Source organism: Kitasatospora sp. NPDC058190 (assembly GCF_042883685.1).
Classification (GTDB): Bacteria; Actinomycetota; Actinomycetes; order Streptomycetales; family Streptomycetaceae; genus Kitasatospora.
In genome coordinates, this window is sequence record NZ_JBHVVI010000036.1 from 1 (window position 1) to 56357 (window position 56357).

At 71.8% G+C, this 56357-nt stretch carries 56 protein-coding genes, 4 pseudogenes and 1 riboswitch (1 of these 61 running past the window's edge); of the genes and pseudogenes, 32 read left to right on the top strand and 28 right to left on the bottom strand.

Translation table 11 applies throughout. From position 1 onward, the window contains the following. Positions 1–6: 6 nt before the first annotated feature. A pseudogene (locus ACFVWU_RS18285) lies at positions 7–114 on the top strand (helix-turn-helix domain-containing protein); the annotation flags it as partial. Between the two features lie 21 nt (positions 115–135). Here the strand turns inward: ACFVWU_RS18285 and ACFVWU_RS18290 are convergent. The 3 genes from ACFVWU_RS18290 to ACFVWU_RS18300 are packed head-to-tail and all read right to left on the bottom strand — an operon-like array spanning position 136 to position 1785. Further along, complete coding sequence (locus ACFVWU_RS18290) at positions 136–345, bottom strand: hypothetical protein (RefSeq protein ID WP_387621881.1); 210 nt, start codon at positions 343–345, stop codon at positions 136–138. 55 nt (positions 346–400) lie between these two features. Then, positions 401–1468 carry a hypothetical protein gene (locus ACFVWU_RS18295; RefSeq protein ID WP_387621699.1) on the bottom strand — a complete coding sequence of 356 codons (1068 nt, stop codon included), beginning with the start codon at positions 1466–1468 and terminating at the stop codon, positions 401–403. Positions 1469–1482: 14 nt separating this feature from the next. Next, complete coding sequence (locus tag ACFVWU_RS18300) at positions 1483–1785, bottom strand: hypothetical protein (RefSeq protein ID WP_387621701.1); 303 nt, start codon at positions 1783–1785, stop codon at positions 1483–1485. A gap of 132 nt (positions 1786–1917) precedes the next feature. Here ACFVWU_RS18300 and ACFVWU_RS18305 point away from each other — a divergent pair, with 132 nt between their 5' ends. From ACFVWU_RS18305 to ACFVWU_RS18360, 12 genes and pseudogenes are all read left to right on the top strand, one after another. Continuing rightward, positions 1918–2328, top strand: a complete 411-nt coding sequence (locus tag ACFVWU_RS18305; protein WP_387621704.1) for a hypothetical protein — start codon at positions 1918–1920, stop codon at positions 2326–2328. 783 nt (positions 2329–3111) lie between these two features. Beyond that, positions 3112–3645: a hypothetical protein gene (locus ACFVWU_RS18310; RefSeq protein ID WP_387621707.1), complete on the top strand. Its 534-nt coding sequence runs from the start codon at positions 3112–3114 to the stop codon at positions 3643–3645. An 875-nt stretch (positions 3646–4520) separates the two neighbouring features. Then, a pseudogene (locus ACFVWU_RS18315) lies at positions 4521–4697 on the top strand (glycoside hydrolase family 6 protein); the annotation flags it as partial. A 5-nt stretch (positions 4698–4702) separates the two neighbouring features. Further along, positions 4703–5020, top strand: a complete 318-nt coding sequence (locus ACFVWU_RS18320; RefSeq protein ID WP_387621709.1) for an ATP-binding cassette domain-containing protein — start codon at positions 4703–4705, stop codon at positions 5018–5020. Between the two features lie 49 nt (positions 5021–5069). After that, positions 5070–5321 (top strand): hypothetical protein, encoded by a 252-nt coding sequence (locus ACFVWU_RS18325; protein ID WP_387621712.1) that lies wholly within the window; start codon positions 5070–5072, stop codon positions 5319–5321. A 175-nt stretch (positions 5322–5496) separates the two neighbouring features. Next, complete coding sequence (locus ACFVWU_RS18330) at positions 5497–6231, top strand: FadR/GntR family transcriptional regulator (protein WP_387621715.1); 735 nt, start codon at positions 5497–5499, stop codon at positions 6229–6231. Between the two features lie 35 nt (positions 6232–6266). Then, complete coding sequence (locus ACFVWU_RS18335) at positions 6267–7145, top strand: amidohydrolase family protein (protein ID WP_387621718.1); 879 nt, start codon at positions 6267–6269, stop codon at positions 7143–7145. Continuing rightward, positions 7142–8431 carry a nickel-dependent lactate racemase gene (larA, locus tag ACFVWU_RS18340; RefSeq protein WP_387621720.1) on the top strand — a complete coding sequence of 430 codons (1290 nt, stop codon included), beginning with the start codon at positions 7142–7144 and terminating at the stop codon, positions 8429–8431. Before ACFVWU_RS18335 ends, larA begins: the two co-directional genes overlap by 4 nt. A gap of 62 nt (positions 8432–8493) precedes the next feature. Beyond that, positions 8494–9174 (top strand): nickel pincer cofactor biosynthesis protein LarB, encoded by a 681-nt coding sequence (larB, locus tag ACFVWU_RS18345; protein ID WP_387621723.1) that lies wholly within the window; start codon positions 8494–8496, stop codon positions 9172–9174. Further along, a complete protein-coding gene (gene larC, locus ACFVWU_RS18350; protein WP_387621725.1) occupies positions 9171–10367 on the top strand; it encodes a nickel pincer cofactor biosynthesis protein LarC in 1197 nt (398 codons plus the stop codon). Before larB ends, larC begins: the two co-directional genes overlap by 4 nt. Further along, the gene (gene larE, locus ACFVWU_RS18355) at positions 10364–11227 is read left to right on the top strand and encodes an ATP-dependent sacrificial sulfur transferase LarE (RefSeq protein WP_387621729.1); all 864 of its coding nucleotides are present in this window, start codon (positions 10364–10366) and stop codon (positions 11225–11227) included. The genes larC and larE overlap by 4 nt, the downstream gene beginning before the upstream one ends. Position 11228: 1 nt before the next feature. Then, positions 11229–13775 (top strand): glycoside hydrolase N-terminal domain-containing protein, encoded by a 2547-nt coding sequence (locus ACFVWU_RS18360; RefSeq protein WP_387621731.1) that lies wholly within the window; start codon positions 11229–11231, stop codon positions 13773–13775. A 16-nt stretch (positions 13776–13791) separates the two neighbouring features. Here the strand turns inward: ACFVWU_RS18360 and ACFVWU_RS18365 are convergent, their stop codons facing one another. The 3 genes from ACFVWU_RS18365 to ACFVWU_RS18375 form a co-directional block, all read right to left on the bottom strand. Next, positions 13792–14283: a universal stress protein gene (locus tag ACFVWU_RS18365; RefSeq protein WP_387621734.1), complete on the bottom strand. Its 492-nt coding sequence runs from the start codon at positions 14281–14283 to the stop codon at positions 13792–13794. A 5-nt stretch (positions 14284–14288) separates the two neighbouring features. Then, the gene (locus ACFVWU_RS18370; protein ID WP_387621736.1) at positions 14289–15584 is read right to left on the bottom strand and encodes an arsenic transporter; all 1296 of its coding nucleotides are present in this window, start codon (positions 15582–15584) and stop codon (positions 14289–14291) included. A 394-nt stretch (positions 15585–15978) separates the two neighbouring features. Continuing rightward, on the bottom strand, positions 15979–16155 hold the full coding sequence (locus ACFVWU_RS18375) for an ATP-binding protein (protein ID WP_387621870.1): 177 nt from the start codon (positions 16153–16155) through the stop codon (positions 15979–15981). Positions 16156–16280: 125 nt separating this feature from the next. On the opposite strand from ACFVWU_RS18375, the gene ACFVWU_RS18380 reads away from it, so the two are divergent. Together ACFVWU_RS18380 and ACFVWU_RS18385 are read left to right on the top strand one after the other, a co-directional pair. After that, positions 16281–16544 (top strand): hypothetical protein, encoded by a 264-nt coding sequence (locus tag ACFVWU_RS18380; protein ID WP_387621739.1) that lies wholly within the window; start codon positions 16281–16283, stop codon positions 16542–16544. Positions 16545–16812: 268 nt separating this feature from the next. Next, positions 16813–17014, top strand: a riboswitch (cyclic di-AMP (ydaO/yuaA leader). Positions 17015–17021: 7 nt separating this feature from the next. After that, positions 17022–17723: a LysM peptidoglycan-binding domain-containing protein gene (locus tag ACFVWU_RS18385; protein ID WP_387621741.1), complete on the top strand. Its 702-nt coding sequence runs from the start codon at positions 17022–17024 to the stop codon at positions 17721–17723. A gap of 477 nt (positions 17724–18200) precedes the next feature. On the opposite strand, the gene ACFVWU_RS18390 is transcribed toward ACFVWU_RS18385, so the two are convergent. The 4 genes from ACFVWU_RS18390 to ACFVWU_RS18405 all read right to left on the bottom strand — a co-directional run bounded on the left by ACFVWU_RS18390 (position 18201) and on the right by ACFVWU_RS18405 (position 22559). Continuing rightward, on the bottom strand, positions 18201–19766 hold the full coding sequence (locus ACFVWU_RS18390) for a flavin-containing monooxygenase (protein ID WP_387621744.1): 1566 nt from the start codon (positions 19764–19766) through the stop codon (positions 18201–18203). 235 nt (positions 19767–20001) lie between these two features. After that, positions 20002–20700, bottom strand: a complete 699-nt coding sequence (locus tag ACFVWU_RS18395) for an SDR family oxidoreductase (RefSeq protein ID WP_387621747.1) — start codon at positions 20698–20700, stop codon at positions 20002–20004. A gap of 429 nt (positions 20701–21129) precedes the next feature. Beyond that, positions 21130–21768, bottom strand: a complete 639-nt coding sequence (locus ACFVWU_RS18400) for a TetR/AcrR family transcriptional regulator (RefSeq protein ID WP_387621750.1) — start codon at positions 21766–21768, stop codon at positions 21130–21132. Further along, complete coding sequence (locus ACFVWU_RS18405; RefSeq protein ID WP_387621753.1) at positions 21765–22559, bottom strand: HipA family kinase; 795 nt, start codon at positions 22557–22559, stop codon at positions 21765–21767. Before ACFVWU_RS18405 ends, ACFVWU_RS18400 begins: the two co-directional genes overlap by 4 nt. 142 nt (positions 22560–22701) lie before the next feature. Here ACFVWU_RS18405 and ACFVWU_RS18410 point away from each other — a divergent pair, with 142 nt between their 5' ends. From ACFVWU_RS18410 to ACFVWU_RS18420, 3 genes are all read left to right on the top strand, one after another. Continuing rightward, the gene (locus ACFVWU_RS18410; RefSeq protein WP_387621756.1) at positions 22702–22881 is read left to right on the top strand and encodes a hypothetical protein; all 180 of its coding nucleotides are present in this window, start codon (positions 22702–22704) and stop codon (positions 22879–22881) included. Between the two features lie 389 nt (positions 22882–23270). Beyond that, a complete protein-coding gene (locus tag ACFVWU_RS18415) occupies positions 23271–23939 on the top strand; it encodes a response regulator transcription factor (RefSeq protein WP_387621759.1) in 669 nt (222 codons plus the stop codon). Further along, positions 23936–25264 carry a sensor histidine kinase gene (locus tag ACFVWU_RS18420; RefSeq protein WP_387621762.1) on the top strand — a complete coding sequence of 443 codons (1329 nt, stop codon included), beginning with the start codon at positions 23936–23938 and terminating at the stop codon, positions 25262–25264. Before ACFVWU_RS18415 ends, ACFVWU_RS18420 begins: the two co-directional genes overlap by 4 nt. A 21-nt stretch (positions 25265–25285) precedes the next feature. Here ACFVWU_RS18420 and ACFVWU_RS18425 read toward each other — a convergent pair whose 3' ends face one another. Then, positions 25286–26170 (bottom strand): hypothetical protein, encoded by an 885-nt coding sequence (locus ACFVWU_RS18425; RefSeq protein ID WP_387621765.1) that lies wholly within the window; start codon positions 26168–26170, stop codon positions 25286–25288. A 554-nt stretch (positions 26171–26724) separates the two neighbouring features. Between ACFVWU_RS18425 and ACFVWU_RS18430 the strand changes: the two are divergent. The 4 genes and pseudogenes from ACFVWU_RS18430 to ACFVWU_RS18445 form a co-directional block, all read left to right on the top strand. Then, positions 26725–26934, top strand: a pseudogene (locus tag ACFVWU_RS18430) (hypothetical protein); the annotation flags it as partial. Positions 26935–27082: 148 nt separating this feature from the next. Then, positions 27083–27760 (top strand): DUF3592 domain-containing protein, encoded by a 678-nt coding sequence (locus ACFVWU_RS18435; protein ID WP_387621768.1) that lies wholly within the window; start codon positions 27083–27085, stop codon positions 27758–27760. 255 nt (positions 27761–28015) lie between these two features. After that, positions 28016–28600, top strand: coding sequence for a zinc-binding dehydrogenase (locus tag ACFVWU_RS18440; RefSeq protein WP_387621770.1), 585 nt, complete (start codon positions 28016–28018; stop codon positions 28598–28600). 44 nt (positions 28601–28644) lie between these two features. Beyond that, positions 28645–29441, top strand: a protein-coding gene (locus tag ACFVWU_RS18445; RefSeq protein ID WP_387621873.1) for an IS5 family transposase whose coding sequence is annotated in 2 segments (ribosomal slippage) — positions 28645–28990 and positions 28990–29441 — 798 coding nt in all. Because the reading frame shifts where the segments join, the coding sequence is not laid out codon by codon here. A 9-nt stretch (positions 29442–29450) separates the two neighbouring features. Here the strand turns inward: ACFVWU_RS18445 and ACFVWU_RS18450 are convergent. The 3 genes from ACFVWU_RS18450 to ACFVWU_RS18460 all read right to left on the bottom strand — a co-directional run bounded on the left by ACFVWU_RS18450 (position 29451) and on the right by ACFVWU_RS18460 (position 31888). Beyond that, complete coding sequence (locus ACFVWU_RS18450) at positions 29451–29846, bottom strand: hypothetical protein (protein ID WP_387621773.1); 396 nt, start codon at positions 29844–29846, stop codon at positions 29451–29453. A 164-nt stretch (positions 29847–30010) separates the two neighbouring features. Beyond that, a complete protein-coding gene (locus ACFVWU_RS18455; protein WP_387621776.1) occupies positions 30011–30349 on the bottom strand; it encodes a hypothetical protein in 339 nt (112 codons plus the stop codon). Between the two features lie 840 nt (positions 30350–31189). Then, positions 31190–31888: an SDR family NAD(P)-dependent oxidoreductase gene (locus ACFVWU_RS18460; protein WP_046426084.1), complete on the bottom strand. Its 699-nt coding sequence runs from the start codon at positions 31886–31888 to the stop codon at positions 31190–31192. A gap of 105 nt (positions 31889–31993) precedes the next feature. Between ACFVWU_RS18460 and ACFVWU_RS18465 the strand changes: the two genes are divergently transcribed. Continuing rightward, on the top strand, positions 31994–32872 hold the full coding sequence (locus tag ACFVWU_RS18465; RefSeq protein ID WP_067136177.1) for a helix-turn-helix transcriptional regulator: 879 nt from the start codon (positions 31994–31996) through the stop codon (positions 32870–32872). Between the two features lie 173 nt (positions 32873–33045). Further along, positions 33046–33327 (top strand): winged helix-turn-helix transcriptional regulator, encoded by a 282-nt coding sequence (locus tag ACFVWU_RS18470; protein WP_387621781.1) that lies wholly within the window; start codon positions 33046–33048, stop codon positions 33325–33327. Positions 33328–33422: 95 nt separating this feature from the next. Here the strand turns inward: ACFVWU_RS18470 and ACFVWU_RS18475 are convergent. The 13 genes and pseudogenes from ACFVWU_RS18475 to ACFVWU_RS18535 form a co-directional block, all read right to left on the bottom strand. Further along, a pseudogene (locus tag ACFVWU_RS18475) lies at positions 33423–33677 on the bottom strand (DUF4158 domain-containing protein); the annotation flags it as partial. After that, complete coding sequence (locus ACFVWU_RS18480) at positions 33659–34294, bottom strand: glycosyltransferase family 2 protein (RefSeq protein ID WP_387621784.1); 636 nt, start codon at positions 34292–34294, stop codon at positions 33659–33661. The gene ACFVWU_RS18480 and the pseudogene ACFVWU_RS18475, both read right to left, overlap by 19 nt. 62 nt (positions 34295–34356) lie before the next feature. Next, on the bottom strand, positions 34357–36699 hold the full coding sequence (gene fxlM / locus ACFVWU_RS18485) for a methyltransferase, FxLD system (protein ID WP_387621787.1): 2343 nt from the start codon (positions 36697–36699) through the stop codon (positions 34357–34359). Between the two features lie 35 nt (positions 36700–36734). Beyond that, on the bottom strand, positions 36735–38672 hold the full coding sequence (locus ACFVWU_RS18490; protein WP_387621791.1) for a phosphotransferase: 1938 nt from the start codon (positions 38670–38672) through the stop codon (positions 36735–36737). Then, positions 38669–39004 carry a nucleotide pyrophosphohydrolase gene (locus ACFVWU_RS18495; RefSeq protein WP_387621794.1) on the bottom strand — a complete coding sequence of 112 codons (336 nt, stop codon included), beginning with the start codon at positions 39002–39004 and terminating at the stop codon, positions 38669–38671. Before ACFVWU_RS18495 ends, ACFVWU_RS18490 begins: the two co-directional genes overlap by 4 nt. Positions 39005–39007: 3 nt before the next feature. After that, positions 39008–39163, bottom strand: coding sequence for a hypothetical protein (locus ACFVWU_RS18500; RefSeq protein WP_387621797.1), 156 nt, complete (start codon positions 39161–39163; stop codon positions 39008–39010). Beyond that, positions 39160–39849: an isochorismatase family protein gene (locus ACFVWU_RS18505; protein ID WP_387621800.1), complete on the bottom strand. Its 690-nt coding sequence runs from the start codon at positions 39847–39849 to the stop codon at positions 39160–39162. Before ACFVWU_RS18505 ends, ACFVWU_RS18500 begins: the two co-directional genes overlap by 4 nt. Then, the gene (locus ACFVWU_RS18510; RefSeq protein ID WP_387621803.1) at positions 39846–40427 is read right to left on the bottom strand and encodes an NUDIX domain-containing protein; all 582 of its coding nucleotides are present in this window, start codon (positions 40425–40427) and stop codon (positions 39846–39848) included. Before ACFVWU_RS18510 ends, ACFVWU_RS18505 begins: the two co-directional genes overlap by 4 nt. Positions 40428–40478: 51 nt before the next feature. Further along, positions 40479–42560 (bottom strand): ATP-binding cassette domain-containing protein, encoded by a 2082-nt coding sequence (locus ACFVWU_RS18515; RefSeq protein WP_387621805.1) that lies wholly within the window; start codon positions 42558–42560, stop codon positions 40479–40481. Positions 42561–42716: 156 nt separating this feature from the next. After that, complete coding sequence (locus tag ACFVWU_RS18520; RefSeq protein WP_387621808.1) at positions 42717–43919, bottom strand: protein-L-isoaspartate O-methyltransferase; 1203 nt, start codon at positions 43917–43919, stop codon at positions 42717–42719. Between the two features lie 30 nt (positions 43920–43949). After that, a complete protein-coding gene (locus ACFVWU_RS18525) occupies positions 43950–44897 on the bottom strand; it encodes an NUDIX domain-containing protein (RefSeq protein WP_387621810.1) in 948 nt (315 codons plus the stop codon). Continuing rightward, positions 44894–46390 (bottom strand): GNAT family N-acetyltransferase, encoded by a 1497-nt coding sequence (locus tag ACFVWU_RS18530; RefSeq protein ID WP_387621813.1) that lies wholly within the window; start codon positions 46388–46390, stop codon positions 44894–44896. Before ACFVWU_RS18530 ends, ACFVWU_RS18525 begins: the two co-directional genes overlap by 4 nt. 472 nt (positions 46391–46862) lie before the next feature. Next, positions 46863–47660: a hypothetical protein gene (locus ACFVWU_RS18535; protein ID WP_387621816.1), complete on the bottom strand. Its 798-nt coding sequence runs from the start codon at positions 47658–47660 to the stop codon at positions 46863–46865. Between the two features lie 34 nt (positions 47661–47694). On the opposite strand from ACFVWU_RS18535, the gene ACFVWU_RS18540 reads away from it, so the two are divergent. Further along, positions 47695–47874 (top strand): hypothetical protein, encoded by a 180-nt coding sequence (locus tag ACFVWU_RS18540; protein ID WP_387621819.1) that lies wholly within the window; start codon positions 47695–47697, stop codon positions 47872–47874. Positions 47875–47966: 92 nt separating this feature from the next. Here the strand turns inward: ACFVWU_RS18540 and ACFVWU_RS18545 are convergent, their stop codons facing one another. Next, the gene (locus tag ACFVWU_RS18545) at positions 47967–48275 is read right to left on the bottom strand and encodes a hypothetical protein (RefSeq protein ID WP_387621821.1); all 309 of its coding nucleotides are present in this window, start codon (positions 48273–48275) and stop codon (positions 47967–47969) included. A 515-nt stretch (positions 48276–48790) separates the two neighbouring features. Between ACFVWU_RS18545 and ACFVWU_RS18550 the strand changes: the two genes are divergently transcribed. From ACFVWU_RS18550 to ACFVWU_RS18580, 7 genes are all read left to right on the top strand, one after another. Next, the gene (locus ACFVWU_RS18550) at positions 48791–49333 is read left to right on the top strand and encodes a hypothetical protein (RefSeq protein WP_387621824.1); all 543 of its coding nucleotides are present in this window, start codon (positions 48791–48793) and stop codon (positions 49331–49333) included. Between the two features lie 99 nt (positions 49334–49432). Beyond that, positions 49433–52774, top strand: a complete 3342-nt coding sequence (locus ACFVWU_RS18555; RefSeq protein WP_387621827.1) for a CHAT domain-containing protein — start codon at positions 49433–49435, stop codon at positions 52772–52774. Then, the gene (locus ACFVWU_RS18560; protein WP_387621830.1) at positions 52771–53496 is read left to right on the top strand and encodes a hypothetical protein; all 726 of its coding nucleotides are present in this window, start codon (positions 52771–52773) and stop codon (positions 53494–53496) included. Before ACFVWU_RS18555 ends, ACFVWU_RS18560 begins: the two co-directional genes overlap by 4 nt. After that, on the top strand, positions 53496–54182 hold the full coding sequence (locus ACFVWU_RS18565) for an RES family NAD+ phosphorylase (protein WP_387621832.1): 687 nt from the start codon (positions 53496–53498) through the stop codon (positions 54180–54182). Before ACFVWU_RS18560 ends, ACFVWU_RS18565 begins: the two co-directional genes overlap by 1 nt. A gap of 71 nt (positions 54183–54253) precedes the next feature. Then, on the top strand, positions 54254–55348 hold the full coding sequence (locus ACFVWU_RS18570) for a hypothetical protein (RefSeq protein ID WP_387621834.1): 1095 nt from the start codon (positions 54254–54256) through the stop codon (positions 55346–55348). 163 nt (positions 55349–55511) lie between these two features. After that, positions 55512–55730 (top strand): hypothetical protein, encoded by a 219-nt coding sequence (locus ACFVWU_RS18575; protein WP_387621837.1) that lies wholly within the window; start codon positions 55512–55514, stop codon positions 55728–55730. Beyond that, on the top strand, positions 55727–56357 hold the 5' portion of the coding sequence (locus tag ACFVWU_RS18580; protein ID WP_387621840.1) for a hypothetical protein. The gene runs 143 nt beyond the window's last position; the window shows 631 of its 774 coding nt (coding positions 1–631); its start codon is at positions 55727–55729; its stop codon lies beyond the right edge, outside the window. Before ACFVWU_RS18575 ends, ACFVWU_RS18580 begins: the two co-directional genes overlap by 4 nt.

The following is a 56357-nucleotide window of genomic DNA, read 5'->3' on the forward strand; positions in this document are numbered from 1 at the left end:
CAGGCCGTGGAACGCTTCGAGGGCGGGGAGAAGAACCGGGAGATCGCCGCCGCGCTGCGGGTGAGCGAGCGGTCGGTGGAGCGATGGCGCCGGCAGTGGCGTGAGCGTGGCGAGGCCGGGGTCCTCTCCAAGGGCTCACCCGGTTGCTCGAGGCTCGGCGAGCGGCAAATTGCCAGGCTGGAACGCGAGTTGGAGCGAGGCCCGCTCGCGCATGGCGGGGAGGACCAGCGCCGGAAGCAGCGCCCACGCCAGCGCGACCACCTCGATTCGGTGGCCCGGCGCCAGCCGTTTCGCGAATCGCGCAGCAGGGCGACCGCTCCGGGGATCGCTATCGAGGTCGGCCATCGCTCGATCCGTCCGTCGAGTGGCCGTCACAGAGTCGGCCCCTCGACGGAGGCGATCAGAGAATCGGCTCGCAGCCGATTGCCTTGCCCCCGGCGGCGAGGAACTGTCGTACGAGGTCCTTTGGGTCGGGGAACAGAAAGGGCTTTTCGAGGCCGTTCGCGTAGCCGCCGTTGACGGTGAAGAAGACGTCCTTGCCCTGGCAGGTGGTGACGAGTGTCCCGTCGGCTACCCAGCGGGCCCGCCCGACAGAGGAGGGCTCTTTGCCGTCCTTCTGGGTCAGGGCGGTGGTCCGCGGCTCGGTCGTGATCGCGAAGACCTGTGCCCGGTTGTCGTACCTCGGGTTACCGCCGATCGTGCAGGACCAGATCGGGCCGAACGCGGTGGTGACCTGTTGCGGTATGTGCCACTGGGCCTCGGGGTTTTTCGCGGGCGCGAACCCGGGCAAGCCGCAGAGGTTGGCCCAGTCCGGGTCCGTCTCGGCCCCGTTCGCGGACAGGCTGTTCGGAGCGGCAAGCTTCCGGTCCGCGCACGAGCGTGTCTTGGCCGCGCCGTTGGCGAAGGCCACGGCCAGTCGGGCCCTGGCTTCGTCGTTGCCGGTTTCGCTGGTGCGGATTTCGGCGCGCAGGCCCTTCTGGCAGCCATCGGGGAGTACGGCCCACGCTGCGGACGGGGTCACCGAGCCGGCCGAGTCGCCGGAGAAGAGCCGGGCGTCGGACGCGGCCAACTCGGCGGGGCCTTCCTTGCTGTTGAGGATGACGGTGAAGCGCACAGTCTTTTCGGAGGCGTTGAACAGGCCGGAGCTGACCGTGGCGGAGCAACTGTTCCCGGTGGACGTCTCCGTCGCCGAGTAGTGGATGCTCTTGCGCTCGCTGATCCGGCCGGGCCCCAGGAGGTCGTGCACTTGGTCAGCCGTGGCGGCGCCGTCGCACACGCCGTCCGGCCCGCCGAGGTTCGTCAGCCGGTACAGCGCGAACCCCACCGCCCCGACCGGGACGAGAGACAGCGCCAACACCCCCACCGCCAGCCGCACGCGCAGTCTTCGGGTGGTGAACCCGCGCCGATTGAGCGCCGCGCCGATGCGCCCGTCAGGGCTGTCGGAGTCGTCGGGACGGTTGTTGCGCATCGTTTCCACCATCCTCACGACCGCCCGAACACGGTGCGGTAGGTGCCGTCGATGGCGACGTTGTAGGTGGTGCGCGCGTCCGTCTTGAGCTGCTGCGACACGCTCCCGGTCCGGTCCGCGGCAGCGGGGTCCGTCCCGAACTGGGCCACCCTTTCGTCGATCATCTTGTTCAACTGGTTCTGTCCCGCTGAGAAGTGGGAGCTCAGATTGCCCTGAAGCTGGGAGTCTGCCAGTGCCTTGGCGTCGTTGGCGTACTGGGCGGTCCCGACATCGACCAGGCGCTGCGCGATGTCGCCGAACGGCAGGACGTTCCACAAGGCCGTTCCGGCGGCTGTGCTGTACGGCGTTCAGGGTCGACTCCCCTGGCCACGTCAGGCAGAAGAAGCCTGCTTCCCCGGCAGAGAACCTGTCCGCGTGCCTGCTCTCCCTGGCGTGCCGGAGTCGGCGGCGTGCCCGAACGGAAGATCACCATGGCCGACGACAAGCAGCAGCGGATGGCGAAGATCCGCTCTTTCTGCACCACCGAGAACTACCAGCAGTCCCTCGCCGCCGTCCGGGGTGGCGGAACCTGGCATCCGCTGGAGGTCAGCGCCGAGCTCTACGAAGCCAGCGGATGGGACATCCGGATGGGCGGCGACGGCCTGCTGCGCACCTGTCCCAAGTGCGAGGCTGACACGTTCGTGGACACCCGGCACGAGGCGATGCCCAAGAGCCTCGGGCCCGGCGACGCCTGGTTCTGCTTCACCTGCCTGTTCACCGCCGCCGACAGCGAACCCGACGACTGCCAGTCGTGCGGCCAGCCCACCACCGACACCGAGGTGTCCGTGTGCGCCAGCTGCGTCAACGGATGGATGTCCTGACCCAGCCCGTCCAGCCGACGCTGCGGGCAGGTGGGATTTACCCACTTGCGGCAAGTGGGTAGTGGCAAGAATGAGAGAGCCCGCTCTGCCAAGGGTGGCACGGTCGGTGTCGGTGAACCTAGGCTTGCCGACCTGGCGCTGCAGGACCAGCAGTTGGTACCGGATCTCGATGTCCTTCTCGCGGCCGCTCATCGGCAGCAGGCGCAGGAGCGTCAGCGTGTTGGTTGCGGCGAGATAGGCCAGGCGCAGCAGCACGACAGATCATCATGCCGCTGATGCCCAGCGCGGCGCAGGCTCTCACGCCAGGCAGCGCCGAGGAGCGACGATCAAGGTCGTGACCTGGGCGGATGATTTATCGGCACCCGCAGTGCCGGCCGGGTGCAGGAAGTGGTCCGGGCTGTCCAGAGTGCACAGGCCCAGGCCGGTGGCGTGCGTGCGGGCGAGTGCGGCGAGCAGCGGTGTTGGTCGCGCAGGGCACGTTGGTGTCCGTGGTGCCGCAGGTGATGGTGACGCGGGTGCCGGGCCGGATCGCCCGGGCGGCGTCCGGTGGGTAGACCCTGGTCACCGCCTGCCACACGTTCGTCGCCGCGGCCGCTGGGCGAGGCGCTGGGCGACGAGCTCGCGCAGCCGCGGGCCGGGGAAGGGCGCGTCCGCAGTTCCGTTCGACACGCCCGGCAGGGCGGCGGACCATGAAAGAAAGGGACGGCACACGTTCAAGTGTGCCTGCGCAAGACGTCGTGCGGCAGACGCGTGTGCCACCCCGCAGTCGCATGAGGAGGAACAATGATTCGCACTCGCCGTCTCGCGATACTCGCCCCGCTGCTCCTGTCCTCACTGGCCCTCGGACCGGCCGCCGTTGCCGCGCAGGGAGCGCCGGGACAGGCGCCTGCCCTTGCACCCGCCAAGGCCAGGTGTCTGCTCACGCAGGACTCGGCCAACTCGAAGCCCAATGACCCGAAGTTCACCCTCTCCGCTTCCGGTTTCAAATCCGACACGGTGTCGTTCTCCGGAGGCAACGGAGGCGGCGGAGCGAAGCTCAGCAACGGATCCTTCTCCTTCAACAACCTCGGGCCCGGTCGCTACACCGTTTCGGGCGACAAGGACGGCACCGTGAAGTGCGGCAGCACGCCGAAGCCGCAGAGCGAGCAGAAGGGTGCCAACGACCAGTACAGGAAGGGCTTCTCGGACGGATTCGCAGCGATCAAGAGCAGCTGCACCGCGAAGCCGCCGCAGAGCCTCACCGCGGTGGACCCGAACTACCAGAAGGGCTTCACGGACGGAGCGGCCCTGGCGGCCAAGCACTTCTGCGGCCAGTAGGACTGGTCTCCGGGCGGCTACGGGCCGGGCGTCGGGGCGGCGGCCGCGCTTCCGCTGCGTGACGATCGGGATGTCGGCGACGGCCCTGCTGAACCTCACCCTCTCGCGAACAAAGCCAACCGCCCAGGAACTGTTCGATGCCGTCGCCGACCTGGTCGACGTCCGCGGCCGCCCGCCCTGCCCCTCCGCCCACCTGTGCACCCGCACGGAGCCGAACGCATAAGCCCCGACCAGTACCTGCGGCTTCACCGACAGCCATCGCGGCAGGGCTTCGGCATGGCATGTTCGTGGCCGAAAGATCCCAGGTAGCAGACCCATTCACCACCGACGCCCGGGTCTAGCATTCCCGGCACGGCAACCCCACCGTCCCCAAGACGGGGCTGCCGAGCAGAGCGGCCGCGCCCCCGCGCGGCCGAAGCCTCCCCCGGCCGGGGCCCGGGCATCCCCCCTGCCCCCGCAGTTCCGGCCGGCTGCGCACCGCCGCCCCGCTCCCGGCGCGGCCCGCGTCGTCGACGAGTCCTCGGTCCGGTTTGCGCTGCTACCGCCACCAAACGGTGATTGAAGAGACTCCGGGTGGTGATGACCCCGGCCATAGAAACCAGGCGAGATGCCAAAGTGATTTCCCTGCTCGACCCTCGCAGAGGTTCACATCGCTCCGCTGTCTATCTTCGAGCTGTCGCAGCCGCTCCGGATACGGGCCGTACTCGCCGATCGGCAACTACGGCCCGACGAACTCCCACTCCGCATACGCCAGTTGCACTCGCGTCACGCGACATGATCTACCTGATCAGGCCTCGCCATGAGAGCGAATCCCACAGATTGATCACGACCCGATACCCGCCCTGGTCCTGACATCTGAGCAGGTCACCATTGACTGGTGCAACGCGGCGGGGCGCCGGATAGGCACGCCCACGCAGGTCGGCGGCGGTGGCGCCGAGATGCTGCTGTGGATCAAGGCACCCGGCGAGTCCGACGGCAACTGTGGCACCGGCGCCGGATCGACGGCCGGGCAGTTCCTGCCCGAGGTTGCGTACAGGCTGATCTACGGCTACTGGCCGTGGTCGGGGAGTACGGCTCCGGCAAGACCACCCTGGTCAAGCTGCTCAACCGGTTCCACCAGCCGGACTCGGGCCGGATCATCGTCGACGGGGTGGACCTCGCCCGCCACGACAGCGCCGGCTGGCACGCCCGCACCAGCGCCGCGTTCCAGGACTTCGGCCGCTACCACGCCGTGTTCTCCGAGACCGTCGGCCTGGGCGGCCTGCCCCACCTCGACGACCACGAGCGCCCCACCTCGACGACCATGAGCGCATCGCCGAGGCGCCGCGCGCGGCCGAGGCCACCGGCTTCGTCAGTCGGCTGCCCCAGGGCGTGAACACCCGGCTCGGCCGCGCCCTGGGCGGCGTGGACCTGTCCGAGGGGCAGTGGCAGAAGACCGCCCTGGCGCGGCGACCATGCGCCGCGAGCCGCTGCTGTTCGTCCTGGACGAGCCCACCGCCTCCCTGGACGCCCCCAGCGAACAGGAGATCTTCCAGCGCCAGATGGCCCGTGCCCGCGAACTCGCGGCGCGCACCGGGGCGATCACCGTGATCGTCTCGCGCCAGGAACTGCTGGCCCGGCAAGGGTGCTACGCCGAGCTCTACGGCATCCAGGCGACGGCCTGCGCCGAATCCTGAGCCACCCTCCCTCGGGCCGTTCTCAATACATGGGATGGATGTAGGGGCGAACCGGCCTCCGGCGCCCAGGATGTGAGGCCGAGCTGCGGCGAACTCCCCGGTCTCATGCGCCAGTCGATCGGAGAAAGTGATCGGATGTCTTCCGAGACATGGGATCACCTGCTACGTTGGCGCCGTGTCCCTGACTGACAAAGCCATCGCCCGTATCCGCCAGATGATCCGGGACGGCGAGTTGCCCCCGGGGTCGAAGCTGCCCCCCGAGCAGCAGCTCGCGGCCGAGCTGGGCCTGTCCCGGAACCTGATGCGCGAGGCGGTCAAGGCGCTCGTCGTCGCCCGGGTCCTGGAGATCCGGCGCGGCGACGGCACCTACGTGACCAGCCTGGCCCCCGGCCTGCTGCTGGAAGGCCTCGGCGGCGCGGTCGAACTCCTCCAGGGGGACACCGTCCTGGAACTCACCGAGGTGCGCAGGCTCTTCGAGCCGGTCGCCACCGCGCTGGCCGCCACCCGCATCACCGACGAGGACCTGGCCGAGGTGGAACGGCACCTGTCGGCCATGCGGGACGCCCGGGACGACGTGGAACTGCTGCTCCAGCACGACGCGGCCTTCCACCGGGCGGTGATCCGCGCGACCCGCAACGAGACCCTGGCCACGCTGCTGGAGCACATCTCCGGGCGCACCCTGAGTGCCCGGGCCTGGCGGGGGCTGGCCGACGCGGACGCGGCCGGGCGGACCATCGCCGAGCACGAGGCGATCCACCAGGCCCTCGTCGCCCGCGACCCGAACCTCGCCCAGGCCACCGCCCTGATGCACGTCAACACCACCGAACGCTGGCTGCGCGACCACCTGGCAGAGGGGGAGCCGATCCCCGACGCCCCGCGCCCGCAGCCGGACCACCCCCGTACCACCTGACCTGCCGTCCACCACTGACCGAGGAGCGATCGCGGGTGAGAGTCGACGCGCACCACCACGTCTGGGAGCTGGGCCGGCGCCCCCAGACCTGGCTCGACGAACCGGAGTCGGCGGCGATCCGGCGTGACTTCGGAACGGCCGACCTCGCCCCCCACGCCCGGGCGGCGGGCATCGAACACACCGTGCTGGTGCAGGTCCTGCCGGACCTGGCGGAGACCCGGGAGTTCCTCGCCCTGGCCGCCGCCGAGCCGCTGGTCGCCGGCGTCGTCGGCTGGGCGGACCTCGCCGCGCCCGACATCGCCGACACCCTGGCCGAACTGCGGCAGGGGCCGGGCGGCGAGCACCTGGTCGGCGTCCGCCACCTCGTCCAGGGCGAGGCCGACCCGGCCTGGCTCGCTCGTCCGGACGTCCGGCGCGGACTGCGCACGGTCGGCGACGCCGGCCTCTGCTACGACCTGCTCGTCCTGCCGCACCAACTCCCGTGCGCCATCGAGACCGTGCGCGCACTGCCGGATCAGCCGTTCGTCCTGGACCACCTCGCCAAGCCGCCGATCGCGCGCGGCGAACTGGAGCCCTGGGCAGGTCGACTGCGCGAACTGGCCCGTGAGCCCAACGTCTTCTGCAAGCTCTCCGGCCTGGTGACGGAAGCCCGCCGGGACGCCTGGAGCCTCGCCGATCTGCGCCCCTACGCCGAAACCGCCCTGGAGGCCTTCGGGCCCGACCGGGTCATGTTCGGCTCCGACTGGCCGGTCTGCCTGCTGGCCGCCTCCTACGAACAAGTCGTCGACAGCACCGACGAGTTGACGAACGGACTGCAGTCGCACGAGCGCGCCCAGGTCTTCGGCGGCACGGCGGTGCGGGTCTACGGGCTGCCCGAGCCGACCTCGCCCGGCGCAGAGAAGGAACCCATATGAAGGTGCGACTCGCCTACGGGGAGACCGGGCTCGACATCGACGTCGACCCGGCCGTCACCACCGTCGTGGAGCCGCTGCACCAGCCGGGCGCCGCCGACGAGGCGGCCACGCTCCGGCAGGCACTGCGCCGACCGGTGGCGGGACCGCCACTGCGGGAACGGGTCAAGCCGGGACAGACGGTGGCCATCTCCGCCTGCGACGGCACCCGGCCCCAGCCGCGCCACCTGATGATCCCGGCCGTCCTGGCCGAACTCGACGGGATCGTCCGGCTCGAGGACGTGGTGATCCTGGTGGCCACCGGCACCCACCGGGGCAACGACCCGCACGAGCTGCGGCGGATGTTCGGTGACGAGGTGGTCGACCGGATCCGGATCGTCAACCACGACGCCCGCGACGACGCCCAGCTGACCTGGGTGGGCCGCTGGGGCGACGGCGTTCCGGTCCGGCTCAACCGAGCATGGGTGGAGGCGGACGTCCGGATCACCACCGGCTTCGTCGAACCGCACTTCTTCGCCGGCTTCTCCGGCGGCCCCAAGCTGGTGGCCCCGGGACTGGCCGGGCTGGAGACGGTGCTCGTCCTGCACGACGCCAAGCGGATCGGCGACCCCCGGGCGACCTGGGGCACCACCCACGGCAACCCCGTCCACGACGACGTCCGCGCCATCGCGGCGGGCACCGGCGTCGACTTCGCGCTCGACGTCGTCCTCAACCGCGACCACCGCATCGTCGAGGCCTTCGGCGGCGACCTGCTGCCCATGCACGCGGCGGCCACCGCCGCCGCCCGCCGGATCGCGATGCGCCCGGTCGAACGCCGCTTCGACGTGGTGGTCACCACCAACGCGGGCCACCCGCTCGACCAGAACCTGTACCAGTCGGTCAAGGGAATGTCGGCCGCCCACACGGTGGTCCGGCCCGGCGGGCTGATCGTCTGCGCCGCCGAGTGCCGCGACGGCTTCCCCGACCACGGCTCCTACCGCGAGGTGCTGGCCTCCGCCCCCTCCCCGCAGGCCCTGCTCGCGGAGATCGAGGCCAGGCCGCGGACCGTGCCCGACCAGTGGCAGGTGCAGGTCCAGGCCCGGATCCAGTCCTCCTGCCGGGTGGTGATGCACACCTCCCACCTCAGCGACGCCGAACTGGCGACCGCCCACCTCGAGCAGACCGCCGACATCTCGGTGACCGTGGCCGAGGCGCTCGCCGCCGCCGGCCCGGACGCCCGGGTGTGCGTCCTGCCGGAAGGGCCGATGACGATCCCGTACCTGCGGCCGGACGGCGCGGCGACGCCCTGACGCGCGCGCCCGAGCCCGGCCCGCCTTCCCCGACCCCAGTACCCCGCGAGGAGCAGCGCCCCATGCACCCCACCCGCGTCCACGACCTCGACTTCGCCCAGGTGGACATCGGCCGCGAGCAGCGCCAGGGACTGCCCGAGGTCGTCTACGGGCCGGGCAAGACACCCGCCCAGATCTGCGCCATCGTCGCCGAACTGCTGCGCGCCAACACCGGGCCGGTCCTGGTCACCCGGGTGGACGCCGGGACCGCCGCCGACGTCCTCGGCCACGTGCCGGGAGGTTCCTACGACGTCCTGGCCGGCCTGCTGGTGTGGCGCCCGGCCGCATCGAACGGCTTCGCCCTGACCGTGGTCTCCGGTGGTACCTCCGACTGGTCGGTGGCCACCGAAGCCGCCGCCGTGGCCAAGGCCGTGGGACTGGCCGTCACCACCGTGCACGACGTGGGCGTGGCCGGCCTCCACCGCGTGCTCCGCGTCCGGGAGCAGCTGCGCGAGAGCGACGCGGTCGTCGTCCTGGCCGGGATGGAAGGGGCTCTGGCCAGCGTCGTCGGCGGGCTGGTCGGCTGTCCGGTGATCGCCGTGCCGGTCTCGACCGGTTACGGCGCCTCCCTGGAGGGAGTCACCGCCCTGCTGGCCATGCACGCCTCCTGCGCGGCCGGGCTCACAGTGGTCAACATCGACTCGGGCTTCGGCGCGGCGATGGCCGCGCACCGGCTCGCCTGGGCGAGGAGCCGGCGCTCGTGATCTGCTGGATCAACCCGTTCACCGGCCTCGCCGGAGACATGCTCCTCGGCGCTCTGCTCGACGCCGGGGCCCCGCTGGAACAGGTCCGGGCCTCGATCGGCGCGACCGGCCTCACCGGCTGGGAACTCGACGCCGAGAAGGTGACCGTCCACGGGCTCACCGCGACCAGCGCCCGGGTCCGGGTGACCGACACCGCCACCGAGCGACGGGCAGCCGAACTCCTGGAGCTGGCCGCCTCGGCACGCCCCGAGCCGGTGGCCACGCTCAGCACCGCGGCGCTCACCGCGATCGCCCGCGCCGAGGGCCGGCTGCACGGCACCGACCCCGCCGAGGTCCACCTGCACGAACTCGGCGGCCACGACGCCCTGGTGGACATCGTCGGCGTCGCCGCCGCCCTCCACGCCCTCGGTGTCACCGAGGTGGTCTGCGCGCCCCTGCCGCTCGGCACCGGCCGGGTCCGCGCCGGACACGGGCTGCTGCCCTGCCCGGCCCCCGCCACCCTGGAGCTGCTGACCGGCGCCACGGTGACCGGCACCGACCTGCGCGGGGAGACCGTCACCCCGACCGGTGCCGCGCTGCTGCGCGCCGCCGGTACCCGGTACGGCCCGCCGCCGACGATGACGCCGGTGGCGACCGGCTACGGCGCCGGCACGCGAGTCCTGGCCGACCGGCCGAACGTCGTGGCCGTCACCCTGGGCCGCCCGCTGACCCCGACGGGAGCGGACCACACGGCGGTCGAGGCCGTGGTCACCCTGGAGACCAACCTCGACGACGTCACCGGCGAAGTCCTTGCCCACGTCATCGCGCGGGCGCTGGAGGAAGGCGCGCTCGACTCCTGGACGACGCCGGCCGTGATGAAGAAAGGCAGGCCGGCCCAGGTGCTGCACGTCCTCGCCAGACCGGAAGCCACCGAGCGGCTCCGGGAGTTGATGCTCGCCGAGACCGGGACGCTCGGCGTCCGGCAGAGCGTCCAGACCCGCGCCGCGGTGCACCGCACGATGCGCGGCGTCGAGATCGACGGCGTGCCCGTGCGGGTCAAGCAGGGCCCCTTCGGAGCCAAGGCGGAGCACGACGACACCGCGACCGCCTCCCGGCTCACCGGCCTGCCGCTACGCGTCGTCGCCGAACGGGCCCGGCGGCTGGCGGAACAGGAACACCCCGACCCTCCGATGGAGAAAGGCGGAACGCCGTGAACGGCGAATCAGTGGGTGACGGCACCGTGGGGGAGAAGGCCGCCGCACTGCTGTCGGCCGTACACGCGACCGGGCCCTTCACCGTCGCCTACTCCGGGGGCGTCGACTCCGCGCTCGTGCTCGCGGCCGGCGTACGGGCGCTGGGACCGGACGGCGTGCTCGCCGTGACAGCCGTCTCGGAGAGCCTCGCCTCCGGCGAACTCGGAGCGGCCCGCGCCCTGGCCGACGACCTCGGCGTGGTGCACCTCGCTCCCCGTACCGAGGAGCTGAACCGACCCGGCTACCGGGCCAACGGCCCGGACCGCTGCTACTTCTGCAAGTCCGAGGTCCTCGACACCATCACCGCCGTCGCCCGCGACCACGGCTTCGACCTGGTCGCCACCGGGACCAACGCCGACGACGCGGCCGACCCCTTCCGGCCGGGCATCCGCGCCGGCCACGAGCGTGGCATCCGCACCCCGCTGCTGGACGCGGGCCTCACCAAGGCGGACGTACGGGCCGTCAGCCGGCTGTGGTCCCTCCCGACCTGGGACAAACCGGCCACGCCCTGCCTGGCCAGCCGCATCCGCTACGGCATCCCCGTCACCCCGCACCGCCTGGCCCGGGTCGACCGCGCCGAGGCGGCGGTGCGCCGGGCGCTCCACCGGGCCGGGCTGCGATCCGAGCAACTGCGGGTGCGCGACCTCGGCGACACTGCCCGCGTCGAACTCGACACCGAGGTGGCGACCGCGGCGGCAGGGCTCACCTCCCTGACGGACGGCGTGGCCGAGGCCGGCTTCGGCGCGACGCCCGTCGTCGTCGACGGCTTCGTCTCCGGCCGACTCAACCACGAGCGGCCTCCCGTGACCGAGGAGCCCTGACGTGCGAACTCACCCGTCCGGGCGGCGACCGCCACGGCACCACCGCTACCGCCCCCTGACCTCCTTCTTCCGGCCCGCACACCCCCACGATCGGATGGACACCGTGCTGACGGACGACCAGCAACCCGCTACGGAAACGCTCTGGTACCGGCGCCCCGCCGACGACTTCCTGGAGGCGCTGCCGCTCGGCAACGGCCGGCTCGGCGCCATGGCGTACGGAGGCGTGCACACCGAGCGGATCGAGCTCAACGCGGACACCCTGTGGTCCGGCGGACCGGGCCCCCGCGACCGCCTGGGCGCCGCCGACCACCTCCCCGCCCTGCGGGCTGCGGGACTGCGCGACCGCGACCACGCGGGCGCCCACGCGATCGCCGCCGACCACCTCCTGGGCCCCGACGCCGAGGCGTACCAACCGCTGGCCACCCTCCAGCTGACCTTCCCACCCCGCGGCGAGGAGGACCCCGCCGACTACCGGCGGGCGTTGGACCTCGCCGAGGCCGTGCACACCGTGTCGTTCACGGCAGGAGGAGTCCGCTACCGGCGGGAGAGCTTCGTCACCGCCCCGGCGGGCGTGCTGGCCGTCCGCCTCAGTGCGGACACACCCGGTGCCCTCTCCTTCCGCGCGAGCCTGGCGACGCCCCACCCGGCCCCGGGCCCGGCCGTCGAACCCGGCACCGGGACCCTGTCGGTCCACGGCCGCGCCCCGGTGCGCCTCACGCCGGGTCAGGAGGAACCCGCCGAGTACCGGGCGGACGAGGGCACGGGCTTCGCCGCTGCGCTCCGCGTGCACACGGTGAACGGCCACGTCAGCACGGGCGACGGCGCGATCGACGTCACCGGCGCCGACGAGGCGGTGCTCCTGGTCGCCGTCGGCACCGGGTACCGCGACTGGCGCCGGCGCCCCGAGGGCCCCGACACGGCGCTCGCCGAGGCACGGCGCTGCCTCGACCTCGCCGACGGACAGGACTACGACGCACTGCGCGCCGCCCACGTGGCCGACCACCGGCGGCTCTTCGACGCGGCCGTACTCCGGCTCCACGGCCGGGCGGACGCGGACGCGGAGGCGGCGCGGTCGACCGACGAACGCCTCGCCGCCGCGAACGCGGGCGCCGCGGACCCCGGTCTCACGGCCCTGCTCTTCGCCTACGGGCGCTACCTGCTGATCGCCTCCTCGCGGACCGGCACCCAGCCCGCCAACCTCCAGGGCATCTGGAACACCGACGTCACCCCGCCGTGGAACTCCGACTGGACGTCGAACATCAACCTCCAGATGAACTACTGGCCCGCCGAGACGACCGGCCTGGCCGAGTGCCACGAGCCGCTGTTCGACCTCGTCGCCGACCTCGCCGAGGCCGGGCGCTCCACCGCGCGGGCCTACTACGACGCCCCGGGCTGGTGCTGCCACCACAACGTCGACCTCTGGCGTACCACCAACCCCGTGCTGGGGGACCCGGTCTGGGCGCTCTGGCCGATGGCGGGCCCGTGGCTGGCCGCCCACCTGTGGGACCACCACCTCTTCCACGGGGACCGGGCCTTCCTCGCCGACCGCGCCTACCCGGTGATGCGCGAGGCCGCCCGCTTCCTCACCCACCTCCTGGTCGAGGACGCCGACGCCACACTGGTGACCTGCCCGTCCACTTCGCCCGAGCACCACTTCCGGCTCCCCGACGGCACCCTGACGGCCGTCGACGCCGGTTGCACCATGGACTACTGGCTCGCCGCCGAACTGCTCGACAACACCGTCACGGCCGCCCGCGAGCTCGGAGTCGACCACGCGTTCGCGGAGGAGTGGACGCGCACCCGCACCCGGCTGCGCCCCCCGGCCCTCGGAGCCGACGGGCGCCTGCTGGAGTGGCGGGACGACCTCCCCGAAGAGGACCCGGGCCACCGCCACCTGTCCCACCTCTACGGCCTCTACCCGGGCAGCGCCGTCGACCCGCTCGGCGACGACACCCTGCTGGACCCGGTCCGCCGCGCCCTGCACCGCCGCCTGGAACACGGCGGGGGCGGGACCGGCTGGAGCCTCGCCTGGGTCGCCGCGCTCGCCGCCCGCCTGGGCGACGGCGCCCTCGCCGGGCACGCCGTCGAGCGACTGCTCGCCACCTCGATCGCGCCCAACCTGTTCGACCTGCACCCGCCCCGGCTGTTCCAGATCGACGGCAACTTCGGCATCACCGCCGCCATCGCCGAGACGCTGCTGCAGAGCCACAACGGCATCCTGCGGCTGCTGCCCGCGCTGCCGCCGTCCTGGCCGGACGGCGACGTCCGCGGCCTGCGCGCGCGGGGCGGACTCACGGTCGGCCTGAGCTGGCGCCACGGTCGGCTGACCGGAGCCGAGCTGCGCGCCGCCCGGGACGTGACGGTCGACCTCCACCTGCCCGAGCGCGGGGGCATCCCTGTCATGACCGACGAGGCGGGCAACCTGGCAGAGGTGGCAGAGGTGGCCGGGGTTCCGGGCGACGCCCGGCTGCGGCTGCGGCTGCGGCTGCGCCTTCCGGCAGGCAGCTGCCACCGGCTCTCCTACCCGGGGCCGGACGTCGGCCACTGAATGTCGGTCGGTCGTGCTACTGGTGGTGGTGCGGTGGGGGAGGGAGGGTGTCGGTACCCGGTGCCGGCTCCGGCCAGACGAGCAGCACCGGACACGGCGCGTGGTCGACGACGAAGCGGGTGGCGGGGCCGAGGCTGTGCGGCCCGAGGCGGGTGCGGTCGCCGTCGCGGGCGAGGACGAGCAGTTCGGCCCCCTCCGCCGCCGCGACGACCTCGCGTTCGGCGCGGCCGGTGCGCTCCAGCCGGGTGCAGGGTCGGCCGAGGCGGTCGGCGGCGGCGTCCAGGAGGTGCCGGGCGGAGGCGGCGGCCAGGTGTTCCACCTGGTCGCCGGGGTCGCGCTCGCGGTGGCCGCGGCCCAGCAGGCCGGCGAACGCGCCGTGGGCGACGCCGGGGACGTCCTGGCCGCTGACGTGCAGCAGGACGACCTCCGCCTCCTGCGGCGCGTGGGAGCGGGCGGCGTCGACGCAGGCGGGCCAGGTGCCTTCGGTGATCCAGACGAGGACGGTCACGGGCATCAGCCTCCAATGACGTGCAGGGATGCCCACAGTGCCACCACGGCGAGCGCCAGGGCGGCGGGCACGACGAGCAGCCCGAGCCGGGTGAACTCGCCCAGGCCGATCTCGGTGTCGTGTTCGCGGACGATGCGCCGCCACAGCAGGGTGGCCAGGGAGCCGGCGTAGGTGAGGTTGGGGCCGATGTTCACCCCCAGCAGCACGGCCAGGACGGCGGCGGAGCCGGAGGGGACGGCGAGGGGGAGCAGCACGAGGGTGGCGGGCAGGTTGTTGATGACGTTCGCCAGGACGGCCGCCAGCGCCGCGACGCCGAGGAGGGCGGGCAGCGAGGTGCCGTGCGGGACGAGGTGCCCGAGTGCGGAGGCCAGCCCGTTGTCGACCACTGCCCGGACCACGACGCCGAGTGCGAGGACGAAGGCCAGGAACGGCACGGCGGCGGAGCGGAGGATCGCCGCCGGGGTGGTGCGGCGCTGGGCGAGGGCCCGGCCGGCCAGCACCAGGGCGCCGGCGAATGCCGCCCAGGCCGGATCGACGCCGAGCGCGGAGGTCAGGACGAAGCCGGCGAGCGTGCCCGCCACCGTGACCAGGGCGAACAGCGGCATCTCCGGTGCCTGCGTCTCGGCCGCGGCCGGGGCGCCCGCGTCCAGGTCGGCGGCGAAGAAGCGGCGCAGCACCACGTACTCGACAGCGATGGCCGCCAGCCACGGCAGCGCCATCAGGGCGGCGAACCGGGTGAAGCTCAGCCCGCTGGCGGCGAAGGCCAGCAGGTTGGTCAGGTTGGAGACCGGCAGCAGCAGCGAGGCGGTGTTCGACAGGTGGGTGCAGGCGTACAAGTGAGGCTTGGGCCGGGCACCGAGCCGGGCCGCCGTGGCGAACACCACCGGCGTGAGCAGCACCACGGTGGCGTCCAGGCTGAGCACCGCCGTGATCACCGACGCGACGACGAACACCTGAGCCAGCAGCCGCCGGGGACTCCCGGCCGAGGTGCGGGCCATCCATGCTCCGCAGGCGTGGAACAGCCCCTCGTCGTCGCACAACTGCGCCAGCACCAGCACGGCCGCCAGGAACCCGATCACCGGCCCGAGCCGTTCCGCCTCGGCCACCGCGTGCGCCGACGGGATCGCGCCGGTGGCGATCACCAGCCCCGCCGCCGGGACTGCGACCACCGCCTCCGGCCAGCCCCAGGGCCGCACCACCGCGCACACCAGGACCAGGACCAGCAGTCCGACGGACAGCGCTTCTGCGAACGACGTACTCAGGGTCCTGCTCCTTGCGGGCGGTGGTGACGGCGCCCCCATCGAACCAGAACTTCCCGGACTGCGGCACGTCGGGCGGGCCCGACGGTACGCCCTGGTCACCGGCACATTCACGAGGTCCCCGAGGATGGCAGCCGCCCGACACATCCGTCGTTGAGGATCTGGGCGGATCCCATTGTTTGTCCGCCAAGTGCGCCTGCCGTCCCGAGGTGCGCCCCGTCCAGGCACAGCGCCAGCAGGGCATGCTCGCGCGTATCGCGAGACCGTGCCCGACCTTCAGGAGCGCTGAGTACCGGACCCGGGACGGTGAGCAACTCCGAGGTAGGCACTGTCCGCGATCAGCAGACCGATGAAGGCTGTCGGCAACGGCTCAGAACGGGCCGGTTCCGGCGGTTCAGTCGTGGGCCATCCCGTTGGTCTCGCCGGATGGTGCGTGTCAGTCGTCGTCGGTGGGGTGTCCGAGTTCGCGGCCTCGCATGCGGTAGGACTCGCCCTTGAGGGAGTGGACCTCGTCGTGGTGGACGAGGCGGTCGATCATGGCGGCGGCGACAGTGTCGTCACCGAAGACCTCTCCCCAGCGATCTGGGGCTGGCCGAGCGGCGAAGCCGCAGATAGTCGTCCAGAGCTTCCCGCAGAGCGGTCAACCGAGCACGAGCCGCGGATCCCCGAGCCCCGGCGGCGCTTCGCCGACGCCCGTTGGCGCTGACCGGCCCCTGCTGCTGTGGCACCGGCGCGGTCATGCTGCACCTGCGAACCGGCCGTGTGCTGGAGCTCACAGCGCTGGGCGGCGCGACCCGCACCGCACGGTTCCAGCCCGAGCCGGACGGGACCTGGACCGGGCTGGACGGCCACTACGCGGGCGAGCCGCTGCGCGTGGTGCGCCGGGCCGACGGCACGGTCGACCACCTGGACCAGGCCGGCTTCGTCTGCACCCGCACCCCGTACGATCCAGCAGCCGAGGTGCCGGGCGGCGTCGATGCGCAGGGCCGGCAGGCAGACTGACCACTGGTCAGGTCGGCGCGCCCCGGGACGGGCGCGTCGGCCCGAACCCACGACCCGCACGGCGCGCCATCGGGCGATGGCCGCCACGCTGGGCCCGGCGGCCCGCACTGACGCACACTCATAGGGGCGTTGCCGAATCGTTATCAAGCGCTATTGTGGATCATTCGGACAATCCGGCTGTGCCGTGACCCAGCTCACGAGGGCTTGTGCTAGTGGCTCCGCGCCGTTTACGTTCCTTCTCGTTCGTCTCCGTACGAAACGAACCCCGCTCTCCGGAACGCCGAATCCTGCCGCCGGATCGGGCGGGCACGTGCATCCATGAAGCACCGCGGCAGGAGCGGGGGACCCACAGGTAAGTCGCCTCATCCGGACTGGTTCCGGTGGGGCTAGGGGTGAAGCCGCGTCTCTGCGCGGCCGGGCAACTCCAGCCCGAACCCGACAGCTCACCTCGCAGGCGTGTGAGAGGAATCGCACTTCATGCTGCCCGTCAACGCTCGCCCCAGCCTGTTCGCCGTCGGCTCCGTCAAGCGCATGGTCGCGGCCGCCGTGGTCGTCGGCGTCGGCGCCGGCATCCCGGTGGTCGCCGCCACCGCCGCGAACGCCGCCCCCGTCAAGTCCGCCCCGGCGCACTCGGCCCCGGCCGCCGCCCCGCAGGCGCCCGCTGTGTACACCGTCCAGAGCGGTGACTCCCTCACCAAGATCGCCACCACGCACCACGTGCAGGGTGGCTGGCAGAAGCTCTACGACCTCAACAAGTCCGTGCTGACCAAGGGCCCGGGCAAGATCTACCCGGGCCAGCACCTGACCCTGGGCGGGGCCGCCCCGGCTCCGGCCAAGCCGGCCGCCGCCAGCCCGCTGGCCGCCACCCCGGCCGCCCCGGTCGCCAACACCCCGGCCGCGCTGCAGGCGCTCGCGGCCTCGATCGTCCCGGCGAACCAGCTGGCCTCGTTCGACCAGATCATCAGCCACGAGAGCGGCTGGAACATCCACGCCACGAACCCGAGCTCGGGCGCCTACGGCCTGCCGCAGGCGCTGCCCGGCAACAAGATGGCCTCGGCCGGTTCCGACTGGCAGAACAACCCCGCCACCCAGCTCAAGTGGGCTCTGCAGTACATGAACACCGTCTACGGCAGCCCGAACGCCGCCTGGGCGTTCTGGCAGGTGCACAGCGCGTACTGATCGGACCTCTCCCGATCGGTACGGCCTGATCGGGCCTGATCGGCCTGTTCGAACCGATGGGTCCGAGCGAGTACCGCCCGGCGGCCGGATGTCCGGCGGCTGACAGGCTGCCCAGCGGCCACCTGACCGGCCCGGTTCACGTCGCGATGCGTGAGCCGGGCCGTCGGCGTACCCGGGGCCAGGACGGGGCCGCGCAGTCCCCGGCGGACCACCCGCGCCGACCGAGACCGCCGTCGAGTCGGCCCTGACCGCCATGTGCCACCATCCGGCCGGCTTGCCGAGGGAGATCTGGAACGCGTCCTTCTGACCTGGCCCCACTGCGGGTGCCGATGGATCATCCGTGCTGTTCGGAGGTCTGATGGCAGTGGGGACGTGATCGCTCGCAGGGGGAGTGCGGGCGCCGGGTGCACCACGCGTTCGGTGCCAGCGCGGTGGCGGCCGGCGACGCGATGTTCACCTTCGACGGACACGCGGAGATCACCGACGTGCCGGGTCTCCCAGCGATGCCGTGGCGGGCAGTGGTGCCGGCCCGGTCGGGGGGTGGAAGGCGTAGGCGGCGGGGTCGATGCGGCTCAGCTGCCGGATGAGCCGCCCGGTCGACCAGGGCCAGGCGAAGGTGTTCCGCCCGCTCGGGCCGAAGTAGTAACTGGTGCAGCCGCCGGAGTTGTACACGGTGGTCCGCAACGCCTCCTGCACCGCCTCGTTGTGCGCGGCCTGGGCGGCCGGGCGGACCTCCAGGGCGCGGTAACCCCAGCGGTCGAGGTGGGCCAGGGCGCTGGTGAGGTAGGTCAGTTGGGCTTCCAGGACGGTGATCGCGGAGGTTGAGCCGCCGAGCAGGTTGGGCCCCAGCAGCAGGAAGAGGTTGGGGAAGCCGCTGACGGTGGTGCCCAGGTAGGCCCGCGGTTCGCCGCCCCAGGCGTCGTGCAGCGTCCGGCCGCCTGTACCGTACAGGCGGCGGGCCAGTGGCAGCTCGCCCATGCGGAAGCCGGTGGCTGTGACGAGGACGTCGGCCCGGGCGGAAGTGCCGTCGGCGCCGACGAGCTCGTTACCGCGCACGGCCGTCACCGCGGTGGGATGCAGCTGGACGTGCGGCTGGGCGATGGCCTGGTAGAAGGTGCTGGACGTCAACAGGCGCTTGCAGCCCAGCCGGTAGCTGGGTGTGAGCGCCTCGCGCAACGACCGGTCACGGACCGCGAGCCGCAGGTGCGCACGGGCGCCCGCCTCCAGGAGACGGGCGAGGCGCGGGTGCCGGAAGGCGAAGCCGAAGCACTCCTGCAGCGCGTACTGCCCGGCGCGCAGCGCGTTGCGGGAGCCGGGCAGGCGATCCAGGAGCTGGTTGACGGACTCGGGCACCGACAGGTCGGGTTTGGGGAGCACCCACTGGGCGGTCCGCTGGAAGACGTGCACGGCGGCTGCTCGGGGTGCGATGGCCGGTACGAGTTGGACGGCGGAGGCGCCGGTGCCCACCACGGCGACCCGACGCCCCGTCAGGTCGACGTCCTGGTCCCACCGGGCGGTATGGATCACGGGTCCGGTGAACTCCTCGACCCCGGGAACGTCGAGGTGGCGCGGGACGTGCCACGGCCCGGTGGCCATCACCAGCACCGCGGCGCTGTACGGTCCGTCGCTGGTCTCCAGCCGCCAGCGCCCGGCCACCGGATCCCACCGGGCGCCGTCCACCCGCACGCCGCAGCGCAGCACCTCGCCGAGCCCGTGCCGTTCGGCCGTCGCCCGCAGATAGGCGTGGATCTCCCGCTGCTCGGCGAACACCCTGCTCCAGGCGGCGTCCGGGGTGAACGAGTAGCTGTAGAGCGTCGAGGGAACGTCGCAGGCGCAGCCGGGGTAGGTGTTCTCCCGCCACGTGCCGCCGAGTTGCGGCCCCTTCTCCAGCACGAGGACCTCGCGCACCCCGGCCTGGCGCAGCCGGACAGCGGCGCCGATGCCCGAGAACCCCGCACCGACCACCAGGACGCGCACGTCCCTCCCCGGCCGGGTGGCCTGAGTCGGGATCACGGAGCTGGTCCGCAGGTCGGTATCACTCATCAGTGGCCTCTGACTTCCGCAGCGCATCAGGACGAACCCGGCGCGGACACGCCGGAGTTGTGCCTTGAGAACGGAAGAGGAGGTCTGGAGGTCACCCGCTCGATGTGCGGCCCCCGGGGCGAGCGGCCCTTGCCCAGCGTTCGCCTCACGCCACGAGCAGATCCTGCGTCCTGCCCCGCGTGGTACGCCACGGGGGCCGAAGGTGCCTTGTCGTACGGTCGTTGGGAGTGCGGCGTCAGCCGAGCTGCCCGGTCGGCCGCACGGTGATGTGGTTGATGTCCACGCCCACGGGCTGGTTGACGGCGAAGGCGATCGTGTCCGCGATCTGCTCGGGGGTCATCGTCGGCGAGGCGTCGGGGGTGCCGCCGCGCTCGTTCCAGAACGGGGTGTCCACCACCCCGGGGGCGACGACGGTCACGCCGACTCCGTCCTTGCCGACCAGCAGCCGGGTGTTCTCGGCCAGCGCGTGCGCGGCCCACTTGGTGACCGAGTACAGGTTGCCAGGCGTGTTGCGCACCCCGGCGACCGAGCCGATGATCACGATCCGGCCCTTGGACTCCCTGAGATGCGGCAGGGTCTCCCGCACCAGCAGGGCCGGGCCCAGGACGTTGGTGAGGACCATGGCGCGCATGTCCTCGGGGGCGTGGCTCTCCAGGTTGCCGGGCAGTGAGAAACCGGCGTTGGCGATGACGTTGTCCAGTCGGCCCCACGCGTCCACCACGCGGCGCACGGCGGAGGCGACGTCGTGCGCGTCGCTGGCGTCGCCGGTGATCGTCAGCAGCCGCTCGCCCGCTCCGGCCGAAGCGGCGAAGGCGGCCAGCTTGTCCGCGTCACGTCCGGTGACGGCCACGTGGTGGCCCTGCTTGAGCAGGGCACGGGCGGTGGCGGCGCCGATTCCGGTCGAGCCACCGGTGATCAGCGTGACGGGTTCCATGGGACGGCCTCCTCAGCGATGTGGTCATCGGGGCTCCGCCAGGGTCTCGGATGTCGATGAACGCGAGGTGGCGCGTGTGGTCGACCGACTCCGGGTCGCCGGTTCCCCGAACGCCTGCACTATACCCAGCGATCTTCCCGCCGAGGCACTGGTCGCCGACTGGCCGAGATGCTGAATGAGCGGTACCGCGACGAATCCCGGGAGGGCCCGTGGCTCGCCGTCCTGGAGTACCACCTCTCGGCCCGGGCTCTCCAGCAGGCCCTCGGCCGGCGGGAGATCGACCGGCGCTTCGACAGCGCAGGGCGTCCCTGCACCGTGGTGCACAAGACGCTGATCCTGTGCGGCTGCGCCGACCGGCGACGCCGCGCTCACCCGCGAAGTCGCTGCGCTGCCGACCCGGCAGCGAGGTGCCGAATACGTACCGGCGCGTCAGCCTTCGCGGGTGGCGTAGCCGAGCGCTCGTTCGCCCAGCATCTCCTCGACGACGTCGAGGAGTTCGAGCAGGGCCTCGGCGATCGTGGCCGGCTTCTCGCCCGCCACGATGCGTCGGCCGATCTCGCTGTAGACCAGCGAGTGGAACCAGCCGATCTGGCCGGCGACCACGCGCGGTGTCTGGTCGTCGGGCGCGGCTGATGTCTCCTCGGCCAGAACTGTGGTGAGGGCGTCGGTCATCTGTCGGCCGAGGTCCTCCAGGCGGGCGGTGAGCGTGGGGGCGGCCCGCATCATCTCGAACACCGGGCCGAAGCCCGCGGTCAGGCCCACCTTCCGGTCACGGCGGCGCAGTTCGTCCCGCAGCCGGCCGAGCACCGCCCGTGCGGCGGACTCGCCGGGCTGCCGGGCGCGCACGATGTCGGCGAGCCGCTGCGGGGATGCCTCGTCCGGTGGCAGGACGAGGTCTTCCTTCGCCTCGAAGTAGTTGTAGAGGGTCTTGACCGAGACGTCCGCCGCCGCCGCGACCTCGGCGATGGTGACGTTGTCGAAGCCGCGTGCCACGAACAGGCCGAGGGCCGCCTCGGAGATGCGCTGCCGCGTCTGTCGCTTCTTCCGTTCCCGCAGTCCTTCACTCACGTCATGTCCTTGGGGAGCCAATGGGCGGATACCCGTGCGCGGGAGGCCAGGTGGGTCACGTACGCGTCGCGGACGTCGTCCGGGGTGCCGAACCCCGGCTCATCGGCCAGCCATGCGTCCGGTACGGCGGCGACGACCCGGCGCAGCACCTCCGGGGTCACCCGGTGCGCCAGCTCGGCGTCGGCCGCCGCGATGTCGAGGCGGGGCGAGACGAGGGCGTGTGACCGGAAGTCGTACGCCTTGCCGACCGCGTCCGCCGCGCTCTCCCAGCGGTGGTGGAACACCAGCGACGCGCCGTGGTCGATGAGCCACAGGCGGGGTTCTTGGTGGCCGGAGGCCGGCCACGTCACGAGGTTCGGGCTGTGCACGGTACGGTCCACGTTCGCGGTGAACGCGTCCAGCCAGAGGATCCTGGCGGACTCCACCGGGTCGACATCCCGCGCGCCCGGCGTGAAGTCGGTGGCCCCCGGCAGGTGGTCCATGCCGAGGTTGAGTCCCGCACTGGCGTGCAGCAGGTCCTGCACCTCCTGGTGCGGCTCCTCGGCGGCGACCGATGGATCGAAGTCCACCAGCACCAACTCCGGTACCCGCAGCCCGAGGTGACGTGCCAGCTCGCCCACGACGACCTCGGCGACGAGCGCCTTGCGCCCCTGCGCCGAGCCGGTGAACTTGACGACATACGTCCCCAGGTCGTCGGCCTCGACGACGCCGGGGACGGAGCCACCGCTGCGCAGCGGGGTCACGTACCGGACGGCCGTCACCGTGCGCAGCCCGTCCGAGGGTGTCTCCATGCGTTCCTGCCTCTGCCCCGGTCGCTCGTGCTCGCCTCGTCAAAAACTGCAATGAACTATAAATATACAACGCGCTATAGTTTTTGTGAGCTTCCACGGGAGGGGGACGATGCCGGTGACTGGCGACGAGCACGATGCCGCGGTGAAACGTGCCAACGCGGCTCTGGAGACGTACACGTTCTCGGGCGACGGCTGGCGCCGCAGTCCGAGCGAGACCCTGCAGCACGTCCTCGCTGACCTGCTGCACTGGTGTGACGACACCCAGCGCGACTTCGACGCCGCCCTGGAGCGGGCACGCGCCTCCAGACGAACTGCCCAGTAGTCACTGGAGGAGGACGGCGCACATCCCTGCGGGGCCGGGGCCGGGGCCGCATCCCGCGGCCCTGTCCGCGTGGCGGCGTCGATCCGGGTGGTGAGGAGGCTGAGCGCGGCCTGCGGGGTCAGGGGGCTGATCAGGACGTGGGTGGGGACGACGGTCGGGCGTGCCGTGGCGACAAGTGCGCTCGAAGTCCGAGGCAGAGGAGAAGGGTCGCTCCGACTCGGCGAACGCCGACGGCGCGGATCGGGTCTCGTTGCCGGACGGCCTCCTCCTGCGCCGGCACGATGATCACGGCGACACACCGCCGGCTCGGCCGGGCCCACCGGCTTACGGAGCGCCGGGGCCAGCGAGTCTAAGAAATCCTCATCCGCCGAACTGCGAGGCTTGCAGGCATGAAGGTGCTGGTTGTCGATGACGATCCCGAGGTGCGCGCCGCAGTGGAAACCGGGCTGTCGGTCGCCGGGTACACGGTGCGCGGTGCGGCCGACGGGCTGGCCGCCCTGACCGAGGTGGCGGTCTGGCAGCCCGACGCGATGGTGCTCGACGTCATGATGCCGGTCCTGGACGGCCTGGCCGTGTGTCGTCGGCTCCGGGCGCTCGGGGACACCACACCGATCATCGTGCTCACCGCGCGGGATTCGGTGAGCGACCGGGTGGAGGGCCTGGACGCGGGCGCGGACGACTACCTGATCAAGCCGTTCGCGCTGGACGAACTCACCGCCCGGGTACGCGCACTGCTGCGCAGGGTCGACTCCGGCACGGACAGCTACCGCTACGCGGATCTCGCCGTCGACCCGGTGAGCCGGACCGGCGTACGCGAGGGGCGGACGATGGTGTTCTCCCGTACCGAGTTCGCCCTGCTGGAACTGCTCCTGTGCAACCCCGAGCAGGTGCTGCCCCGGGAGACCATCATGGCCCGGGTGTGGGGAGCGGACTTCGGGCCGCAGTCCAACTCCCTTGCCGTTTACATCGGTTACCTGCGCCGCAAGCTGGAGGCGGGCGGCGAGCCGCGGCTCGTGCACACCGTGCACGGAGTGGGCTACCGGCTGGCAGCCGAATGATCAGGCGGCGGCTGTTGCGCACTCGGCTGGCACTGGCCTGCACCGGTGCCGTGGCGCTGGTCACGCTCGGGGTGTGCGGGGCGGCGTACAGCATCGCCCGCTACGAGCTGGCGCACCAGCTGGACCTCCAGCTCACCCAGCAAGCCGCCCTGCTGCGTAGGGAGTACCGCAACCCGCAGCCGGGGGTGTTGCAGGGCGAGTGCCGCTTCCTGGCGGCGCCGGCCTGTGCGCAGTTCGTCCCCGCCAAGGCCGCGCCGACGCCGGTCGGCTACCTGCTGCCGGTGACCGACGCGACACGGGAGGTCGCCGCCAGCCGGCGCGGCGTGTTCCGGACGGATCTCGTGATCGACGGGCATCGGGCAAGAATGGTGACAGAGCCCGTCCCGGGCGGCGCGCTGCAGGTGGCGTTGCGTGCCGACGCCACCGATCAGGGAGTACGGCACGCCGGGGAGCTGATGGCGGCAGTGGCCGGTGCGGGCGTCCTGCTGGCCGGCGGGCTCGGGTACCTGGTGGCTCGGGCCGGTCTGCGGCCGGTGGCCACCCTGACCGAGACCGCCGAGCGAATCGCCGCCACCCGCGACACCGGGGTGCGGATCGACCTGCCGCCGGGCCGCGGCGAGGACGAGCTGACCAGGCTGGCGGTCAGCTTCAACACCATGCTGGGCGAGCTCGAACAGTCGGTCGCCGCCCAGCGCCGACTGGTCGCCGACGCCTCGCACGAACTGCGGACACCTCTGACAGCGCTGCGCACCAACGCCGAGTTGCTGATTCACGATCTGACGGAGAGCCAGCGGAGTCGGGCGGTGGCCGGGCTGCAGCGCCAACTTCGTGAGGTGACCGGTCTGGTGAACGATCTGATCGAGCTGGCCAGGGACGAGGAGCCGCAGGCCCTGGTGGAGGACGTCCGCCTCGCACCGGTGATCGAGCACTGCGTGGCCACGGCCCGGGAACACTGGCCCGGTACGGTCTTCGAGGTCGCCGTCGCGGGTGCGGATCTCACCGTGCCCGGGGTGCCGGCCAGGCTGGCCAGGCTGGTGACCAACCTGCTGGACAACGCCGCGAAGTTCAGCCCGCCGGGCGGCCCGGTCGAGGTCGAGCTGGCCGGCTCGACGCTCATCGTTCGCGACCACGGTCCGGGTATCACCCCCGACGACCTGCCGTACATCTTCGACCGCTTCTACCGGGCCTCCGCCGCGCGAGCTCTGCCCGGCTCCGGTCTCGGCCTCGCGATGGCCCGGCAGATCGCCCGCGCGCACGGCGCCGACCTGGTGGCCGAGGCGGCGTCGGGCGGCGGGGCGTTGTTCCGGCTGACCTTCCGGCGGTGACAGGATGACGGCCCGAGCCGCTCAGCTCTGCTGCAGCCAGGGGGCTGACGTCGCCCAGAAGATGACGTTCGCGCCGAGATAGTCGGTGGCGAACCGGGTGAAGTCGTCCTTCGTGCAGAGCTTGCCTGTCTTGGGGTCGATGTACTGCAGGTCGGGCTCCTGCACCGCCATCGCGATCAGGCTCAGTTTTCCCTTGTTCTGATTGAAGTACGGATACGCGGAGTGGTTCATGGCGTAGGGCTTCCACGGCACGACATCAGGGCCGCCGAGGCCGATGCCGTCCTTCTGCGCGGTCGCGAAGGTCCGGGACAGGTACTCGTTGCCGGCCTCGTCCGAGCCGCACCAGAAGTTCACGTACTGAACCACCTGTGACTGCTTGAACACCGAGCGCGCGAAAACCATGTTGTTGATGACGGAGTCGACGTGCTTGTCACAGGTGTACCCGGACCGGGCTTGCTCCTGCGCCGGGTTCACGGTGACCGAGGTCTCGGGGAGGTTGACCCCGGCAACCTTGCCGTCGAGACTCTTCGAGAGCGCGCTCAGCAGCGCCTGGAACCGGTTGCTGACGGCGGGCACCCACTGCTCGGCGACCCAGCCGACGACCTTGCCCGAGTCGTCGTACTGGGGCGCTGCGCCGCCGTCGTACGCCGGATCGGTCATCAGATACTGCGGGATTCCCTGTGGTGTCGGTGAGAAGGATCGGTCCTGCACCTGGATGAAGAGCTTCTTGTGCTGGATCTGCAGGTACTGCAGATCCTTCGTGATCTGAGAGAAGTCGTACTGTCCCTCGCTCGGCTCCAGCATCTTCCACCGGTACAGGACCTGTACGCCCTGGACGTCGGGGCGCTGGATCAGTTTCGCCAGAGTGGTGAGATCGACGGAGGACGTGTACAGGTAGTTCTCCACTCCCGAGGCGGGCTTCTGCGACGCCTGGCCCCCCGTCGGAGCGGGCTTCTGCGACGCCGGTGGTCCTGATGGGGCGGTGGCCGCTTGTGACGCCTCGGGGGTCGAACTGCTCGGTGTGCAGCCTGTCAGTACGGTGAGTGCCGCAACCGCGGCGACCGCGGGGACCGATACCAGTCGTACCGCTGGGCAGGGTCGAGTGGTACGGCGGCCGACGCTGCGCGCATCAAGTGAGGATCCGTGTTCGTGCATGTCGACTCCCAGTCAGGTAGTGATCACCGCTGTCCTGCGCTGTGGGCGTGCTTCGGTGGAGAGCCGCAGGTGTTCGTTGGACTCCCCGGCTTGGGGCACCGGCCCCACACCTCGCACGGGTCCGGCCGGGTCCGAGTCCCGCCGGCAGCGCTCATGGTCGACAGCCCGGATAAGAGCCTTGTGAGAGGACAAGTGAGTGGCTGTTGTTTCCAGGCTTGAGGGTTGCGTTTCCGCTGTTCAGGCATGGGGTCGGCGGTTTCGGGGAGTGGTGACGTGCCGAGTGGTCGCTCTGGTGGAGGCCGGGGATGCCGTCGGTTGTGGGGCTGCTGGAAGAGCGTGAGCTGACCGCTCGCCGTCGTGTGGACGCGCTGCGGGAGGAGGCGGACCGTGTCCAGGCCGAGCTGGTCGTGGCCGAGCGGGAGTGGAACGAGTGGATCATCGCCCGTTCACGTGTCGGCGAGGTGCTGTCCCCGGGCGAGGGCGCCGGCGCGGATGCCGCCGAGGAGCCGTCGCTGACTGTTACCTCACGCAACACATTCGGCCCCCAGATGGGGGATTGGGTTCCGTCCTATGGGGGTTGCGCCAATTGCCTACTAGCCAGTAGCTTGCCAGCGGTGTTTCCGCAAGGAGACGGCTGCTCAACAGGACGAGTCGGAAAGAGTTATGACAGACGTGCTCCTTGTCGCGGTACCCGGGCTGGTGGCTGCCGTCGGCATCGCCATGATGGTGGCAGTCGTCCTGAGGATGCGGCGGCTGCGAGCAGCCTGGGACAGCGGGATCACGGCCGATGGGTCGTGCGTCGCCGCATATGTGGTGACAACGATCACGACTACCCGCAGCCAGCACGGTGTAAGTAGCAACAGCAGCAGCACCTGGCATCACGTTTACGAGTTCACCACCCCCGACGGGCAGGTGCGGAGGTTCAAGGAGGCCGGCGGACCTACCACCGTCGTGCGCGGTGACAGGGTTGTGATTCGATACCCCGCCGGACGCCCTGACCGGGCCACTGGCATCCAGCCCAGCGAGAAGCGCAAGCAACAGCTCATGACAGCGATCGTGCTGGCCTTCCTCACCCTGTTCGTCGCGTTCAGCATATTCGTGGGGTTCGCAATGAACGACGGGCCAGACCAGGCAGGAACCGGCAACCAAGGCACGACCCACCCGATCCCCGCCCCGCACGCTGGCTGGCCCACCGGTCTCCCCACAGCCCCGCACGCTGGCTGGCCCACCGGTCTCCCCACAGCCCCGCCCGCCGGCTGGCCCACGGGGCCGCCCCCAGGCTGGCCCACCGACCTCCCCGCGGGGCCGCCCCCCGGCTGGCCCACCGGCTTGCCGAAATAGGCAGCCAATGGTTCCGATCTGACGCTAGTCCCGCCGCAGCGATCCGCCCCTGAGGCGAGTGGAGCGGTTCCCCCCGATCGGGCAGCTCTGCGGAACCGGGAACCTGCCAGCCTCCGCCTCCTGGTTGACATCCTCAGCATGGACCGACTGGCGATCCGGACCGAGGGTCACCAGTTAGCTCACCCGTGGCAGTGATTCTCTGATTCCGGTTGACCCGCAGCTCTACCAACTACTGGCCGGGCCGCCGCGCTCCCGATGGCGCTGAGCACCGCATCCTGGCACCTCGCGCGACTCGGCCTGGCCGCGGACCGCACAATCCTGGTCAACGGTGCCGGAACCACCATCGGCTACGCGGCCGTGCAGATCGCCCTCGTCCGCGGGGCGCGGGTGATCGCGACCGCCGGGGAGACCTACACCGAGCAGTTGCGCGACCTCGGAGCCACGGTGGTCGGCTACGGCGAAGGCCTCGCCGAGCGGGTCAAGGCCCTCGGCGTCGGCCGGGTCGGCCTCGCCTTCGACACCGCGCCGCCCAACGGTGCCCTGCCCGAACTCGTCGAGATCGTCGGCGGCGAGCCCAAGCGTGTGCTGACCTGCTCCGACCTCGCCGTGGCACCGGAGATCCGGGTGCGCGACACCTTTCACGAAGACCCCGCGAAGCGGGCCGACGACGAACTCTTCGGCGTCTTCCCCGAGTTCGCACAGCTGGCCGCCGAAGGCAGGTTCACCGTGCCGGTCGCCGGAACCTTCCCCCTCGCGGACTGGCGCAAGGCCCTTGAGATCAGCCTGACCGGGCGTGCCCGCGGGAAGCTCCTGCTCCTGCCCGCCATCGGCGCCGATTAAGAGGACATCTCATTTGGGCGGCTGAGCAGGCTGCAGGTGTGACGATCGTGGAGCGCCTTGTCCCGGACGAGTTGTGGGAGCTGTTCCAGTTGGTGGTGCCGGAGGCGCCGACTCGGCCGCAGGGCGGTGGGCGGCGGCGCTACGGGGACCGGGAGGTGTTGGCGGCGATCGTGTTCGTCGCCACCTCTGGGTGCACCTGGGCCCAGCTGCCGCCGTGTTTCGGCCCGTCCGGGCCTACCGTCCATCGGCGTTTCAGCGAGTGGAGCAGGGCCCGGGCGTGGGCCAAGCTCCACCGGGTCGTCCTGGACGAACTCGGCGCGCGCGGCGAGCTGGACTGGTCGAGGTGCGCGGTCGACTCGGTGAACATGAGAGCCCTCAAAAAGGGGAGCTGACAGGTCCGAATCCTGTCGATCGGGGCAAGTACGGGTCGAAGATCCACCTGCTCACCGAACGCACCGGTTTACCCCTCTCGCTCGCGATCTCCGGAGCCAACGTCCACGACTGCCAGGCCCTGATCCCTCTCGTCGACGCCGTCCCGCCGATCCGCTCACGGCGCGGCCCGCGGCGGCGCAGACCCGGCAAGCCGCACGGCGACAAGGCCTACGACCACCGCTTCATCCGCTCCTACCTCCGCCGCCGGCAGATCCCCGCCCGCATCGCCCGCCGTGGGATCGAGACCTCCAACCGCCTCGGCCGACACCGCTGGGTGATCGAGCGCACCGTCGCGTGGCTCGGCGGGTTCCGCCGGCTCCACCGCCGCTACGAACGCAAGGCCGACCACTTCGCCGCCTTCGCCAGCATCGCAGCAGTCCTCATCTGCACTCGCAGACTCCCCAAATGAGATGTCCTCTTAGAGCAACGCCGACCTGAACGAGAGTTCGAATGCTCCACCGCCGAACGGTGGGAGACCGGTAGTGGTCTCGGCGTCGAACTGGGCCGGGCTGCCAGGAAAGAGATCGGCCTGAGGCAGGACAACCATTTCGAACGGGCATGGCCCAGCGCCGTTCGAGCAACTCTCATCGAAGTATCGACAGGCATGGAAGGCACCGTCATCGGTGACGATTCCCAACTGAACATGAGCGGGCGTTTCCATCGCTTTGGTGACGTCGACCGTCTGAGTCTCGCCCTCGTCAATCATGTTGCCGTCGAAGACCACCGCGCCATCCATCGTCACCCGCACATGGCGTTCGCCCGGGGTCGACTTGAAGATTGAATTGAAGTGAATTGCTTCCGGCATGGCCGCCACCTCCGAGCACCCTTACTACGCCAGCCTTTTCGCGTCTTGCCGTCTTCCACCAGCTCGGGGCGACGGCATCCGCTTCCTCGCCATCGCCAGCATCACCTACGCTCTCACCTGCCGCCGCAGATCCGCCAACAGGATGATCTCCAAGTGCCCTCCTGCGCATCCCCCTAGAAGAAGTCATGGTCGGTAAAGCCATGGCCACAGGTGGACCGGGAGAACACGGGAGAGAGCCCGGAGTTGGAAATCTCGAAGATGGGGCAATCGCATCTGAAGCAGCGGTTACTCCCGCTATCGCCATCGTTGTTCTCCGGTAGCTGCCGGCGAGCCTTCGCCTGCACCTCCCGAAGACGCGCCTCAACCTCGTCCAGCTCATCGAGGACTTCATCGCGAGCCTTTTTCTGGGCATCGGTCAGCTCGTACTCGGCAGGAACTGACATCACACCTTTCCAGCCAAGCGTCGTGACTTTAAAACCGCCACAACGCCCACAGTTCCACCATCGCACCACTGGATCGATGATGCATCTCCCGCCGAGTTCCCTTCAACGAGTCCCAGGAAGGTCGTGAACCCCGGGGCCGCGTCGAACTCGGGGACGACCCCGCGGAGGGCCTGCACATCACGGGAGTCAAGCACTGGTAGGCGCGAGTCCGGACAGCCGATGGGCCCCGCGAACCTCGATCGGCGGCCACGCGATCGGCCAGTGGCCGCCGGCCCAGCGCACCGCCATCGCGACGCCCGTGGGGTGCTGCCGTCGTTCGGATTCGTCGCGAACAGACCCGCGTCACCGGCGTAGAGGTTGACTGCGGCACCTCCTATGACGGTCCAGGCACCGGGCCCCCGTCCCGCTGCCGTTGTACTCCGACACGGCGCTCCTGTCCGGTGCCAGTGCGTAGATGTGCGTCGAGGAACTGACCGGCGACTGGGTCAGGTTGGAGTAGTGCTGGGGGTAGAAGGTGCCCGCGCCGGGACCAGTAGGGGTAGGGGATCTGGTGGTAGCCGGCGTTGCCACTGTCGGTGTTCTCGAAGCCCCAGTAGCTGGTGTGGCTGCTGTCGACCCAGTGGTCGAACATCACGACGTGTCCGGCCGGCCCGGTGGCCGGGTTGCTGTGGCGACGAGGGCGGCGATCACCAAGAAGGCGGCGGAGATGTGGAACGCCGTCTGGACCGCGCGGTCACCGGGCCCGACGGCGGCTACCGTCTCGACGTGCCGGGCCCCGGCTCGTACGTCCTGATCACCTCGGCCGGAGGTTCCGCCGACGCCAGCAGCGGCAGCGGTTCTCCTGTCCGGGACCGGTCTCGATGTTCTGCCCGTTCTGTTCTTCAGGGCCGGTGACCGCCACCGCCGGTCTCAGGACCAGGCGATCTCGCCATGGCGGTCGATGAAGCGTCCGGTGCCGGCACCGGGCCCCTCGGTGGCGAGGGCGACGATCGCGTCCGTGCCCTCGGTGACGGTCTGGGAGCCGCTGTGACCGTTTATGTCGGTCGCGGTGTAGCCGGGGTCGGCGGCGTTGACGCGAATGCCCTTGAGCCCTTTGGCGTACTGCGTGGTCAACATCGTCAGCGCCGCCTTCGAGGAGGCGTACAGCGGCACGACGACGTGCGACTCGGACCGGCCGGGGTCGTGGGTGAAGGCGAGGGAGCCCATGCCGCTGCTGACGTTGATGATCACGGGGTCGTCCGAACGGCGCAGCAGCGGCAGGAACGCGGTGGTGGTGCGGACCACGCCGATGACGTTGACGTCGAGGACGGCGCGGGCGTCGGCGGCGGTGAGGTCGCCGGGATCACCGAAGGGACCCTGGACCCCCGCGTTGTTGATCAGGACATCGATCCTGCCCTCGTGCTCGGCGACGTCCGCGGCGGCGGCGGCCACGGACGCGTCGTCGGTCACGTCGACGGGGACGAAGCGTGCGCCCAGCGCGGCGGCTGCCTCCTCACCCCGCTCACGGTCGCGGGCTCCCAGGAGAACGGTGTGACCGCACGCGATGAGGCGGCGGGCGGTCTCGCGGCCGATGCCCTTGTTGGCTCCGGTGATGAAAGTGATCGTCATGCCTTCGATAGTTGCCTTGACGAGGGAGCCGGACCAGGGACGCTTCGACGGTGGGAAGACCAGTACCACCCTCGCGCCCCCGCATGTGATCAGGGACGCGGGAGGATGGAGAGCATGACGACGACACCCCCCGGAGCTGGACTGGGCGCGATGATCCGCACGTGGCGGAACCGGCTGCCCCCGTCAGCCGCTGGGCTGCCGGTCGTCCGCAAGCGCCGGGCTGTCGGGCTGCGGCGCGAGGAACTGGCCGACCTGGCCGGAGTGTCGGTCGACTACGTCGTGCGCCTGGAGCAGGGGCGGGCCACGACACCCTCGGCGTCGGTGGTGGCGTCCCTGGCGCGCGCTCTCCAACTGTCCACCGCCGAGCGGGACCACCTCTACCGGCTGGCCCAGATCGTGCCGCCGGCGGACGGCACGATCTGCGACCATCTCCCGCCCGGTATGCAACGGGTGCTCGTCCGCCTCGGAGACGTACCGGTGGCCGTGTTCGCGGCGGACTGGCAACTGGTGTGGTGGAACCACGGGTGGGCCGCCCTGCTGGGAGACCCCTTGGCCTCGCCGCCGCGGATGCGCAACTTCGCCCGCGACAGGTTCCCGGTGGACGTCGATCACACCCCCCTCGCGCTGTGGCCGGTCACCGAGACGGACCCCGACACCGCCGACGCCGCCCTCGTCTCCGATCTGCGCCGCGCCACCGGCCGCTTCCCCCGGGACAGCCGCCTGGCCGCGCTGGTCCGCGACCTGAACGCAGGCAACGAGAGGTTCGCCGAGCTGTGGGCGACGGGAGAGGTGACCGCGAACCGCGAGGTCCACAAGAGGGTCGATCACCCGTCGGTGGGCCCGGTCACGGTGGACTGCGATGTCCTGACCGACGGCGACACGGAGCTCAAGATTGTCATCATGACCGCCGCGCCGGGCAGTGAGGACGAGACCAAACTCCAGCTCACCACCGTCGTCGGCCCACCGGCCGGCACGCGCAACTGATCCGCCCCGCCCATCGGCCGACCGACGGCTCACGGTTTTCGTGACGCACCAAACCGTTGGACACGCACCGACGGGTGATCAGGACGGCCCGCTGGCGGACTGCCCGGACAGCGCCCTCGTTCCGCCTGGCCACGAACCGCGGTGCCCTGTTGACATCACACTCGCCGCGCTGGGTGGTCGGTGCGCCGCTGGTAGTCCGCGAGTTCCTACGCCGCGGTCAGACCACATACTCCGAACTGTCCGCCGCCCTGCCCGCTCTCTCGGACAGGCGGACCCAGTTGACCAGTGCGGGCGTCATCGAGCGTCACCGCACCCCGGGCCGGCCTCCGTGTGTCCGCTACATTCTGACCAGCCAGGGCCGGGCGCTGGAACCAGTGGCGCGCAGCATGTGGGAGCGAGGCACAGCGCGACGGGGCGCCCTTGGTCAAACGTCAGACCCGTTGAACACGGCCTGAACCTCGTCAGCTCCCCGGTTCTTGCTCGCTGCGGCTGGACGGCCTTCTGCGATCCGGTGCATGGATCCTGAGTTGCTGGAACGGATCACCGCACTGCCGAGCTGCACGGCCAGGTGCTCGATCACCGGCCACGGCACCGCGAGCGGGTCCTCCAGGAACAGGCCGACGTACCGCACCGTGCACATCTGGAGCGCGAACCCGAGCCGGTGATGCTCCGTCCGCCGCAGGGCGATCAGGTCCCGGTCCACATCGTCCAGGAAGAAGAACCGCTCCAGCTCGGGCCTCGTCGGCTCCTCGGCGAACGTTCCGTACGCCTCGGCCTGCTCATCACTCAGAAATTCCACCGGCACGAGCCGGACCGTAGCCAGCCCCGGACCAGGGCCGGAGGCGTTTCGCCGAACCCCCGGTCCCAGATTCTCCAGCTGAGGTCGAAGCCCTCGTGGTACAGGAACAAGCCCTCGCGCCACCCGCCGACCTGGTCGAAGACGTCGCGGCGGATGAGGACGACGCCCTCGGTCATGCTGGTGATGGTGCCGGGGCGGCCCGGGTCTCCGACGCGCAGCCGGGGTACCCAGCGCCGCGGGGTGGTGGTGTCGTCCGGGCCGGTCAGGCGCGGTTGCACGTAGGCGGCTTCGGGGTGCTGCCCGGCCTCGGTGACGAGTCGGGCGAGAACGTCCGGCTGGGGGAAGGAGGCGTCGTTGTCCAGGAAGAACAGGTAGTCGGCGGGCGGGTCGAGCTCGGCGAGGGCGTGGGCTCCTTCGATGCGGCCGCCGGGGATGCCGAGGTTCTCGGCCAGGACGACGGTCAGGGCGCCCGCCGGGACGACGTCCGATGTGCAGCCGTTGCCGACGACGCAGATCCGCACGTCGACACCGCGCTGGGCGAGGGGCGTGGCTTGCGAGGCGCGCTCCTCCTCGGGGCGGTCGTTCATGGTCAGCAGGACGACGTCGACGATCGGGCGCGTCACCCGGTTCTCCTGTCCTGCTGGGTTCGTGCCGACGAGCGGCGGCGTGGGGTGCTGGTCGCCGGTCATCCGGCGCTCCGCGTGACCAGCTCGCCGGCCGCCAAGGGCAGGGAAGCGTCAGGTCCACGCCATGGGAACACCAGGCGGCTGAACCGCTTCTCCAGGACGTGGCCGGCCGGGAGGTCGCAGTCCGGGGTCGTGACAGGGTGAACGGTCAGCTGGGGGTAGCCGTGGCCGCGCACGTGCCGGTCCCAGAGACGGACGGCGTCGGCGAGCTGCTCGGCGAGGGCCGGGCCCTGCTCACCGAAGGCGTGGACGACGAACTCTGCCCGGCGCTCGGCCGCCGTCGCGCTGTCCCGCACCCAGGTGTAGGTGAGGTAGGCCAGGCAGCCGTCGCCGAGCAAGGCGGGTGCGTTGTCGCTGCGGGTGAAGGCGGTGATCCCGGTGTCCTTGTCCTGGTCGCCGGCGAGGCGGCAGAAGCCGGGCAGCGTGGTGGCCAGGTAGAGCTGCAGCGTCTCGAAGGACTCCCCGCCGGCGACGGTCACGCCGGTGCGCACCTCGTGCCGCGGGCCGCGCAGCGCCTCCTCGAGCCCTGTGGTGTCACCGGCCGGGCCGTCCTCGAAGCGCAGCCGCAGCTCACCGTCGGCCAGGTCGACGACCGGGGTGGTGCGGCCGTTCTGGCCGAGGTCGCGAACGAACCCGCAGTACGTCCAGCCCGTCGCGTGCAGTACGTCACCGCGGCGCTCGAACGCGATCGCCCGGGTGTAGCCGTGAACCTCCAGCGGAACCACCAGCGTTGCGCCTTCGACGAGTTGCTGCGGCCAGGCGGGGGCGATGTCCCAGACGTTGTGGGTGATCACGCATCCGTCGAACCCGCCGCGGGGCACATGCCGCGCGGGTGCGCCGAGCGCTCCGTCACCCTGCAGGGCCAGGACACGCCCGCTGCCGGCCTCCGCGGTGAACCGCCGGGTGCGGTGCACGACGTACGGGTCGATGTCGACGGTGACCACCTGCCCGCCCTCGCCGACGACGTGCGCGATCAGCTCCGCGTTGTAGCCTCCGGACCCGACTTCGAGTACGGCCGCGCCGGGTTCCAGCCGGAGCTTCTCGATCATGTCGGCCTGCAACCACGCCGCGGACACCGAGCTGGTCGCCCGCCCGCTCTCGTCCCAGCGGGTGACGACGGCCAGGTCGTCGTCGTAGGCGGTCGCGAGGTCCTTCTCCGGTGCGAACCGGTGGCGGGGCACCGTGCGCAGCGCGCCCTGGACGGAGGCGGAGGGCGCCCAGCCGGCCGCGATGACGGCGTCGGCCATCCGCTGGCGCAGCCGGACCGCCTCGGCGGACTCCCCGGGCACAGGCGGTTGTTCGGCGATGGTCGGGTGGGCGTGGATCAGCGGGAGGTTGGGGATGACGCCGGGCCAGATCGCGTTCAGGGCCTGCGCGGCCGGAGCGAACATATTGCCGAGGCAGGCCAGGGCGTGGAGGTCGTGCCACTCCCACCGGTCGAAGAGCTGCTCTTCCGGGTTCGCCAGGGGCCCGGTCCAGGCGCTGACGCGGACGACGGCGCTGAGCCGGGGGACGCCGTGGCTGTCGTCGGTGAGCATGGTCACCACGGTGGCGTCGGCGGCGGTGGCGGTCAGTCCGGTCTCCTCGGTGAGTTCCCGCACCGCCGCTTCCTCGAAGCTCTCCGAGCCGCTGGTCTTCCCGGCGGGTAGTTCCCACATGTTCCGGCGGGAGCGGCCCAGCAGGACCCGGCCGGCATCGTCGGTGACGACCACCACGGCTCCGGTGAGGGCGTGGCCGGTGGGAGGGCACTTCTCGACGGCCCTGGTGTCGGTGTGGCAGGGGCCGTGCAGGACGAGGACCGCGAGGTCGTCCGCCGCCAACCGCCGCGTCTCTTCCCACCCCGTGATGAGCAGGCTGATCTCCTCCTCGTCGAGGGCGATCGCCCGCTTGTCGGCCGGGGTGTGCTCGACCGTAGGCGTGATCACCACGAGCGCGCCGCCGGGACGCAGCCGTTCCCCGAGGGCGTGCAGAACCCGGGTCCGGTCGCCCAGGAACGGGTACATCAGACGCAACGTGATGAGGTCGTAGCCGTCTTCGCTCAGCTGCGCCGGGTCGTCGCGCTCGATGTCCAGCCGCAGCCACCGCACCCCTTCGACGTGGCCGTGCTCAGCCCGGGCCCGCTCCAGCGCGCTGGCGGCGAAGTCCACGGCGTCCACCCTGTAGCCAAGGCCCACGAGATGGGCGACCAACTCCCCGGTGCCGCAGCCGACGTCGAGCGCCCGCCCGCCGCCCTCGGGCGCGGGGGTGTGCTCGGCGAGCAGCGCCCGCTCGCTGTCGCCCAGCGGCCGAAACCCCTGGCCGTCGGCGTAGTGGTGCTCCCATTCCTCAAGGGCATACGCCATGTGCTGCTCCTCTGGTGGGTTGGTGGTGTGGGTGGTCACGGGCGGTTGGTGGCGCGCAGCTGGGCCAGGGTGCGATGGCCTCGTTCGACGAGCTCGGGGTCGCCGTTGGCGGCGCCGTACTGGATGCCGGAGACGGCGTCGAGGACTCGGTGGACGGCGAGGTGCTCCTCCTCGGCCGCCGAGGGCTGCCTGCCGTATCCGGCCATCACAGCCTCGTAGAGGTCCGGTCGGTCGGCCCAGGCGTCGGAAAGGCGCACGAAGTCCCGTACGGCGGGGCCCGGTTCGGCGCGCTCGAAGTCGATCACATGCAGGCTGCCGGTGGCCTGGTCCCACCGGAGGTTGCGGAGCTGGAAGTCGCCGTGGGTGGGCACCAGGTCGAGGGCGGGGAGCTGCTCGGCCCTTTTGGCCATGGCGCGGATGTAGTCCTCGTCGCCGGGCACGAGGTGGTCGCGGGCGCCGACCAGGTGCCGCTCCAGCTTCCCGAGCGCTGTCGGCGCCCCGTCACCCGGTCGCGCGGGAGCGCTGTGGTGGATCGCAGCCGCGAGCGCCCCGATCCGGTGGAAGATCCGCCGCTGCTCCTCGGGCGGGTGGACGGCACCGTGCAGGGAACGGCCGGGTACCGCGGTGATGACGACGACCCTAAGCGTCGGGTCGGTGGCCACCAGACGGGGCGCGGCCGGACCCAGAGCCGGCACCCAGGTTCGGTAGGCGGTCACCTCCCGGCCGTGGAAGCGGTCTCCCTGGTGGACCTTCACGAACCACTCGCCGTCCTCGGCGTCGCGGGCATGCCACACGCGGCTTCCCGCCCGGGCCCAGGAGGCGTCCGTCCAGGCGCTGACGCGCCCGACCGCCTGCTCGGTGAACTCCCGCACCTTCGCCTCGGGCCCGCCTGACGCCGCGCCGGCGGAGAGCACCGGGCGAAGGCGGTCCGCCGCGGGGTCGAAGGCGATCGGGTCGCCGGGCTGCTGGAAGTGGACGGCGAACGGGCGGCCGGCCTGGTAGGCGTCCAGTCCGGCCCGGCAGTAGGCCACCATCGGGGACGGCAGGTCGGCGAGCGGGTACCAGCCCATCGCGTCGCACACGGCCGGCTCCATGATGCGGGGTTCGCCGTGCCAGTGCCGGACTTCGAAGAAGACCCCGATCCGGGCGCCGCCGGCCGGGTTTCGGTGGTGCACGGTGACGGCGTGGCGGACGTCGGCGGGCTCGATGCCGACGCCGGTCTCCTCTTTCGCTTCGCGGATCAGTGCCTGAACGACGTCCTCGTGCGGTCCGTCGTGGTGCCCGCTGGGCAGGTGCAGAAGGCCTGATGCGTAGACCTGTCCGGCGCGGCGGGAGAGCAACACCTCGGGGCCGGCGGCGCCGTCCCGGCGCAGGATGAGGTGGACGTCGACGGGTTCCTGGTGGCGCGGCGGTGTGGGCGCGGACTGGCCCGTGGGCACTGGGGCGGTCTTGTCGCCGAGGAGTTCTGCGGGGTGCTCTTCTCCTGGCGAGAGCGCGGCCCGCAACTGCCCGGCGATCCGGGCGGTCTCCTCGGCCGGCACCTCGAGCAGCCCGGCGCTCTCCCACAGCAGGGCGGCCGTCTGTTGTTCCTCGTACGGCACGCCGGGCGGGAGCGCGGCCACGTGAATGTGGACGTGGCTGTTGCCGCTCTTCGAGCCGAGGCTCTGGATGTGGATACGCTCGGTCGGCACGACCCGCTTGAGGGCCGCCCCGGCGCGGTGGACGACCTGCCAGAGCTCGGCGGACTCCTCGTCGGTGAAGTCGCCGACCACGTCCTCCCGGTGTCGGACAGGGGCGACCAGCAGCTTGCCGAGCAGGGTCGGGTACCGGTCCAGGAACACCACGTGGTGCTCGTCGCGGTAGATGATCTCGTGCCGGAATTCCGGGTCACCGGCCAGCATGCGGCAGATGAAGCACGGCCCGGCCTGGGACCGCTGTGCGTACGCCTGCTCGTCGAACTCGACCCGCTTCACCGCGTCGCCCCCTTCTCTGGTTCGCGAGTGATGGAATCCTCCAACTGCCGCATGGTGGTGGTGAATTCTGCTTCGAGGTCGATGCCGTAGAGCTCGGCGATCACGACGACGGACCACAGGCAGTCCGCCAGCTCGTGTCCGAGGCCGCGCCCAGGGGGAGCCGGCCGGACGCCGTCGGCGGCCTGGGTGAGCTTGGCGAGGTCGCCGACGTCGCCGACGAAGCCGAGCACGAAGTCGTGCCGCGACCAGGTGCGGCCGCGCTCGGCCAGGTTGAGCTCGTCGTAGCGGCCGTGGACGCGCATGGCCCGCCTGGTGATCTCGCTGAGGTCCACTCGTCAGTCTCCGATCAGCTGGAGGTAGTGCTTGATGTACGGCGGGGTGGGGCCGGTCAGCTCGTCGATCTCGGCGATCGGCTGCCGCCAGAGCGTGGCCGGGCGATCCGGTCGGCTGTCGGCATCGGTGTGCGCGCCGCGGGCCGGGGGCGGGGTCACCGGCCGGCCCGGATCAGGTCGAGGACCTCCGTGGTGGGGCGCACGTCGGCGAAGGAGCGGTAGAGGGTCCGCAAGGTGGCGTTGTGGACCTCGTCGCTTCCGGCGGCCGTGCCGTCGGCTACCACGATCACCCGCAGGCCCAGGGTGAAGGCGTCGCGTGCCGACCCGGCCACGCACACGTCGGTGACGACCCCGCACACCACCACGGTGTCGATGCCACGCTCGGCCAGCAGGTCGGGCAGCGGGCAGAAGCCGGGGAAGAACGCGCTGGCCGCAGCCTTCTCCACAAGCAGGTCGCGGCCTTCGTCCACGGCGAACTGCGGCCACAGGCGCCCGGCGAGCGGGCCGCTGCCGCCGGAGGTTCGGTACAGCTCCGCGGTCTCGGGGCCGTAGAACTCTTCGCGGGCCGCACTCGGCCCACCGGGTCCCGGCAGCACCCAGGCCACCAGGCCGCTGGCCTCCCGCAGAGCGCCCGCCAGGTCCTGGATCTGCGGGATCACCCCGCGCGCGTACGGCCCGTCGAAGAACGGCACCATGTCGATCACCACCAGCGCGGTGCAGGCCGGATCGAGCCGGGTGTATGCGTGACGGCGGCCGCGACGCTCCTCCTGGCGGGCGTACTCGCGCTGCGGGATCGACCAGGCGTGCAGCAGGGCGGGGGCGTCGGCCGGAGAGAAGGCGTTCACGCGCGCCCCTTGGAGTGGATGGTGTTGGCGGCCATCAGGACCGACACCGCGGCGCCGGAGAGCAGGAGCGTGCCGTCCATCGCGGCGGCCACCGCCTCCTGCAGCGCCCACCACTCCACGGTCATGCCCGTCTCGGCGCCGGTCAGCTCCTGCTCGCCGAGCGTCAGATCCCGGGCGATGAACATGTGGAGCCTGGCCGTGGACTTGGTCATCAGGGCGATCTCGCCGAGCCTGCTCCAAGTGGTGGCCGTGATGCCCGCCTCCTCCTTGAGTTCGCGCCGCGCGGCGTCGAGCGGGTCCTCGCCCGGGTCGAGGCTGCCGCCCGGCGGGGTGAGGACCTCGCCGTGGACGTAGCTGCGGTAGCGGACCATGGCGATGCGGCCCTGGTTGTCCAGGGCGATCGTCAGAGCCCCGTCGACCCGGGCCTGGTGGAATTCGATGGCCCCTTCGGTGCCGTCGGGCTGGGTCACCGTGTCGCGATGGATCAGGTACGAGCCGGTGTCCAGCAGGGTGGCGCGGCTGTGGTGCTGCCACGGCTTCGGAACGGCCGGCTGACGGGTGACGGTGGGCAGGCTCAAGGACGGACTCCTTCGGGGTGGCGGGCGGTGGTGAGCAGCGGGAGGGGACGGTCAGGACGAGTGGTCGGGCTGGGCGGGCCGGGCATCGTTGTCGGCCGGCCGACCCTGTCGGGCGGTCAGGCCCGGTCGGGGGTACGGGGGTGGCGCTGTCCAGGCAGCGGGGTGTTGCCGTACTGGCGGGCCTGGAGCAGGTAGGCGGTGCGGTAGCTGCCGCGCCCGGGCCGGTCCGGGTCCGGCTCGTTGCCCATGAGCTGGTCGTGGGTACCCTGTTCGACGAGCTCGCCGCCGTCGAGGACGTAGATCAGGTCGGCGGCGGCGCTGGCGGCCAGGCGGTGGGTGATCAGGACCACCGTCATGCCGCGTGCGGCCAGTGAGCGGATGCGGTCGAATGCGGCGATCTCGGCGGCCGGGTCGAGCGCGGAGGTCGGCTCGTCGGCGATCACCAGGTGCGGGGGCCTCGCGCCGGGGCCGATGGTGGAGAACCGGAAGGCCGAGCGGGCGGTTCCGATCCTCTGCCACTGGCCGCCGGACAGCTCGACGCCGCCGGTGAAGCCCTTGGCCGCCATGGTGTCCCAGCCGTTCGGCTGCTCTCAGCAGGGGTTCGAGACCGGCGAAGTCGGCCGCGCCCTGGAGGGCCTGGCCGTCCTCGGCGTGTTCGGGGCGCCCGGCCGTGGTGTTGGCCCGGATGGTGAAGGGCCAGCGGACGAAGTCCTGGGCGAACAGGACGCAGGAGGCGAACAGCTGGCGGCGGTCGGCGGTGCGGGTGTCCACGTCGTCCCACAGGATCCGGCCCTCGTCGGGCTGGTAGAGGCCGACGAGGAGCTTGGCGAGGGTGCTCTTGCCGGCGCCGTTGACGCCGACCAGGGCCACGACCTTGCCGCGTGGGATGACCAGGGACACGCTGCTCAGAGACGGTGAGGTGCGACCGGGGTAGGTGAACGTCACCTTCTCCAGGCGGATCTCGGCGGGCCGCTGCGGCAGGTCCGCACCCCCGGCGGGGATGGCCCGCTCGCCGGCGGCCGTACCGAGCCGCTCGAGGTCCCGTACGTACAGCGACTCCTCGAACATGCGGTTCACGCCGGTCAGCAGCGTTCCAACGGTCGCCGCACCGCTGCGGATGCCGACGATGACGGTGACCGCGCCGGCCATCGGCAGCCGGTGGGAGAGCACGAGCCAGCCCAGGAGCGCGAAGGTGGCCAGCGAGGCGGCGCCGGACGCCGCGGAGGCGCCGGCCGAGGTCGCGGCCGCGGCCCCGGCCAGACGCCGACGCTCCCGCTCGGAGGTGCGCGCCATCTCCTCGTAGCACTCCAGCAGCCACCGGCCCACCCCGTGCACCCGCAACTCGGCTGCGTTCTGCGGGGCGGTGACCTGCTGACAGATCAAGTTGGAGGCGCGGGCGTGCTGGAGCCAGGCCATCACCGAGGCGTGCCGGCGCCGGGCGGTGCGCACCGCACCCCAGGCCCGGGGCAGCGCGATCAGCACCAGCATCGGCAGCAGTGCCACGTTCAGGGACAGGATCACCCCGGCGGTCGCCGTCATGGTCAGCACGGCACCCAGCACGGAAACGGCCTCGCTGATCAGGCGCCGCACCGAGTCCGCACCGAACCGCGCACTCTCCAGGGTCCGCGCGAACTCCGCGTCCTCCAGGGCGGCGAGCTCGACCGAGTCGGCGTGCCGCAGCAGCGTCAGGGTGGTGATCCGCTCGACCTGGGGCTCCAGGACCGCCGCCGCCCACGTGGAGGCCGACGACAGCCAACTCGCCGCGCCGGTCGCCGCACCCGCGACCAGCAGCGGAACCAGCGCGCGGTGCAGACTCCGCGTGACGGTAGCGCCGGCCAGCAGCTCGGCCAGCACCCGGTTGGTCGCCACCAGCGCAACCGCGGCGAAGGCTGCGCGGCCGACCTCGGCGCACACCACGCCGACCAGGGCCCGCCGGTCGGCCCGCCAGGCCAGACGCCAGGCAAGGACCAGCATGGCCGGGATCTGCCGGGCGACGCGGCGCAGCGTGGCGTCAGCGGCGGCGCTCTCGTGCCGGGTGAACCCGAAGTCGTAGCCGAACCTGGCCCCGAACAAGCGGAGTTCGCTGGCCGAGGGCTGGATGTCGGGTCGGGGCTTGCGGCGTGGCCAGATCACTGGGCGCTCCAGAACTCGTCGAAGGGCACGGGCAAGACAGCGGGGCACCCGCCGACCCGGGCGGCGGCCGGGCACACCGGCCTCCTCCGGCCGCGTCACACCGGCTCGGCGGCGAGGCGATCACGGAACACCCGCGGTGCGCCGGCGAGGCCACGATCACAGCGGCAGCACCCAGTTCAGGCCCGGGCCGCCGATGACGCGCTGCTCCTGGTCGGTCAGCTCCAACCGGTAGGCGTCCGGCCGGCCGGCAGCGGCCCAGCGCTCGTGGACGTCCTCGGCGAGTTGCCACAGGGCGCGCGGGCCCCACTCGGTGACGGTGGCGCCGTCCGGGGCGATGTGGGCGCGCGACCCGTCGGTGCCCACGAGCACCACATCCTCACCTCCGGCCGGGCTCCAGAAGCGGCGCACCCCGGGCAGCAGGTGGCCGACCGCGACCCAGAAGCCGCGCTCGGTGTGCGGGGGCGGCGCCAGGACGGCCGTGCGCGTGGCGACGCCGACTGAGCATTGCCCGGGTACCGGCAGCCAGCCGGAGCCTCGGGCCGGGACGTGCCCCCACAGGTCGGCGGTCAGCGTGCCCGAGAAAGCACCGCCCCTGTCATGTTCGACGAGGGCGGTGGCGTGCCAGCCGGGCGCGCCGGGGTTGATGGTCGTGCGCAGCAGACCGCCCGGCGCCAGACGGCGCAGCCAGCCGGCCGGGACGGCGGGCACGGCGAAACCGGCGGCGATCTTGTCCCAGGTGCCGTCGGGCAGGCCGCGCAGTGCGTCGCGGGCCAGCAGCCGCACGTCGGCGCCGATCTCCCGGAGCCTGGGCGTGGCCTGGCGCACCAGGTCGCGGTCGCACTCGACGCCGGTGACCTGGCGCCCGGTCAGGCGGTGGGCGGCCGCGGACAGGTAGCCCGTGCACGCCCCCAGTTCGAGGAACCGGTCGCCTGCGGAGACCTTCAGGTCCTGCAGGGTGCGGGCAAGGAGCCCGGCGCCGGAGCTCTGGGCGCGGGGCCGGCCGGTGTAGACGCCGCCAACCGTGTGCTCGGCGGCCGGCTGGTCGGCGAGTTGGACGACCACCTGATCCATGGAGTGGACGAGCGCCCGGTACGCGGCCCGGTCCCCGTCGGCGTCCAGCAGCCGCCAGCGCTCCGTCGGCCGCTCCTCGCCCAGCGGTAGGTAGGCACGCGGGATGAGGTGGTGGCGCGGCACGGCGGCCATCGCCGCGACGACCGCCGGGTCGTGGACCCCGGGCTCCGCGGCCAAAGCGAGCGCGAAACCGCTGGGTACTGGGTCGACGGTGGTGGCGTCCGCGGGCGCGGGCGGCCCCTCGACGGCACACAGGTCAGGTGCTGTGCTTCTCGGCGTAGCGCTCACCCAGGTCTCCCCTCAGCGGTGTGGCGGTGGTCAGGAACGCACGATGTGGGCCGGGACACCGCTGCGCACCGCGTCCAGCACGGCGCGCGTCAGGGCGTGGTCGTGGGCTCCGGTCCCGTCCGTGAGCTGCGCCTCGGAGAGAGTGACGACCTCGTCGTGCTCGCGCGGGTCGAGCCGGATCGCGGCGAGCTGCGCGGCCGTGAGCGCCGGCGCCGCGTGAATGAACCCGATCTTCGTCGGCCAACCGGCCCGGGGCCCCTCGACGACGGTGGCCACCAGCGGCAGCAGTTCCGGGTCCGGCGAGTACCGAAGGCCGGTCTCCTCGAAAGTCTCGCGCACCGCGGTGTGCAGTGGGTTCGGGTCGGTGAAGTCGGCGTCCCCGCCAGGAAATTGAAGTCCCTTGGCGGGGTTGGTGGAGCGCAGCAGGACCACCTTGCCCTCGGCGGTGGTGAGGAAGAGGTCGGCCCACATCGTGGCGGCGGGGATGCCGGCCAGGTAGGCGGGCAGGGGGAGGTAGCCGGGGCAGGGCTTGGGCTGGGCGGCATGCCGGCCGATCAGGTCCCGCTCGTGCTCGGCGAGCCGGTCGGGAAGGTCGGCGGGCAGCACCCACCGGTGCGCATCGTGCTCGGCACTGAGGACGATGTCCTGCGGGTGGTCGAGGGTGGCGGCGAAGGCGAACTCGCGCACCCGCCGGCCGCGGATGTTGTCGTAGTCGCTGTAGCCGAGGTAGGCCGTGACCCGCGCCCCGGCGATGCCGGTCTCCTCGGCCAGTTCGCGCCGCGCGGCCACCAGGGGGCTCTCGCCCTCCTCGATGCCGCCACCGGGCAACTCCCACAGCCCGCCCAGCAGCGCGGTGGCCGCCCGGCGCACCAGCAGAACCTCGGCCCGGTGGTTGACGAGCAGGACCGCGGTGGCCAGGCGCTGCGCGCCGGCGGCCCGGGCTTCGGCGAGCAGGTCGAACGGTGGCTGGTCGGTCATCGGGCGCTCCAGGTCAGCGGGGTCGGGCCGGCGGGGTCCCGGTAGCCGAGCGAGCGGTACAGCTCCTCGGCGTCCGGGGACGCGGTGAGATTGATCTGTCCGCAGCCGTGGGCGGTCAGCCAGTCGTGCACGGCCGCGACGACCCGCCGGGCGTGGCCCTGGCGGCGGTGGGCGGGGTCGGTCGCGACGGAGGCGATGTGCCCGACGTACGGTCCTTGACCGGGCCTGGGCATGTGGTCGGTGCACTGAGCCACCGCGCAGGACAGCAGGCGGGTGCCGTCGTCGATGACGAACGCGGCGAACCGCTCGTCACCGGCGAGCCGGTCGGCGAACCACCGCTCGCACTCGCCCGACCACTCCCGCTCGGGAACAGTGCCGGCGGAAGCGAGCATGACCAGGCGCAGCCGGGTCAGCTCACCCGCGTCCGACGGTACCGCCCGCCGCAGGCCTGCCCCGGCGGTCGCGGCCGGTCGGTGAGGTGGGCGCGGTGCGGGTGGTCGGACGGCCGCACTGTCCCGGGTCTGCGCGGCGTGGGCGAGCAGCAGGTCGCGCGTCGAAGTGCGCAGCCGCAACCGGTGCAGCATGTCCGGGGTGAACCAGCGCAGCAGGACGCCCTCGGTCAGGCCCACCGCATCCGGGTCGCCGGCCCAGCGGGCGGTGTAGACCTGGACGGGCACACACAGACCGTCGGCGCCGATGACCTGCTCCACGACGAGTGGCTCCAGTGCACCCAGTTCGAGACCGGGGGCCTCCTCGGTGAGCTCGCCCCGCAGCGTGTCCTCCAGCGTGCGGTCCTGTGGCTCGCGGCCACCGCCGAGCAGACTGAACTCACCCGGGGCCCAGATGTGGTCGAACGCATCGCGCAGGTGCAGGAGGTAGCGGCCGTTGCCGTCGTGGATCAGCACGGAGGCGTTCACCGGTTCCGGCCGCCCGTCCAGGCCCGCGGGGCTCAGCTTGGCGCGCAGCGACGGGGAGGTGACCTGCTCGAAGGGGCGCCACTCGCAGCCGGTGACCTCCTCCGCATGGAGCGCCGTTTCGGGTGTTGCCGCGTCGGCGAGGTAGAAGGCGAACCGGAAGTCGTAGTGCTGGTGGGTGCGTTCGCCCTTGTCGGGGTTCGGGTCGATGTCGTTCAGGTCGATGTCGACGGGCTGGGCGAGGAGCTGTGGGACCAGGCACAGCGCCTCGGGCGGGATGCCGGCCTCCTCGGTGACTTCCCGCATTGCGGTGGCCAGCAGGCTGGTGTCGGATTCCTCGCCGTGGCCGCCGGGGCAGAGCGTCAGCCCGGTGACCTTGTGGTGGATGTGCAGGACCTGCTGTTCGCGGTTGATGACGACGGCGCTGCAGGTGATGTGTGCGGGCAGCGTCGTGCGGCTGGTCGGCGCAGGCTCGGAGGCCAGCATGGCGAGCAGCGGTTCGAGCTTGGCGCGTTCGGTGGGGTGGCGGGCCAGGTAGGCGCGGGTGACGGCGGCGATGGTGGCGGCGGACGGCGGCAAGCGGGGCTCCTTCAGAACCGGGGGACGAGGACGGGTACGGCTATCGGTGGGCGTGGTGGGCTCAGGCGGTTGGGTCTTCGAGGGCGTGGTTCCACGTGTCCAGGGGGTCGGGGTCTAGGAGCGGGGCGACTGGGGTGGCCAGGTACTCGTGTTCGACGAGGTAGAGGGCGGAGGTGCAAGAGTTCGCTCAGGTGGTGGTGGACCTCTTCCTGGGTGGCGTTGTCCTTGTGGAGGAGTCGGCGGGCGAGGAGCTTGGTGTTCCATACGTCCAGGCCGACGGCGGACGGATTGCGGGAGGCACGGGAGGCGATGATGTCCGCGGTGTAGGGGCCGACGCCTTTGATCTTGGAGCTCAAGCGTTTGCCTCCTTGCACGTCTCGCTGATCATCAAGTCGAGGGTTCTCGCCACAGCTCCTCAAGGCAGGAACAGCGCGCGGTATGCGGAGCCACCGAAGCGGCAGGCGGCGGAAGCTCAAGTTGGCAGCCCAGATGCAGAGTTGGGCCGGATTTGCGGTCGAAGGGTGTCTGATGATGACGCTGATCGAGTCCGGCGTTCAAGCGGGTCACCTCTGGGCGAGCCCGGGTCGAACGGGGAGTTTTCGAGCACCTTGGCGGCGCGGCCGAGAGCGTCCTCCAGCCGGTCGTGAACAGGCGTTGGCATGGTGGTGGAACCCAGTGCGCAGGCGGCGAGAGCCTGTTCGAGCGCGGTCGCCCGGCCGGGTTCGAGGTGGTCGCGGGCGCCGTGCTGGGTGAGGAGGTCGCGCAGCGCGTAGCCGTCGCCGGATTCACTCGTTCGATTGGTCAGGTGTCCGAGCAGGTTTCGGGCCGCGGGCGTGCCGGGGTCGGCGGCATCGAGCGCGGTCAGGGCGAGGCGGGTGGTGAAGACGGTCAGGCCCTTGTTTGGTTCGAAGATGAGACAGTGGCCGATGGCGGCGTCGGCGGCGTGTCGTTCACCGGGTCGGCACAGCGCGGTGAGCACTGCGGTGACGGCGTCCTCCCAGGGGTCGCCCGGCTCGGTGTCCTCCGGAAGCGTGAGGGCGCCGGCCAGGTCACCGGTGGTGGCGGCGAGGATGGCGGTCCGGCGGCCGTCGAGGATGCGCCGGCCGATGCCGCGATGTTCCTCGATGTGGCGCAAGGCATCGCTCCAGCGGCCGGCGGAGGTGAGGGCGTGGGTGCCGTCGGCGATGACGACCCGCCACAGCCACTGGCGGACTTCGGTGCGCTGCTTGTCGGTTTCGGTGAGGCGCGCCAGGGGTGGCGGCGAGGTCATCCGGATCCGGGCGGCCGGCGCGACCGCGAGTCTGGTGCTCGATGGCCAGGACGTTGCTGATCACGTCAGGTCCTTCGAACTGCGGCACACCGCTGGGCAGTTCCCCGAACTCCTGCTGATGCGCCCGACCGCCAACCCGGAGCGGGAAGGCACCGCGTGCGTCGTCGTGACCGAAGCGTTGGATTCGGGCCCGGCCGCGGCCGCGTTCCTGTGAGCCCTCGACCCGGGCGAGGCCAGCACCGTGGAAGTCACACGGACCACCCGCCGCGACGAGGTCACTCTGTCCTGACCGGTGTAGGGGAACAGCTACCCGAGGCTCTCCGCGACGTGGATGAGTTCCTCGTCCGAAAGCCGTGGGGGGCCGCCGGTGGTGACGATGAAGGTGTAGGTCCCGTCGGACCATGTCAGTGAACGGGGCGCGCCAGGAGAACCCTGCTGCGTGATGGTCGCGGGGTGGCCCTTGATGCTGGCGGCCCGGCCAGCCGGTGGTGTGCTGTTCCGGAGAGTCTGGCTGATGACCAGGGACCCCTGTTCAGGCTCTGTTCCCAGTCGGTATCCGCTCGCCCAGGCCGGGGTGTCGGTCGGGATCGGGTCCAGGCCGGGCAGGTAGACCATCCTGCCTGCAGGGAAGGGGTAGTAGTTCTCCGGCAGGGACGCGGGCCGGAGAAGGTTGCGCTCATCGAAGTGGACGACGGGCTTGCCTGCGGCGTCGTTGAGTGCCCTGGTCCCGAGCGGGGGATGTGGTACGTCCCGATCTCCCAGACCCTCGCCGACATGGGATGGGTCCTGAGGACAAGCAACCCATGAGCATGAGCCGCTCCTGAAGCAGCACCCCCGGTGCCGAGCACTCTCTGGTGACGGGTTGCAGTAGCAAGGTGTGGGGGAAGCTGGAACGCGGATCCGTATGTCCGTTGCGGTTCCCACGCTCGTGCCATGACCCACGCCCCCGGGGGCGAGGGAGCGCGCCACGGTCGGGCCCGGACACCGGGGCCCGACCGTGCCGTCTTGGGTGACACGTAGCCGGTCGGCGCCAGGTCGAATCGCGGGCGACCTCCGGGCCGGCCGTTGCTCCTGTGCGGAGCTCGCTGCTTCGCTGGTCCTACCGGGAAGTCGGCGGACGGAGGTCCGAGTTGGACATCGGGGGCGCGAGTGCGCTCGGCGTCGCGGTCGTCGGCGTCGTCGGGACACTGCTGTCCGCGCTGCTGACGCAGCGCGCGGCGGACGGCGGGAGGCGGCGCGAGCAGGAGCGCGCCGAGGAGGTGGCGGAGCAACATCGACGGGAGCACGAACTGCGTTCGTGCTACGTCGCGTTGAACGCGGCGGCCCGGCAGTACCTGGCCGCCCTCACCGACCAGGTGCACGCACTGGGCCGCGACGCGGACCTCCCGGTGGCCCGGCAGCGGCTCGCCGAGGCGCGCGACCATTACCGCGAGGTGTACGCCGAGGCGCAGTTGCGGGTGCCCGAGCAGGTCCTGGACCTCGCCGGCCCGTTCAGCCGAGACGTGGGCGAGCTCTACGGCATGGTCCGTCGCCTCGACGCCGGCGCGCCCCGGGCCGGCGACTCGCCGGCCGCCGTGCGGCAGGGCATCGACGCCCGGTGGGCCGGGCTGCGCCGGGTGCGGGACGAGATGCGGGCCCAACTGGGCGTGTCCCGGGCGGATTCCGGGTGTTGAGCAGGCCGGTCGTGGGATTCGGCCACCGTCGGGCCGAGCGCCCGGCATAGTGGCGGGTAGTCACGGGGGAAGTCATGGATCCGGAGAGGCGGGGAGCCGGTGGGCGACGTGGAGGACGGCGGCGTACAGGGGCTGCGTGCCTGGGTCGCGGACGCGGAGGAGCGGGTCAGGCGGTTGGTTCCCGCTCTCCGGGGCGGTGAGGCGCCATCGCGGCGGGAGTGCGACGCGTCCATCGGCGAACTCGAACAGCTGGCTCCGCTGTTGGACCACGATCCCGCGCTGCGCAGCGCGGCGAGCATGTGGTTGGGCGCCGCGCTGACCCTGCGATGGAACGCCGGCGGGTTGCGGGCAGACCGGGAGCGCGCGGAGTCCCTGCTGCGGGAGGTGCGGGACCCTGCCACGGTGCTGGGTGCGGCTGTGAGCGTCGAGCACCGCAGGTGGGCGGCGTTCTTCCTCGCGGACCTGATCTCGCCCCTGCAGTCCCAGCCCGGGCTGGGGTCGGTACCCGACCTCTCGGCCTACGTGGAGTGGATGCAGCGGGTGGGACCGGCCGGGATGACGAGTGTCGCCCAGGAGTTCCACGAGCTGATCAAGGAGATCGTGGACCTCCCGCTGCCGCCGGAACACCGCGAATTTCTGGGCCGGATGCAGCAGGGGATCGCGGCTCCGAGCGCGGCCGGGATCCACGACCTCCTGGCGAGCATGATTCCGGACGGAGATCCCTTCTCGGACCAGCTGCGTCAGTTGCTGGACAGGATGTTCGGAACGGCGGCTGCCCCCAACCCGACCAGGGATCCGGTCCCGGATCCGAGTCCCGGACCTGTTCCGGACCCGGCGACCGTCCTCGATCCCGACGCCCTTCGCCGCATCGTCGCCGGCCTGGATGCCGTCCGCGCCACCAGCTACGGCCTCGACGAGGCGCTGAACAGTACCGACCCCCACCGGGCGCTCAACCACCTGCTCGGCCGGTTGAGCGAGGTCCAGGACCACCAGCCTCCCGGCCTCGACCAGTCCCACCACCTGGAAGGGCTCCGGGCGCTGCTGCTCAACGTCGGTGCCGGCGTCGGTGGCACGCTCCAGGACCGGGAGGAGGGCCGCCGACACATGGCGGCGATCCGGAACAGCCTGGGGAAGATGGCGGGCTCCCTGCCGCCCGGCATCGGAGACCCGGCCGTCCTGGGTCGGGTGATGGACCTGTACCACCGGATCATGGACGTCGGGGAGACCGGGGACGCCGAGCACGACGCAGGGGTGGCGCGCGGCCTGGTGACCGAGGCCGAGCAACTGGCGGAGGAGGTCCCGGACGGCCTCTTCCGGGGAGTGGTCGAGCTGACGCTCGGTGCCGCGCGGGCCAAACTCGGCATGGTCGTCTGGGATCGGGAGTTGCTCCTGGACGGTCTGGCCGTCATGGAAGGCGGGATGTCCACGGTGAAGGAGACCGGGGCGCCGTTCGGCACGGAGATCCCGATCCCCACCGCCCCGGACTTCGACCTCCTGCGGGACGCCCTCACCGACACCCCGCCGACGCCGGTGCGGGAGTACGAGGCCCCGCCGCCGAACGCCTCGACGGACGAGGTCTACAACGCCGCGCTCGCACTGGCCCTCCGATACGGCCTGACCCGCGACCGGAGCGTTCTCGACCGCCTGATCGAGGAACTGGAGCGGGTCCGGGAGGGCATCCGCGAGGGCCGGGCCCCGCGGATCGCCGCCGAGGCACTGTGGCAGTTGGCCGGGGCGTACCGGGTGCGCGCGGTCGAGAACGAGGACGTGTCGGACACCAGGGCGCTGGACGCCGCGAAGGAGGCGCTGACCGCGCTCGCCGCGGACGTCCTCCTGCAGAGCGGTGCCGAGCACGGGCTGGTGGCCGCCCGGGCCGGGGCCAGCCGGGGTGTCCAGGCCGCGCTGTGGGCCGGCTCCCAAGGGATGCTCCACGAGGCGGTGGCCGCACTGGAGTTGGGGCGCGCGCTGGTGCTGCACGCGGCGTCCACCTCCTCGGCCGTCTCGGAACTCCTGGAGCAGCGCGGGCACCACGAGATCGCCGACGCCTGGCGAGCGGCCACCGCGACGGCGGACGGCGTGAGCCGCGCCGGTGGAGTCCCCGGCGAACTGCCCAGCGCCCTGCGCCGCCGGGCGCTCCAGGCGCTCGGCTACCGGGAGGAGGGCGGCCTGCTCGCCGCCCCCACGCTGAGCGAACTCTCGGACGGGCTCGCGGACAGCGGCGCGGACGCGCTGCTGTACCTGGTGCCCGGCGGCGAGATCGGTCCCGGGATCGTCATCGCGGTGGGCCCGCAACTCGGGGCCGGGATGGGCGTCCTGGAGCAACTCTCCCAGGCCGAGAGCGGCCCGCTGGAGAGCTACCTGGACGCCGCCGCAGCGCACGAAGCTTTTGTACGCGAGACCCAGGAGGAGCACCCCGACCTGCGGCAGGCCTGGGAGGACGCGCTCGCCGCGCTCTGCGACTGGGCCTGCGCGGTGCTCGGCCCGGTCCTGGCCGGCCTGGACAAGCGGCTGGAGGCCGAGGGCCGGCCGCTGCGGATCGTCCTCGTGCCGTGCGGGCGCCTCGGCATCGTGCCCTGGCACGCGGGCCGCTTCCCCGGCGAGCCTCCACACGAGTACCTCTGCCAGGCCGCGGTGATGAGCTACGCCGCTTCGGGCAGCCAGTTCCTGCGCTCGGCGCGACGCGCGCCCCGGCCGCCGGCGGCCGCGCCCGTCCTGCTCGCCGACCCGGGCCAGACCTTGATGGACGCCGAGGTCGAGGTGTTGGCCCTGCGGGACTCCTTCTACCCGCAGGCCCGGGTGTGTGGGGAGGTCTCGGACCTGGCCGAGGACGAACTGGCTCCGGGCACGCCCGAGGCCGTCCTCGGGTACCTCGCCGACGGGGTCTCGGTGCTCCACCTGGCCGCGCACGGCTCGGCAGGAACGAACCCCATGGCCTCGGCCCTTCACCTGGAGGGCTCCGATGCCCCGGATCCCCGCCCGGGCCGGCTCACGGTCACCCGGCTGCTCGACCGCCTCGATGCCCAACACGGCAACGACGACGGCCCGTTGGTCGTGCTGAGCGCCTGCCAGACCGACCTGTCGACCCGCGACCACGACGAGGCGCTCACCCTCACCACGGGCTTCTGCGCGGCCGGTGCGCGGGACGTCGTCGGCTCCCGGTGGGCCGCCTCCGACGGTGCATCCGCGCTGCTCATGGCGGTGTTCCACCATTACCTGAACGTCGACCGGCTCAGCCCCGTCGACGCACTGCGGGCCGCCCAGCTGTGGATGCTCGACCCAAACCGGCAGCCCCCGAGCTCGCTGCACGAGGAGCTGATCTGCGAGCTGCGGCGCCCGGGCCTGGACCGGATCGCGTACTGGGCCGCCTTCATCCACCAGGGCCACCCCGGTCCGTCCGGGCACGGGGACACGAACGACCCGAAGGAAGGGAGGAATGCGTGAATGAGGACGGTACCGGCGAGGGCCGCGAGCGGGCGACGGAGCGACTGCTCGGTCTGATCCGCGAACACCGGGACAGCATCCGCGCACAACTCGGCGAGGAGGGGTACGCGGTCCTGCTGAGTCGACTGGAGGCGCTCGCTGCCGTGACCGCGGACGACGACCGGGGACGGCGCAGCGCGCTCCAGGGCGTCCGGAGGGCCCTGCGGCCGCTGTCGTTCGACCACCCGGTGCGGGCCGCGTTGGAATCCTCGCGGCTGGTCGCCGCGCCGCCCGTACCGGCGGACGTGGACGTGGCCCGGGAGCTGCTGGCCTGGCTGTCAGCGCCAACGCCTGCTTCGGAGCCGGAGCCGGAGCCGGAGTTCGACCAGGCGCCCCCCGGTGAGACCAGGCCGGGCCACCTGCTGCTCGACGCGCTGGCTCTCTCGGCGCAGGAGGCCCAGGACCGCTGCGGCGGCCCGCCGCCGCCCGAGCTGATCCGGGTGCCGGGCTCCCCGGAAGGCGCGCGCTACCCGCGCTTCCAGTTCCCCGTGGGCAGCGGCGCACCGTACGGGGTCGTCCTGGAGGTCAACCGGCTGCTGCTCGCGGAGATCGACCCCTGGGGCGCCGGGAGTTGGTGGCTCAGCGACAACAGCTGGCTCGGCGGCGCACCCGCCTCGCTGCTCGGCCGCCTGCCCGACCACCAGTTGGTCGGGGCGGCTGCGCAACTGGTGGAGGGGGAATGATGAGCGAGCGTCCCTTCGACCCGACCGGATTCTTCCCCAGGACCACGACGACGCTGCGGCCCAACCTCACCACGATCCCGGCTGGCACCGAGCTGTGGCGGGTGCACAAGTCCGTCTATGCGCCCGACCAGTTCAACGACAAGCTCTCGGACATCCACTTCGGTGGGGGCCGTTTCGAGGGCACTGTGCTCGATCCGTATCACTATCTCTACCTGGCGGCGACACCGCTCACGGCCCTCGCCGAGAGCATGCTGCGTTCCGTGCCCTATGGCGGGAACGGCACGAGAGGGGTCCTCTACGCCGTGGCCGAGGGGCGCTCGCTGAGCTGCCTGCGCTCCCGGTGCGACCTCACACTGGTGCGCCTGCAAACCGGCGCCGACCTGGCCGCCGTCTGCCAGGAGACACTCCTCGACGACGAGCGCAACTACGCCGTGTCACGGCGCTGGTCGAGCGAGATCCGGGCGCAGGCACCGGAGGCACAGGGCCTGCTCTGGGACTCCCGGCGCAACCGGCGCGAGGACGTCCTGATGCTCTACCGCGACCGCGTCGAGCACTGTGAGGGCGGCCCGTTGGAGGTGGTGCCGGACCGGGGCATCACCGACCTCGGCTCCCCGGAGGGCCTCAAGCAGGTCAACGAACTGCTCAAGCCCCTTCGAGCGGAGGTCTCGACGCCCGTGGGGTGGTGAACAGGGCCGCACGCGCAGAGGTGATCGACCACAACTTGTGCGTGCTCGACGGGTGATGCCATCGTGGGCGCATGGCATCACCCGTTCCTGATCCCGGGTCACTTGTGCAGGAACTCAAGGAAGTCCGGCGGGCCGGGCTCGTTCGCCTGCGCGGGCGCACGCTGCCCGCCCTGGAGTCAGCCGCCGAGGCCACTGTCGCCGCTGCCGCCCGGACCCCCGGCGCGGCCGTCGAGGCGCTGCTGCGGTTGGCGGTCTCCCGGCTGGACGCCGGGACGCTGCGCACCGCCGCCGAGTACACCCTGGGCCTGGCGCAGGGCACCCGGGACTGGCCGGCCTCCGACCGTCGGGCGCGGGCGGCCGGGGTGTACGGGGTGAGCGTGGAGCGGTTCCGTAAGGACCACGAGGTGATGGTCCTGGAGCAGGTCGCCGAGCACATCCTGCGCCTCGCCGCGGAGCCGGGCCCCGCCCTCGCGAGGGCGAGCGCCGGTACCCACCGGACGGTCCACGTCACCGCCGGCGGGCGGCCGGTGGCGCTCACCCTGCACGTCCACCCGGTGGACCTGCTGCGCGAGGTGGACGTGGTCGTCTCTCCCTCGAACGTGTACTTCGCGCTGCCCGAGCCGTACAAGTCCTCGATCGCCGCCTCGCTGCGCCGGGCGGCCGCTCGGCGCGGGGTGACCGGTGACGTGCTGGCGGACCCGCTGCACGAGGAGTTACGTGCCTGGGCGGCCGGACGCGGGGTGGCGGGGCGTTCCGTGCTGCCCGGCACGGTGGCGGCCACCGGCGCAGGGGCCTTGGCGGAGCGGGGAGTTCGCCGGATTTACCACGCGGCGGTGGCCGTCCCCCGGGCCGGGACCAACGACTACGACGTGCTGCCCTCCGATGTCACCCGGGCCGTCTCCCGGGCGTTCGCGCTGCTCGCCGAGGAACGCGAGCGGTTCGACCCGCCGCTGCGCTCGGTGTGTCTCCCGCTGCTCGGCTCGGGGCGCGGCGGCCTGTCGTACGAGGCCGGCCTCGCCGCCGTGTGGGCCGCCGTGGAGGCAGAGTTGGCGAGCGGGGAGCTGTGGGACGTGCACTTCGTGGTGCGCACGCCCGAGGCCGCGGCACTCGTGGAGCGCATTCCGGCCGGGATCCGCCCCGCACGCGACCGGCGGACGACCGGCTGATCCGGTGCAATGGAAGGGCGCGCAAGCAAGGAACGGGGGCACGCCACCGCGATCCACGGGGGTGATCGCGGTTGCGCGCGCAGGCGGTCCGATGGAAAGGTGATCGCCTCCCGGACGCCGCGTCCGGAAGCTTTAGTTGACGGATGGTCACACGGGGGCGTGGATGGCTGAGGGGATGGACGAGTGGGCCCGCGGGGCGGAGGGGCGGACCGTGACCTGGCCCGCGCCGGACACCTTCGTCCTGGTCGAGGGCGTCTTGCTGCGGATGCTCCCGGAGGCTCCCGCGACCCCGAGCGGAACGGAGGTCGTCGTCGGCCTCGACGAGACGAACAGTCGGCTGGTCGCCCGCCCCGCCGGCCGGAACGGGGCAGAGCGCGGATGAGCAGCACGTACGACTTCGGCCCCGCCGAGGGCTACCACGAGCGGCAGCCCGTCGTGCTGCTCCTCGACACCTCGGCCTCGATGGGCCGCCCGGCCGAGCAGCCCCGGATCGACGCGCTCAACGACGCGCTGGCGCGCTGGTTCGACGGGGAGCGCACGACCCCGCGGCTGCGCGCCCGGGTGGAGGTCTGCCTGGTCGCCTTCGACTCGTGGGTGAGGGTCTTCGACGTCGGCCGGGGTGAGCTGGTGCCGGTCGAACAGGCCGCGCCGGAGCGGCTGTTCGTGCCGGTGGACCGGATGCGCCCGCCCCGGCTGGCGGCTTCCGGACTGACCCGGCTGACCGACGCCGTCGAGACGGCCCTGGAGCTGGCCGGCGCCCGCTACCGGAGGCTCCAGCAGCAGCACGTCCCGGTGCGGCGGCCGTTCCTGTGGGTGCTCACCGACGGCGCCCCGAGCGACGCCCAGGGCAACCGGATGGAGCCGGCCGCCCTCGCGGACATCGCCCGCCGGGTGCGCCTGGGCGAGGAGCGCGGCGAGTTCGTGCTGCAGGCGATCGGGGTGCGCGGCGCCGACCTGGAGCTGCTGCAGGTGCTCGCCCCCAAGGCGGCGCTGATGCTGGAGGAGCTGA

Coding starts and splice junctions, on each gene's coding strand:
- larB (WP_387621723.1), top strand. CDS start 8,494: ATGCACCCCACCCGCGTCCACGACCTCGACTTCGCCCAGGTGGACATC.
- ACFVWU_RS18465 (WP_067136177.1), top strand. CDS start 31,994: ATGGAGAGCATGACGACGACACCCCCCGGAGCTGGACTGGGCGCGATG.
- ACFVWU_RS18570 (WP_387621834.1), top strand. CDS start 54,254: ATGGCATCACCCGTTCCTGATCCCGGGTCACTTGTGCAGGAACTCAAG.
- ACFVWU_RS18390 (WP_387621744.1), bottom strand. CDS start 19,766: ATGAGTGATACCGACCTGCGGACCAGCTCCGTGATCCCGACTCAGGCC.
- larA (WP_387621720.1), top strand. CDS start 7,142: ATGAAGGTGCGACTCGCCTACGGGGAGACCGGGCTCGACATCGACGTC.
- ACFVWU_RS18460 (WP_046426084.1), bottom strand. CDS start 31,888: ATGACGATCACTTTCATCACCGGAGCCAACAAGGGCATCGGCCGCGAG.
- ACFVWU_RS18415 (WP_387621759.1), top strand. CDS start 23,271: ATGAAGGTGCTGGTTGTCGATGACGATCCCGAGGTGCGCGCCGCAGTG.
- ACFVWU_RS18575 (WP_387621837.1), top strand. CDS start 55,512: ATGGCTGAGGGGATGGACGAGTGGGCCCGCGGGGCGGAGGGGCGGACC.
- ACFVWU_RS18295 (WP_387621699.1), bottom strand. CDS start 1,468: ATGCGCAACAACCGTCCCGACGACTCCGACAGCCCTGACGGGCGCATC.
- ACFVWU_RS18535 (WP_387621816.1), bottom strand. CDS start 47,660: ATGACCTCGCCGCCACCCCTGGCGCGCCTCACCGAAACCGACAAGCAG.
- ACFVWU_RS18380 (WP_387621739.1), top strand. CDS start 16,281: ATGCTGCACCTGCGAACCGGCCGTGTGCTGGAGCTCACAGCGCTGGGC.
- ACFVWU_RS18370 (WP_387621736.1), bottom strand. CDS start 15,584: ATGGGGGCGCCGTCACCACCGCCCGCAAGGAGCAGGACCCTGAGTACG.
- ACFVWU_RS18440 (WP_387621770.1), top strand. CDS start 28,016: ATGGCGCTGAGCACCGCATCCTGGCACCTCGCGCGACTCGGCCTGGCC.
- ACFVWU_RS18565 (WP_387621832.1), top strand. CDS start 53,496: ATGAGCGAGCGTCCCTTCGACCCGACCGGATTCTTCCCCAGGACCACG.
- ACFVWU_RS18395 (WP_387621747.1), bottom strand. CDS start 20,700: ATGGAACCCGTCACGCTGATCACCGGTGGCTCGACCGGAATCGGCGCC.
- ACFVWU_RS18290 (WP_387621881.1), bottom strand. CDS start 345: ATGGCCGACCTCGATAGCGATCCCCGGAGCGGTCGCCCTGCTGCGCGA.
- ACFVWU_RS18310 (WP_387621707.1), top strand. CDS start 3,112: ATGATTCGCACTCGCCGTCTCGCGATACTCGCCCCGCTGCTCCTGTCC.
- ACFVWU_RS18545 (WP_387621821.1), bottom strand. CDS start 48,275: ATGGTCTACCTGCCCGGCCTGGACCCGATCCCGACCGACACCCCGGCC.
- ACFVWU_RS18405 (WP_387621753.1), bottom strand. CDS start 22,559: ATGGAGACACCCTCGGACGGGCTGCGCACGGTGACGGCCGTCCGGTAC.
- ACFVWU_RS18525 (WP_387621810.1), bottom strand. CDS start 44,897: ATGACCGACCAGCCACCGTTCGACCTGCTCGCCGAAGCCCGGGCCGCC.
- ACFVWU_RS18435 (WP_387621768.1), top strand. CDS start 27,083: ATGACAGACGTGCTCCTTGTCGCGGTACCCGGGCTGGTGGCTGCCGTC.
- fxlM (WP_387621787.1), bottom strand. CDS start 36,699: ATGGCGTATGCCCTTGAGGAATGGGAGCACCACTACGCCGACGGCCAG.
- ACFVWU_RS18385 (WP_387621741.1), top strand. CDS start 17,022: ATGCTGCCCGTCAACGCTCGCCCCAGCCTGTTCGCCGTCGGCTCCGTC.
- ACFVWU_RS18420 (WP_387621762.1), top strand. CDS start 23,936: ATGATCAGGCGGCGGCTGTTGCGCACTCGGCTGGCACTGGCCTGCACC.